The 57500-nt window shown below is 70.2% G+C and carries 46 protein-coding genes and 1 riboswitch; of the genes, 26 read left to right on the top strand and 20 right to left on the bottom strand.

What is annotated here, in order from left to right:
* Positions 1-152: 152 nt before the first annotated feature.
* Positions 153-1322: a radical SAM family heme chaperone HemW gene (gene hemW, locus PSV23_RS00950; protein ID WP_300465638.1), complete on the bottom strand. Its 1170-nt coding sequence runs from the start codon at positions 1320-1322 to the stop codon at positions 153-155.
* Between the two features lie 40 nt (positions 1323-1362).
* Positions 1363-1977 carry a non-canonical purine NTP pyrophosphatase gene (locus tag PSV23_RS00945; RefSeq protein WP_300465637.1) on the bottom strand — a complete coding sequence of 205 codons (615 nt, stop codon included), beginning with the start codon at positions 1975-1977 and terminating at the stop codon, positions 1363-1365.
* A gap of 523 nt (positions 1978-2500) precedes the next feature.
* Between PSV23_RS00945 and PSV23_RS00940 the strand changes: the two genes are divergently transcribed.
* From PSV23_RS00940 to PSV23_RS00930, 3 genes are all read left to right on the top strand, one after another.
* Positions 2501-3007, top strand: coding sequence for a DUF2975 domain-containing protein (locus PSV23_RS00940; protein WP_300465636.1), 507 nt, complete (start codon positions 2501-2503; stop codon positions 3005-3007).
* 91 nt (positions 3008-3098) lie between these two features.
* On the top strand, positions 3099-3359 hold the full coding sequence (locus PSV23_RS00935) for a helix-turn-helix transcriptional regulator (protein WP_300465635.1): 261 nt from the start codon (positions 3099-3101) through the stop codon (positions 3357-3359).
* A complete protein-coding gene (locus PSV23_RS00930; RefSeq protein ID WP_300465634.1) occupies positions 3356-3901 on the top strand; it encodes a Smr/MutS family protein in 546 nt (181 codons plus the stop codon). Before PSV23_RS00935 ends, PSV23_RS00930 begins: the two co-directional genes overlap by 4 nt.
* Here PSV23_RS00930 and PSV23_RS00925 read toward each other — a convergent pair.
* The 3 genes from PSV23_RS00925 to PSV23_RS00915 all read right to left on the bottom strand — a co-directional run bounded on the left by PSV23_RS00925 (position 3888) and on the right by PSV23_RS00915 (position 7040).
* Positions 3888-5132, bottom strand: a complete 1245-nt coding sequence (locus tag PSV23_RS00925) for a cupin domain-containing protein (RefSeq protein ID WP_300465633.1) — start codon at positions 5130-5132, stop codon at positions 3888-3890. The genes PSV23_RS00930 and PSV23_RS00925 overlap by 14 nt on opposite strands.
* Positions 5133-5145: 13 nt before the next feature.
* Positions 5146-5901, bottom strand: a complete 756-nt coding sequence (locus PSV23_RS00920; protein ID WP_300465632.1) for a hypothetical protein — start codon at positions 5899-5901, stop codon at positions 5146-5148.
* A 110-nt stretch (positions 5902-6011) separates the two neighbouring features.
* Positions 6012-7040 carry an adenosine kinase gene (locus PSV23_RS00915; protein WP_300465631.1) on the bottom strand — a complete coding sequence of 343 codons (1029 nt, stop codon included), beginning with the start codon at positions 7038-7040 and terminating at the stop codon, positions 6012-6014.
* Positions 7041-7132: 92 nt separating this feature from the next.
* Here PSV23_RS00915 and PSV23_RS00910 point away from each other — a divergent pair, with 92 nt between their 5' ends.
* Complete coding sequence (locus tag PSV23_RS00910; RefSeq protein ID WP_300465630.1) at positions 7133-8002, top strand: transporter; 870 nt, start codon at positions 7133-7135, stop codon at positions 8000-8002.
* 190 nt (positions 8003-8192) lie between these two features.
* Here PSV23_RS00910 and nth read toward each other — a convergent pair whose 3' ends face one another.
* Positions 8193-8930: an endonuclease III gene (gene nth, locus PSV23_RS00905; RefSeq protein WP_300465629.1), complete on the bottom strand. Its 738-nt coding sequence runs from the start codon at positions 8928-8930 to the stop codon at positions 8193-8195.
* 225 nt (positions 8931-9155) lie between these two features.
* Between nth and PSV23_RS00900 the strand changes: the two genes are divergently transcribed.
* From PSV23_RS00900 to PSV23_RS00880, 5 genes are read left to right on the top strand one after another with little or no spacing between them, the layout of a single operon-like run.
* The gene (locus PSV23_RS00900; protein WP_300465628.1) at positions 9156-10268 is read left to right on the top strand and encodes an HlyD family secretion protein; all 1113 of its coding nucleotides are present in this window, start codon (positions 9156-9158) and stop codon (positions 10266-10268) included.
* Complete coding sequence (locus PSV23_RS00895; protein WP_300465627.1) at positions 10265-11851, top strand: DHA2 family efflux MFS transporter permease subunit; 1587 nt, start codon at positions 10265-10267, stop codon at positions 11849-11851. The genes PSV23_RS00900 and PSV23_RS00895 overlap by 4 nt, the downstream gene beginning before the upstream one ends.
* Positions 11851-12444, top strand: a complete 594-nt coding sequence (locus PSV23_RS00890; protein WP_300465626.1) for a TetR/AcrR family transcriptional regulator — start codon at positions 11851-11853, stop codon at positions 12442-12444. The genes PSV23_RS00895 and PSV23_RS00890 overlap by 1 nt, the downstream gene beginning before the upstream one ends.
* Before the next feature lie 59 nt (positions 12445-12503).
* Positions 12504-13259, top strand: a complete 756-nt coding sequence (locus PSV23_RS00885; RefSeq protein WP_300465625.1) for a creatininase family protein — start codon at positions 12504-12506, stop codon at positions 13257-13259.
* 20 nt (positions 13260-13279) lie between these two features.
* A complete protein-coding gene (locus PSV23_RS00880) occupies positions 13280-13783 on the top strand; it encodes a phasin family protein (RefSeq protein ID WP_300465624.1) in 504 nt (167 codons plus the stop codon).
* Positions 13784-13919: 136 nt separating this feature from the next.
* Here PSV23_RS00880 and PSV23_RS00875 read toward each other — a convergent pair whose 3' ends face one another.
* From PSV23_RS00875 to PSV23_RS00860, 4 genes are all read right to left on the bottom strand, one after another.
* Positions 13920-15365, bottom strand: a complete 1446-nt coding sequence (locus tag PSV23_RS00875; protein WP_300465623.1) for an AMP nucleosidase — start codon at positions 15363-15365, stop codon at positions 13920-13922.
* A gap of 139 nt (positions 15366-15504) precedes the next feature.
* Positions 15505-16362 carry an alpha/beta hydrolase gene (locus PSV23_RS00870; RefSeq protein WP_300465622.1) on the bottom strand — a complete coding sequence of 286 codons (858 nt, stop codon included), beginning with the start codon at positions 16360-16362 and terminating at the stop codon, positions 15505-15507.
* 88 nt (positions 16363-16450) lie between these two features.
* Entirely contained in the window at positions 16451-18493 is a 2043-nt protein-coding gene (locus tag PSV23_RS00865; protein ID WP_300465621.1) for an AsmA family protein, read from the bottom strand.
* A 134-nt stretch (positions 18494-18627) separates the two neighbouring features.
* On the bottom strand, positions 18628-20751 hold the full coding sequence (locus PSV23_RS00860; protein WP_300465620.1) for a S9 family peptidase: 2124 nt from the start codon (positions 20749-20751) through the stop codon (positions 18628-18630).
* A gap of 114 nt (positions 20752-20865) precedes the next feature.
* Here PSV23_RS00860 and PSV23_RS00855 point away from each other — a divergent pair, with 114 nt between their 5' ends.
* From PSV23_RS00855 to PSV23_RS00815, 9 genes are all read left to right on the top strand, one after another.
* On the top strand, positions 20866-21729 hold the full coding sequence (locus PSV23_RS00855; RefSeq protein ID WP_300465619.1) for a GNAT family N-acetyltransferase: 864 nt from the start codon (positions 20866-20868) through the stop codon (positions 21727-21729).
* The gene (gene tsaE, locus PSV23_RS00850) at positions 21722-22198 is read left to right on the top strand and encodes a tRNA (adenosine(37)-N6)-threonylcarbamoyltransferase complex ATPase subunit type 1 TsaE (RefSeq protein ID WP_300465618.1); all 477 of its coding nucleotides are present in this window, start codon (positions 21722-21724) and stop codon (positions 22196-22198) included. Before PSV23_RS00855 ends, tsaE begins: the two co-directional genes overlap by 8 nt.
* Positions 22191-23279: an N-acetylmuramate/N-acetylglucosamine kinase AmgK gene (amgK, locus tag PSV23_RS00845; protein ID WP_300465617.1), complete on the top strand. Its 1089-nt coding sequence runs from the start codon at positions 22191-22193 to the stop codon at positions 23277-23279. Before tsaE ends, amgK begins: the two co-directional genes overlap by 8 nt.
* Positions 23276-23992 (top strand): N-acetylmuramate alpha-1-phosphate uridylyltransferase MurU, encoded by a 717-nt coding sequence (murU, locus tag PSV23_RS00840; RefSeq protein WP_300465616.1) that lies wholly within the window; start codon positions 23276-23278, stop codon positions 23990-23992. The genes amgK and murU overlap by 4 nt, the downstream gene beginning before the upstream one ends.
* Positions 23989-27090, top strand: a complete 3102-nt coding sequence (gene addB, locus PSV23_RS00835) for a double-strand break repair protein AddB (protein ID WP_300465615.1) — start codon at positions 23989-23991, stop codon at positions 27088-27090. Before murU ends, addB begins: the two co-directional genes overlap by 4 nt.
* Positions 27087-30584, top strand: a complete 3498-nt coding sequence (gene addA, locus PSV23_RS00830) for a double-strand break repair helicase AddA (protein ID WP_300465614.1) — start codon at positions 27087-27089, stop codon at positions 30582-30584. The genes addB and addA overlap by 4 nt, the downstream gene beginning before the upstream one ends.
* A gap of 135 nt (positions 30585-30719) precedes the next feature.
* Positions 30720-31058, top strand: coding sequence for a thioredoxin (trxA, locus tag PSV23_RS00825; RefSeq protein WP_300465613.1), 339 nt, complete (start codon positions 30720-30722; stop codon positions 31056-31058).
* A 94-nt stretch (positions 31059-31152) separates the two neighbouring features.
* Positions 31153-31458 (top strand): hypothetical protein, encoded by a 306-nt coding sequence (locus tag PSV23_RS00820; protein ID WP_300465612.1) that lies wholly within the window; start codon positions 31153-31155, stop codon positions 31456-31458.
* A 209-nt stretch (positions 31459-31667) separates the two neighbouring features.
* A complete protein-coding gene (locus PSV23_RS00815) occupies positions 31668-31982 on the top strand; it encodes a hypothetical protein (RefSeq protein ID WP_300465611.1) in 315 nt (104 codons plus the stop codon).
* Between the two features lie 7 nt (positions 31983-31989).
* Here PSV23_RS00815 and PSV23_RS00810 read toward each other — a convergent pair whose 3' ends face one another.
* From PSV23_RS00810 to PSV23_RS00770, 9 genes are all read right to left on the bottom strand, one after another.
* Positions 31990-33264, bottom strand: a complete 1275-nt coding sequence (locus PSV23_RS00810) for a folylpolyglutamate synthase/dihydrofolate synthase family protein (protein WP_300465610.1) — start codon at positions 33262-33264, stop codon at positions 31990-31992.
* 5 nt (positions 33265-33269) lie between these two features.
* Positions 33270-34163, bottom strand: a complete 894-nt coding sequence (gene accD, locus PSV23_RS00805; RefSeq protein ID WP_300465609.1) for an acetyl-CoA carboxylase, carboxyltransferase subunit beta — start codon at positions 34161-34163, stop codon at positions 33270-33272.
* A 9-nt stretch (positions 34164-34172) separates the two neighbouring features.
* The gene (trpA, locus tag PSV23_RS00800; protein ID WP_300465608.1) at positions 34173-35003 is read right to left on the bottom strand and encodes a tryptophan synthase subunit alpha; all 831 of its coding nucleotides are present in this window, start codon (positions 35001-35003) and stop codon (positions 34173-34175) included.
* Positions 35000-35449 (bottom strand): hypothetical protein, encoded by a 450-nt coding sequence (locus PSV23_RS00795; protein ID WP_300465607.1) that lies wholly within the window; start codon positions 35447-35449, stop codon positions 35000-35002. Before PSV23_RS00795 ends, trpA begins: the two co-directional genes overlap by 4 nt.
* 3 nt (positions 35450-35452) lie before the next feature.
* Positions 35453-36637: a tryptophan synthase subunit beta gene (gene trpB, locus PSV23_RS00790; protein ID WP_370460969.1), complete on the bottom strand. Its 1185-nt coding sequence runs from the start codon at positions 36635-36637 to the stop codon at positions 35453-35455.
* Between the two features lie 63 nt (positions 36638-36700).
* Positions 36701-37342 (bottom strand): phosphoribosylanthranilate isomerase, encoded by a 642-nt coding sequence (locus tag PSV23_RS00785; protein ID WP_300465605.1) that lies wholly within the window; start codon positions 37340-37342, stop codon positions 36701-36703.
* Between the two features lie 43 nt (positions 37343-37385).
* Positions 37386-38600, bottom strand: a complete 1215-nt coding sequence (locus PSV23_RS00780) for an FAD-binding oxidoreductase (RefSeq protein ID WP_300465604.1) — start codon at positions 38598-38600, stop codon at positions 37386-37388.
* Positions 38601-38652: 52 nt separating this feature from the next.
* A complete protein-coding gene (locus tag PSV23_RS00775; RefSeq protein WP_300465651.1) occupies positions 38653-39342 on the bottom strand; it encodes a pseudouridine synthase in 690 nt (229 codons plus the stop codon).
* Positions 39343-39547: 205 nt separating this feature from the next.
* Positions 39548-40447, bottom strand: a complete 900-nt coding sequence (locus PSV23_RS00770) for a class I SAM-dependent methyltransferase (protein WP_300465603.1) — start codon at positions 40445-40447, stop codon at positions 39548-39550.
* 829 nt (positions 40448-41276) lie between these two features.
* Between PSV23_RS00770 and recQ the strand changes: the two genes are divergently transcribed.
* Positions 41277-43148, top strand: coding sequence for a DNA helicase RecQ (recQ, locus tag PSV23_RS00765; RefSeq protein ID WP_300465602.1), 1872 nt, complete (start codon positions 41277-41279; stop codon positions 43146-43148).
* Between the two features lie 76 nt (positions 43149-43224).
* The gene (locus PSV23_RS00760) at positions 43225-44133 is read left to right on the top strand and encodes an aldo/keto reductase (RefSeq protein ID WP_300465601.1); all 909 of its coding nucleotides are present in this window, start codon (positions 43225-43227) and stop codon (positions 44131-44133) included.
* On the opposite strand, the gene PSV23_RS00755 is transcribed toward PSV23_RS00760, so the two are convergent.
* Positions 44117-45955, bottom strand: a complete 1839-nt coding sequence (locus tag PSV23_RS00755; RefSeq protein WP_300465600.1) for a TonB-dependent siderophore receptor — start codon at positions 45953-45955, stop codon at positions 44117-44119. The two genes, PSV23_RS00760 and PSV23_RS00755, sit on opposite strands and share 17 nt — an antisense overlap.
* A 181-nt stretch (positions 45956-46136) precedes the next feature.
* Positions 46137-46278, bottom strand: a riboswitch (cobalamin riboswitch).
* An 88-nt stretch (positions 46279-46366) separates the two neighbouring features.
* On the opposite strand from PSV23_RS00755, the gene mutS reads away from it, so the two are divergent.
* From mutS to PSV23_RS00725, 6 genes are all read left to right on the top strand, one after another.
* A complete protein-coding gene (gene mutS / locus PSV23_RS00750) occupies positions 46367-49060 on the top strand; it encodes a DNA mismatch repair protein MutS (RefSeq protein WP_300465599.1) in 2694 nt (897 codons plus the stop codon).
* The gene (gene glnD, locus PSV23_RS00745) at positions 49057-51747 is read left to right on the top strand and encodes a [protein-PII] uridylyltransferase (RefSeq protein ID WP_300465598.1); all 2691 of its coding nucleotides are present in this window, start codon (positions 49057-49059) and stop codon (positions 51745-51747) included. Before mutS ends, glnD begins: the two co-directional genes overlap by 4 nt.
* Positions 51748-51779: 32 nt before the next feature.
* Entirely contained in the window at positions 51780-53375 is a 1596-nt protein-coding gene (murJ, locus tag PSV23_RS00740) for a murein biosynthesis integral membrane protein MurJ (RefSeq protein WP_300465597.1), read from the top strand.
* On the top strand, positions 53375-54421 hold the full coding sequence (gene trpS / locus PSV23_RS00735) for a tryptophan--tRNA ligase (RefSeq protein ID WP_300465596.1): 1047 nt from the start codon (positions 53375-53377) through the stop codon (positions 54419-54421). Before murJ ends, trpS begins: the two co-directional genes overlap by 1 nt.
* Positions 54422-54488: 67 nt before the next feature.
* The gene (locus tag PSV23_RS00730) at positions 54489-55187 is read left to right on the top strand and encodes a GNAT family N-acetyltransferase (protein ID WP_300465595.1); all 699 of its coding nucleotides are present in this window, start codon (positions 54489-54491) and stop codon (positions 55185-55187) included.
* Positions 55188-55998: 811 nt separating this feature from the next.
* A complete protein-coding gene (locus PSV23_RS00725) occupies positions 55999-57378 on the top strand; it encodes an SPFH domain-containing protein (RefSeq protein WP_300465594.1) in 1380 nt (459 codons plus the stop codon).
* The last annotated feature ends 122 nt before the right edge of the window (positions 57379-57500 follow it).

The following is a 57500-nucleotide window of genomic DNA, read 5'->3' as shown; positions in this document are numbered from 1 at the left end:
CCCGATCCGTCTATTTTACCACGGCCGGAAACACTGCGAGGGAAACAGCGCGGGTCCCGGGCCGGGCAAGGGACGAGACGGCCCGATTTGGGGGGCGAAAGTAGCGGGTGGTGGAGGGCGGGAGTAGCGCTCTCCGCCCGCGCGGGTCGACTTCAGACCAGAAGGGCTCTGAGCACGCCGTCCAGCACGGGACGGCCCCGGCGTGTCGCCACGACCCTCTGGCCGCGCTGCGAGAGGAAACCGTCCGCGATCAGTCCGGCCAGAGGATCCGCTTCCGGCGACAGACCCAGCGCGGCGAACACGTCCCCTTCCACACCCTCGACCGTGCGCAGGCCCAGCAGGACCTTTTCCTCGGCTGCGTCTCGTACCGACTGCGCTTCCCGCTCGCTCCACGGCGCCCCCGCCCCGACGCCCGCGACATAGTCCCCGATCCCCCGGTGCGCGACCGTCGCCGTCCGCACGCCGACGAGCGTCAGCCGCCCGTGCGCCCCGGGGCCAACGCCGAGATAATCGCCGCCCCGCCAGACGTGCAGATTGTGCGACGAGCGGGCTGCGACGCCGCGCGCGTGGTTGGACACCTCATAAGCTTCGAAGCCCGCGCCCTCGAGCACCGCCTGGGTCGTCTCATAGAGGGCGGCCGACAGGTCCTCGTCCGGCGGGGTCCAGGCATGACGGGCGACGGCGCGGCCGAAGGCGGTCGCGGGTTCGATGGTCAGCTGGTAGGGCGAGACGTGCTCAAACCCCATGTCGAGCGCCTCGGTCAGCTCCGCGGCCCAGCCCTGCGGCGTCTGGCCGGGCCGGGCGTAGATCAGGTCGATCGACAGCCGACCGAAGGCGCGCCCCGCGACCGCTACGGCGCGCCGGGCCTCGTCCGCCGAATGGTTGCGGCCGAGGAAGGCCAGGGCGGCGTCATCCAGGGCCTGCACCCCCATCGACAGGCGATTGACCCCGGCGTCGGCGAGGGCGGCGAAGCGGTTGGCCTCGGCATCGGTGGGATTGGCCTCGAGGGTGATCTCGATCGGCCCGCGCGGCTCGAACAGGGCCGTCGCGCGAGCGATCACCGCGCCCACGGCGTCGGGCGCCATCAGCGAGGGCGTGCCGCCGCCGAAGAAGATCGAGGCCAGCCGGCGAGGCCCTGTCAGCGCCGCCTGCGCCTCCATATCCGTCAGGAGCGCCCGGACCAGCCCCGCCTGCTCCTCCGCCCGCCCCCGATCGCGCACGACGTTGAAGTCGCAATAGGGGCAGATGCGGGCGCAGTACGGCCAGTGGACGTACAGGGCGACGTCAGTTCCAGGGTCGCTATCGCGATGCGCGCGGCGCATCGCTGCTTGAGCGACGTCGTCGCCGGAATCTGGAACCGGATCAGTCAATCAGCGCGGCCTTCAGTTTCGCGAACGCCCGGGCGCGGTGGCTGATCGAATCCTTCAGCGCCGGGTCCAGTTCACCAAAGGTCTGGCTGTGGCCTTCGGGGACGAAGATCGGATCGTAGCCGAAGCCGCGGTCGCCGCGCGGCGGGAAGGTCAGCAGGCCGTCGACCCGTCCCTCGACCACCACGGCCGGGCCGTCTGGCCAGGCCACGGCCAGGGCCGAGGTGAACCAGGCGCGGCGGCCAGAGTCGTCATTTGGCGAGCCGATCTCCTCGAGTCTTTCTTCCACGCGGCGCATGGCGAAGGCGAAATCCTTGTCCGGACCGGCCCAGCGAGCGGAAAATATGCCCGGCGCCCCGTCCAGCGCCGCGACCGACAGGCCCGAGTCGTCGGCCAGGGCGACCTCGCCCGACCGGTCCGCCGCGTGGCGCGCTTTCAGCAGGGCGTTGCCGCCGAAGGTGCTCTCGGTTTCGTCCGGTTCAGGCAGGTTCAGGCTGGCGGCCGTAACAACCGCGTAATGTCCGCCCAGCAGGGCGTCGATCTCGACCGCCTTGCCGGGATTGTGGGTCGCCACGACCAGCCGCATCCCCTTGATAAGCTTGAGTTTCATCCCGATCACGCGCTCCGCAACAATCCATTGCCAAAGTTTAATATCGTTAAACGATATGTAACATGACTTCCTTCAGCGCACGTCCTATCTATGTCTTCAAGAACGGACGCCGCGACGTTCCCCGAACAAGCCGATACCGGCAAGATCGATGCAGCGGAACAACGAACGAGGGGTGAAAACATCCCTCACTCAGGAACCACGGAGAAAGACCATGAACACCATGAACGCTTCCTACTTCATCGAAAAGGTTGGCCACGGCATCCTGAATGCCATGCTGCTCGCCGCCCTGCCGACCGCCCTGGTCGCCACCCTGATCCAGGCCCTGTGATTCATCTCTGTCTCAACGGAGCTTTGACGATCGGCATGACAATCGCGATGAATAAGCCCGCGTGTGGGTTCGCCGGACCCCGCGCGGCATCCTCGCCCCGACCCCCGGCCTGAACGAGGCCCCGCCATGCGCTTCCCGAAGACGATACCGCTCGGGATTCGCCCGCCTGCCCTTCCGGGAATTGGTCCCGGATCCATGTCCAGCCTGCTCGGCGTCGCCCTCGGGGCCGCCTTCTGGATCCTGGCGCTGCTGACCCTGGCTGCAGCCCTCTTCTTCATCTTCATGGCCTTTGTGCCGATGGGTCCGCTGGGCCTGACCGCAACGTCCGACGACGGCGGCACCCGCGTGCCCGTGCCACGCGCCTATATCCTGTTCGGCGTGGGCGCCATCACCGGCTATCTGGGCGGCTTCGCCCTGATCCTGCGCCACCTGCGCCGCATCGTGCACAGCCTTCGCATCGGCGACCCCTTCCAGCCCGCCAATGTCAGCCGGCTGAAGCAGATCGGCCTGACCCTGGCCGTTGTCACCGGCGGCGCCTGGATCGGCCAGACCCTGGTGTCGCGGCTGGTGCGCGGCGCGCTTGAGCCGCCCAGCATGTTCGATCTGGTCACCCCCGCCTTTTCCGTCCTGGTCGTCTTCGTCCTGGCCGAGGTGTTTCGCGAGGGGGCCCGCCTGCGCCGCGAATCCGAACTGACCATTTAATGTGGCCGCGCGCTCAAAAGGCTCCGCCCTTTTGGCGCTTCGCGCCGCCCTCCGGGTCGACCCCCCACGCGCCACGAGATAGAGAGCTCCCATGGCCATCCGCGTCCAGCTAGATCGCATCCTCCTCGAACGGCGCATGTCGCTGACCGAGCTGGCCGACCGCGTCGGCGTGACCCTGGCGAACCTGTCGATCCTGAAGACAGGCAAGGCCCGCGCCATTCGCTTCTCGACCCTGGACGCCCTGTGCCGGGAGCTGAACTGCCAGCCGGGCGACCTGCTGGTCCGGACGCCCGGCCCGCAGGACGCCGGCTCCGACGAGGACGCCGACGGGGACTCCCCCGGCGCGACATGAGCCGCCGCGACGATCTGAGCCCGGACGACCGCCGCATCTGGGCCCGCGTCGCCGGCTCGGTCACGCCCGCAAGGCCGAAGAAGGCGGCCCTGATCATACCCGGCGCCGCCGTGGTCGATCCCCCCGCGGCGCCGCACCCGAAGGAGATGGCGAAATCGCGGGGCGTTCCGCCGGCCTGGAGCCCCCCCGCCCCGGCTCTCGCCCGCCCGCGTGGCCATCCCGAGGAGCTGGAGCCGCGCCGTCAGCGCCGTCTGTCGCGCGAGCGCGATCCGATCGAGGCGCGGATCGACCTGCATGGCTTCGGCCGCTTCCAGGCCCAGGACGCCCTGACCGCCTTCCTGATGGGAGCGCAGGCGCGCGGCTATCGCTCGGTGCTGGTCATCACCGGCCAGGGCCGGCGCGGTGGAACCGGCGTGATCCGCGCCTCGGTCCATGAATGGCTGCAGGGGCCGGTCCTGCGCGGCGTGGTCTCGGGGTTCGCCTCGGCCGCGCGGCATCACGGCGGCGACGGCGCGCTGTATGTGACGATCAGGCGGGCCTGATCGTTCGCGCCGCCTGGCCATCAGCGGCGGAACCGGACACGTCCATTGGCTCCCATGGCGCAGCGCGCACGTCCATGTGGCGACGGACCAGGCCGGCGGTGGTCAGACGCTCCACCACATCGGCCGCCTCGGGATGGTCGAGCTCCGCCAGCCGGAAGGGCTCACCCGACAGGACCCGGCGAACCAGACCGACCGGCGCCCGCCCGAAACGGAAGTCCGAACCCGGCCCCAGAACCTGAACTTCCTCACCGAGGACCGAGACCCGGGTAAAGGCCGGCCGGGCAACGTAGCTCGTCGCGGCGTCAGCCCGGTTGCAGGCGATGGCGTCAGTGATATCCGGTTCGCGCGAACGGATGAAGGTTTCGCTGAGCGTCTCCCACGCCCTGGTGGGCGCGATCGCGCCGTTCAGGCGTGCGACGAGGGTGTCGAAAACCGGTTGTAGCCGGGCCGGGTCGAAATCCTGCTTCGCATAGTCGTACGGCAGGGCCTTCCGGAACGCCCGGTCCTGGAGGCAGACTTCGGACACGGCCTCCAGCATCAGGTCCGCCCAGGTGCGGACAATCAACCCCACGGTGATGTGCAGGGAAGCACTGTCGCCGAGGTTGGCCGCGTCATGGAAATAGCCGCGGGGGATGTAGGCGCAGTCGCCTTTTCGCAGCACGAAACTGTGGCTGGCCTCGCCGGCCGCATGCTCGCCCGAGCGGAATTTCTCGCCCCGATAGGGAGACGCGGCAGGCTCGCTGTAGAGGCGCCAGGTTTTCTCGCCCTCCACCTGGAGAACAAGGACGTCGTGGCTGTCGTAATGGGTGCGAAAGCCCTGTTCCCCGGGGGGCGTGAGATAGATGTTGGTCTGGATGTGGCACGACAGAGCCTGCTCCAGCGCGCGGCAGAAGTCGGCCAGCCGCTTGTCGCTGTGCTGAAGCTGGTTGACGACCAGTGTGGCGCCGTTGCGATAGCCACGAGCCAGCGCCACGCGGTCGACGACGCCGTTCTCGACATAGTCTGACCGATCGACAGGCGAGCGGGCATTGGTCATCTCGACCATGCCTTCCCGGATATCCATTTCTGCGAGCCGGTCGTTCAGCCGACCGAGCGTCAGCAGGGCGTCGAAGCGGTCGACATCGCCGCCGCTGTAGATCAGAGGCTTCTGCTCATGGACCTCGGACAGAAAGACCTGATCCGGGACGCCCACCATCCATTCGAGCAAACCTGACGCCTGTCCGGCGCTCATCGGAACGCGATCCTCAGCGCGGCCCACGCCCCTGATTGGCGCGATCGGAGCTGTCACTGTCAGTGACGCCCGTGGTGTTCCGCCCCTGCCCCGACCGGTCGGAACTGTCACTGTCGGTTACGCCGGTCATGTTGCGGCCCTGACCCGAGCGGTCGGTGCTGTCGTTGTCGGTCTGGCCGGTCATGTTGCGGCCCTGGCCCGAGCGGTCCGTGCTGTCGTTGTCGGTCTGGCCGGTCATGTTGCGGCCCTGGCCCGAGCGGTCAGTGCTGTCGTTGTCGGTCTGGCCGGTCATGTTGCGGCCCTGACCCGAGCGGTCCGTGCTGTCATTGTCGGTCTGGCCGGTCATGTTGCGGCCCTGGCCCGAGCGGTCCGTGCTGTCGTTGTCGGTCTGGCCGGTCATGTTGCGGCCCTGACCCGAGCGGTCGGTGCTGTCGTTGTCGGTCTGGCCGGTCATGTTGCGGCCCTGGCCCGAGTGATCGGTGCTGTCGTTGTCGCTCACGCCCGTGGTGTTGCGGCCCTGGCCGACGCGGTCGCTGCTGTCGGTGTCGCTCATGCCCGTGGTGTTGCGGCCCTGGCCGACGCGGTCACTGCTGTCGGTGTCGCTCACGCCCGTGCCGCGGCCGGCGCCCACGGAGTCGGTCGGATCGGAATCCGTCGGTCCGTCCTGCCGGGCGAAAGCCCGCCCCCCCGCGACCGTCGCCAACGCGCCACCCGTGACGCCCGCGCCAATGACCCGCTCGAGGAACGAGCGCCTGCTGAAATCCGTCATACCAAGTCCCCCGGCAATCAAACCTCCGCGCGCGGCTTGCGCGCACGCCCCGGAGGTAAGGTCCCGTACGCAGCGAAACCTGTCAAGCAAGGCGGAACGCCAGCGGGAGGTCAGGCAGTCAGGGCCAGCTCCGCCTCGCGGGCCAGAGCTTCCAGCGACGTCATCGGCCGCGGGCCCCAATGGGCGATGACCTCGGACGCGGCGAGGGAGCCCAGCTTGCCGGCCTCTTCCAGCGACAGGCCCCGCGCCAGGCCCAGCAGGAAGCCGGCGGCGTACTGGTCGCCGGCGCCCGTGGTGTCGACGACCTTGTCGACCGGGAAGGCCGCGACCTCGACCCGCTCGGCCCCGTCACGTCCGAACACCACCGAGCCGGCGGCGCCCCGGGTGACGGCGGCGATCTCGACGATGCGGCCCAGATGGGCGGCGGCCTGGTCGAAGTCCTCGGTCTCGAACAGGGCGTGGAGCTCGCTCTCATTGGCCAGGACTATGTCGGCCGAGGCCTCGATGAAGGCCAGCAGTTCGGTGCGCCAGCGGTGGACCACGAACGAGTCCGACAGGGTGATGGCGACCTTGCGTCCGGCGGCATGGGCGGCGGCGGCGGCGGCCTCGAAGGCGGCGCGGGCCGGAGCCGGGTCGAACAGATAGCCTTCCAGATAGACGATGGCCGAGGCGCCGATCAGGGCGGCGTCGATGTCGGCGACCTCCAGCTGGTTGGCGGCGCCCAGGAAGGTGCACATGGTGCGCTGGCCGTCGGGCGTGACATTGATCATGCAGACGCCGGTGGCGCGGCCCGAGGCGGCGCCGTCCTTCAGGGGAAGGGTGTCGAAGGCCACCCCGGCGGCGCGGATGTCGTGGGTGAAGACGCCGCCCAGGGTGTCGTCGGCGACCTTGCCGATATAGGCCGCGCGTCCGCCGAAGCTGCCGACGCCGGCGACCGTGTTGCCGGCCGAGCCGCCCGAGGCTTCGACCCCGGCGGCCATGGCGGCGTAGAGGGCGGCGCTCTGCTGCGCGTCAACCAGCTGCATCGAGCCGGGGGTCAGGCCCTGGGCGGTCAGGAATGCGGGATCGCAGGGGGCGAGCACGTCGACGATCGCATTGCCGACGGCGCAGACGTCGTAGGAGGCGGGAATCTGGGTCATGGGCGGCCCATAGCCGACGACCGGCCCCGCGTCATCCAAAAACCCATAAGGAAAGCCTTATGCTTTTGCCGTCGGTTCGCTAAGACGCGGTCATGACCGAAGTCGCCGTCCTGACCCCCGATCCGTCCGATCCCTCCTACGCCGGCCAGTGGCCGGGCGTGCTGGAGCGGCTGGGCGAAGCCCTGTCCCTCGCCCGCGTGACCGTCGTCCCGACGCCATGGACAGAACATGTCGCCGACGCCTCGGCCCTGAAGCGATTTCCGCTGATCCTGCCGCTGATCGCCTGGGGCTATCACCGCGACCACGACCGGTGGATGCAGGCCTGCGCCACCTGGGCCGGGGCCGGACTGCGGATGTTGAACCCGCCGTCGGTGCTGGGCTGGAATTCGGACAAGAGCTATCTGGAACGGCTGGCCGACAAGGGGATCGCCATTCCCGACACCGTCTGGATCGACAGCCCGGGACAGGCCGATGTCGACGCCGCCTTCGACCGCTTCGGAACCGACCGGCTGGTGGTCAAGCCGCGCGTCTCGGGCGGGGCGTGGAAGACGCTGCGGTTGTCGCGCGGCGACCGGCTGACCGACGCGCCCGCGGGCCCGGCGATGATCCAGCCCTATCTGCCGACCATCGAGACCGAGGGCGAGACCTCCCTGCTGTTCTTCGGCGGCAAGCTCAGCCACGTGGTCAACAAGCGGCCGGTTCCCGGCGAGTTCCGGGTCCAGGTCCAGTACGGCGGCGGCTACACCGCCCTGGCCGAGCCGCCGGCCGGCGCCCTGGCCCTGGCGGAACAGACGCTGGCCGCGATCGGCGAGGATCTGCTGTACGCCCGCATCGACATGGCGCCCGACGCCGACGGCCGGTGGCTGCTGATGGAGGCGGAGCTGATCGAGCCGGACTTCTATCTGGGCTCCGCGCCGGAGGGCGGCCGGAATTTCGCGGAGGCGGTTCGGGCGCGGCTGTAGGTGGCTAGTGGCTGGTGGCTTAGTGGTTAGTGGTTAGTGGTTAGTGGTTAGTGGTTAGTGGTTAGTGGTTAGTGGTTAGTGGCTAGTGGCTAGTGGCTAGTGGCTAGTGGAAGACTACGGCGGGGATGGTGTCGCAAAGCGGATTTTCCCAGCGCCACTAGCCACTAGCCACTAACCACTAGCCACTTCTTCAAGCTGCTTCCCCCAGCGCTTGAAGCCCCGCCCTTGACGGACACAGATCGCTGATCAGGCAGGCGCTGCATTTCGGGCGCCGCGCGGTGCAGGTGTAGCGGCCGTGCAGGATCAGCCAGTGGTGGGCCTTGGGCAGCCATTGCTCGGGCACGACGCGGAACAGCTGGGCCTCGACCTTGTCGGGGGTGGCGGCGTTGGCCAGGCCCAGCCGGTGCGAGACGCGGAACACATGGGTGTCGACCGCGATGGCGGCCTCGATCCCCAGCTCGTTCAGCACCACGCTGGCGGTCTTGCGCCCCACGCCCGGCAGGGCCTGAAGCTCGGCGCGGTTCAGCGGGACCTCTCCGCCGTGCCGCTCCAGCAGGATGCGGCTCAGGGCGATGACGTTGCGCGCCTTGCCCCGGTAAAGGCCGATCGAGGCGATGTACGGAACCAGCCCGGCCTCCCCCAGCGCCAGCATCTTCGCCGGCGTGTCGGCGACCTTGAACAGCCGGTCGGTCGCCTTGTTGACCGAGACGTCCGTGGCCTGGGCCGACAGGGCGACGGCGACCACGAGCGTATAGGGGCTGGAGAAATTCAGTTCGGTCTTCGGCTCGGGCATGACGCGGGACAGCCGCCCGAAGATGGCCTCGACCCGATCCTCGTCCGGCGGCCAGCCGAGCACGGGGATCGCCGCGCCGGTCATGACGGCGGGGCGTTTGATCACGGCTTTCCGGCGGGCCTTCGCGGGCTTCATGCGGTCTCGTCGCCGGGGGGACGGCCCGGGTCAAGCCCGCACGCCGGCGACAGCCGGGCCGGCACGGCGACACGACGGGGGAAGGGAGTCCGGCGGGGGCCCCTCACCCAATCCAAACGATTTGAAACACGACGTGTTGCGGCGCCGAAACGAGCGCGGTTGATTTTTGGACAGTATCGTCCATTTTATGCCGTCCTCCCCGACACCCTTCCCGAGCGTTCCCCCATGGCCCTGTCGCCCACCCTCAAAAAACGCCTGCCCCTGATCGTGGGGGCCGTCGTCGCCGTGGCCGTCGTCATCGGCGGGATCGTCTGGTGGCAGGGCAAGCAGCGCTGGGAGTCCACCGACAACGCCTTCGTCGCCGCCGACACCACCGAGGTCAGCCCCCAGATCGACGGCTATGTCGTCGAGGTGCTGGTCGCCGACAACCAGCGCGTTGAACCCGGCCAGGTCCTGATCCGCCTCGACGACGCCAACGCCCGCGCCGCCCTGACCCAGGCCGAGGCCAATCTGGCCTCGGTGATCGCCGCCGTCGGCAATGTCGACGCCCGCGCGGCCCAGGAACAGGCCCTGGTCGCCTCGCGCGCCGCCGGTGTCGCCCAGGCCCAGGCCCAGGCCGATCTGGCCCGCCAGCAGGTCGACCGTTACGGCAAGCTGGCCGAGCAGGGCTGGGTCTCGCAACAGCGCATCCAGACCGAACAGGCCGGCGCCCGCACCGCCCAGGCCAGCGTCGCCGAGGCCCAGGCCGCCCTGGTCGCCGAACAGCGCACGGCCGGGGTGCTGGGCTCGACCCGCACACAGAGCGTCGCCGCCGTCGACGTCGCCCGCGCCCAGGTCGAACAGGCCCGCATCGCCCTGGACCGCACCGTCATCCGCGCGCCGGTCGGCGGCGTGATCGGCGCCCGCGGCGTCCGCGTCGGTCAGTACGTCCGCCCCGGCGGCCAGATCCTGTCGATCGTGCCGCTGGGCGACGCCTATGTGGTCGCCAATTTCAAGGAGACCCAGCTCGACCGCCTGCGTCTCGGCCAGACCGTCGAGATCAGCGCCGACGCCTTCCCCGGCCAGCATCTGACCGGCCAGATCGACAGCTTCGCCCCCGCGACGGGCTCCGAATTCGCCCTGATCCCGATCGAGAACGCGACCGGCAACTTCACCAAGATCACCCAGCGCGTGCCGGTGCGAATCCGCGTCGACCGCGCCTCCGCCGTGGCGCTGCGGCCCGGGCTGTCGGTCGAGGTCAAGGTCGATCTGAAGAGCCGCGGCGGCCTCAGCTTCGCCCAGGCCGCCACCGGGACCATCACCACCGCCGCCGCCGACACGGGCGTCGCGGTCCAGTGACCGCCGCCGCCCCAGCGGTCGCCGGGGCTCCTCCGGCCGAACCACAGATCAACTGGACCATCCTGCTGCTGGGCTTCGCCGGCATGGTGATCGGCCAGTTCATGGCCATCCTCGACATCCAGATCGTGGCGTCGTCCCTGCCGCAGATCCAGGCCGGGGTCGGCGCCTCGGCCGACGAGATCAGCTGGATCCAGACCGCCTATCTGATCCCCGAGGTCGTGATGATCCCCCTGTCGGGATACCTCTCGCGCCTGTGGGGAACGCAGAAGGTGTTTCTGGTCTCCTGCGCCGGCTTCATGCTGATGAGCGTGGCCACGGGCCTGTCGTCGTCGATCGACGCCATGATCTTCTTCCGCGCGCTTCAGGGCTTCGTCGGCGGGGCCATGATCCCGACCGTCTTCGCCGTCGCCTTCACCGCCTTCCCGCCCGAGAAACGCATCACCGCCAGCGTGGTCATGGGCCTTATCGTGACCCTGGCGCCCACCGTCGGCCCGACCCTGGGCGGGCACCTGACCGAGTGGCTCAGCTGGCGCTGGCTGTTCTTCATCAATGTGCCCCCCGGCCTGCTGGTGCTGTTCCTGGTCGGCCGTTACGCCAATTTCGACAAGGGCGATCCATCCCTGACCAGGGGCTTCGACTGGTGGGGCCTCGCCCTGATGGCCGTGTTCCTGATGAGCCTGCAGTTCGTGCTCGAGGAAGGCGCGAAGAACGACTGGTTCTCGGACGACAACATCCTGTGGCTGGCCGTTCTGGCCGCCATCACCGGCCCGGCCTTCATCTGGCGGTCGCTGACCTGGTACAACCCCGTGGTCGAGCTGCGCGCCTTCACCAACCGCAACTTCATGGTCGGGGTGGTGATGACCTTCATCGTCGGCGCGGCCCTGTTCGGCGGCACCTTCCTGCTGCCGCTGTTCCTGTCGCGGGTGCGGGAATATTCGGCGGCCGAGGTCGGCACCACCATGGTCGTCTCCGGCCTGGCCATGTTCGTCACCGCGCCCTTCGCGGGCCGGCTGGTGCGCAAGGTCGACGCCCGCATCCTGATGTTCGGCGGCTTCATGCTGTGCGCCTGGGGCATGTGGGACGCCCACGCCGTGACCAGCGAATGGGGCTTCTGGGAGTTCGCCGGGGTCCAGGCCGTGCGCGGGGCCGGAGTGATGATGGCCATGATCGCGGCCCAGCAGGTGACCATGTCGACCCTGCCGCCGCACATGGTCAAGAACGCCTCGGGGCTGGTGAATCTGTCGCGCAACGTCGGCGGCGCCTTCGGCCTGGCCCTGTTGAACACCTCGCTGACGCAGAATACGGCTTCGCACATGAGCGAGCTGACGCAGAACATCTCCATCACCAGCAGCGGCATGCAGGGCATGCTGGCCGGAATGCAGGTGCGGTTCGCGGACTCGATCGATCCGGCCGGGGCGGCCATGAAGGCGCTGTACGGCATGCTGCACAAGCAGGCCACGACCCTGGCCTTCGGCGACGCCTTCGCCATGCTGGCGGTCGGCTGCGTCTTCGCCGCCTTCGTGACCCTGTTGTCGCGTCCGGTGAAACCGGCCGCCGGCGCGCCGCCCGTGGACGCCCACTGATGGCGCGGGTCATCGGTCAGGTCGACGAGACCAAGACGGAAGCCATTCTGGACGCCGCCCTGGCCCTGTTCTCCGAAAAGGGCGCTCTCGCCTCGATGGAGGCCATCGCCCGCCGCGCCGGGGTCTCGCGCCAGACCCTCTACAACCGCTTCCCGTCCAAGGTGGAGATCGGCCGCGTCCTCGCCGCCCGCCGTTCCGACGCCATCAGCACGCCCCTGCGGACCGGAGGCGATCCGGAAACCGTGCTGACCGCCATGGCCGCCGGCATGCTCGAAAAACTGTGCGGGAACCAGGCCGGCGCCTCGATGCGCGGCGTCGCCCTGATGTCGCCGAGCGATCCGGAACTGGCCCAGGTCATTTATCAGGCCGGCCCCGCCGAAGGACTGCGCCGCCTGTCCGCCTGGCTGGCCGAACAGGACAGCAGGGGGCTCTTGCGGATTCCCGACCCCGACGCGGCGGCCGAGATGTTCTCGGGCATGGTGCTGGGTCACGGCCATCTGCGCGGCGTGCTGGGCCTTCCCCATCCGGCCTTCGACGTGGGCGCGCGCGCGGCCGAAGCCGCCCGCCGCTTCCTGCGCGCCTTCGCGGTCTGACAGTTGGCCCGCGCCGCCAATCGGACTAGACCGCGCCGACACCGTTGCGGAGCGCACCCTTGCTGATCCACCTCTCCTCATGGCCCGAGATTGACGCGCGGCTGAAGACGACGAAGACCATCGTCGTGCCCATCGGCTCCAATGAGCAGCATGGCCCGACCGGCCTGCTGGGCACCGACTGGCTGTGCCCCGAGATCATCGCCCACGCGGCCGAGGCGCAGGACGAGAGCCTGGTCGTCGCCCCGACCTTCAACATCGGCATGGCCCAGCATCATCTGGCCTTCGCGGGGACCATTTCGCTGCGGCCCTCGACCTTCATGGCCGCCATCACTGACTGGGTGAGTTCACTGAGCCGCCACGGCTTCGAGCGGATCTATTTCCTCAACGGCCACGGCGGCAATGTCGCCACCATCGAGGCGACCTTCGCCGAAATCCATGCCGAATGGTCGTTCGTCGAGGAGCGCCCGCCCTTCGTGCTCAAGCTCAGAAACTGGTGGGATTTGCCGGGCGTCCACAGCCTGTGCACCCGGATGTTCCCGACCGGCCACGGCATGCACGCCACCCCGTCCGAGATCGCCGTCACCCAGGCGGCCTATCCGGACCGGATCAAGACCGCCGACTACAGCCCGCGGATCGCGCCGACCGGTCCGATCCGCGACGCCCTCGACTATCGCGCCCGCTTCCCCGACGGCCGCATCGGCTCGGACCCGGCCCAGGCCAGCCCGGAAAAGGGCCAGACCATCATCGACGCGGCGGTTCCCGCCCTGCTGAAGGATGTGGCCGACTTCTCTTCGGAGGTCTTGCCCGCGACCTGATTGCGGCCCAAGGCTTGGACATGACCCAGATAGACAAGGCCCTGAAGACCGGCCGCCGCCTGACCCGCGACGGCGCGCGCGCGGCCAGCACCGCCCTGTCCGGCGGCGAAATGCTGCAGGCGGCGGGTGACGTGATCAACGCCCGCATGGGGATCATGGCCGCCGGCATGGCCGATCCGCGCAAGATCGACCTGAAGGAAATGTCGCTGATGAGCACCGAAAAGGTCGAGGCCCTGTCCGCCTCGGCCTCGGCCCTGGCGAAGACGTTCGGCGATATCGGCGGCCGGGTCGGCTCCAGCGCCCTGACCGAAGCCGGGCACGCCTCGAAAGCCGCCACGTCCATCGCATCCGCATCGACGCCGGCGGCGGCGATGCAGGCGCAATACAGCTATGCCGTGGGCTGGTGGAGCCGAGCGGCGGCCCAGATGCTGACCTTGAACAGCGCGCTGCTGAGGGGCCAGGCCGACGCCTTGCGGCCGATCCACAGCACCGCTGTCGCCAATGCGAAGCGGCTGAAGAAATAGAAGCCGCGTTCTCCCTCCCCTTCATGGGGAGGGAGGTCGCGCAGCGACCGGGTGGGGAATTGTCCAGACGCACCCCACCCTGTCGTCGCTTCGCGCCGACATCCCTCCCCATGAAGGGGAGGGAGAACGCGAACTCTTACCTGAACGGCGGCTCGTCGAAGGCGCGCAGCTTGCGCGAATGCAGGCGGGCGCCCTCGGCGCGCAGCAGGTCGATGGCGTGGATGCCGATCTGCAGATGCTCCGAGATCGAGCCCTCGTAGAAACGGTTGGCCTGTCCCGGCAGCTTGATCTCGCCGTGCAGAGGCTTGTCCGACACGCACAGAAGCGTCCCGTAGGGCACGCGGAAGCGGTAGCCCTGGGCGGCGATGGTCGCCGATTCCATGTCGATGGCCACCGCCCGGCTCTGGTTGAAGCGCAGCGCCGACTTGGAATAGCGCAGCTCCCAGTTCCGGTCGTCGGTGGTGACCACCGTGCCGGTGCGCAGGCGCCGCTTGACCTCCTCGCCCGGCGCGCCGGAGACGACCTTGGCCGCGTCGTAGAGGGCGCGCTGGACCTCGGCGATCGAGGGGATCGGAATGTCGGGCGGCAGCACCGCGTCCAGCACATGGTCGTCGCGCAGATAGGCGTGGGCCAGCACATAGTCGCCGATGCTCTGGCTGGGCCGCAGGCCGCCGCAGTGGCCGATCATTATCCAGGCGTGGGGGCGGGTGACGGCCAGGTGGTCGCAGATCGTCTTGGCGTTGGACGGCCCGACGCCGATGTTGACCAGGGTGATGCCCGCATGGCCCGGCGCGGTCAGGTGATAGGCGGGCATCTGGTGCTTCTTCCAGGCCGCGTCCATGACCGCCGTCTCGGGACTGGGCGTGTCGCGCGTGATCTCGATCCCGCCGGCGCAGACCAGTTTCTCATAGGCGCTGTTCGGATCTTGCAGCTGGGCGCAGGCCCAGCGCACGAACTCGTCGACATAGCGGTTGTAGTTGGTGAACAGGATGTAGCTCTGCACATCCTCCACCGGCGTGCCGGTGTAGTGGCGCAGCCGGGCCAGCGAGAAGTCGGTCCGCAGGCCGTCGAACTGGGCCAGGGGGAAATCCTTGGTCAGGTCGAACATCCCGTCCGAGATTTCGTCGCCGATGTGGGCCAGGTCCGTGGTCGGGAAATAGCGCGCGACCGAGGCCGTCTGGCTGCGGTCCAGGGCGACGTCCGAGCCGTCCATCACATAGGGGAAGGGTATCTCCTGCTCCGACGGGCGCACGTCGAAAGTCGCGCCATAGTCGGCTTCCAGCAGGGTCAGCTGCTCCAGCAGATAGGGACGGTACAGGTCCGGCCGGGTGATGGTGGTCGCATAGACGCCGGGCCGCGAAAGGCGGGCGTAGGCGCGCTGCTCCAGATTGGCCGGCCGTTCGCCGTACCAGCTGACGCGCAGCTCCGGATAGGAGAACAGGCCTTTGGCCCGCGCCTCTGGATCGGCGCGTTCACCGGTCCGGAGGAAGGCTCCGACCGCGGTGCGCAGGTTGGAGACGGATTGGCTGTAGAGGTCTTCGAGACGGTCCAGCGCCGCCTGTGGGTTCATCGTTTCTGTCATGGCCTCCTCTAGCGGAAGATCATGACCTTGGCGAGACGGCCACGCTTCGCCTGGCCTGCTTCTTTGTGGCGCCATGCTCGCGACGCGGTCGCACGCGGCTTGAGCGCAGGGGCGGCGCTCGCGACGCGAGGTTCAGCGCCTACCCCAGCTCGCGGCGCAGGAAGGCCGTCATGTCGTCCAGCACCGGGGCCTTGCGCCGGAACAGGGGCGAGAAGGTCGCGATCAGGTCGGCGTGATTCAGTCCGGGATACAGCTTCGCCTCGCAGCGGCCGCCGACGGCCGTCATCCGGTCGCACAGGATGGTGGTGTCCTCGGCGTGGACGACCACATCCTCCGTCCCGTGGCCCAGCCACAGCGGCGGGGCGTCGGCGCGGGCGAAGGTCACCGGCTGGGTCAGGGTCGGATCGGGAACCCGCCCGAAGGCGTTGACCGAGGCCGGCACGTCGAAAGGCAGGAAGTCGTAGGGACCGGCCAGACCCGCCGCCGCCTTGATCAGGTCGGGCGCTCCGACGCCCGTCATGTAGCGGCGGTCCAGGGCGATCATCATCGCCAGATGGGCCCCGGCGGAATGGCCGGTGACGCCCAGACGCGCCGGGTCCGCCCCATACCGGTCCGCGACCTGGCCCGCCATGGCCGTGGCCGCCGCCGCGTCCTCGATGAAGGCGGGGAAATGGACCCGCGGGACCAGCCGGTAGTCGGGCGTCGCCACCACAAAGCCGCGCGCCGCCAGCGCCTGCGCCGCCCAGGCGTACAGCCGACCCTCGCCGCTGTCCCAGCCGCCGCCATAGAAGAAGACCAGCATCGGCCATGGCCGGTCGCCCGCCTCGACCGGGGCGTGGATGTCCATCTTCTGCCGGGGATCATCGCCGTAGGGAACATCGCGCGCCACGCGCCGCACGCCCCGGTCGCGCGGGCCCAGGTTATTCAGCAGGCCCAGCGGCGAACAGGCGGAGGCGATCAGGCCGAGGGCGGGGGCGAACAGGCCTCTGCGGGTCATGCATTCCCTGGGTTCAGACGGAGACGATCCCAGATACGCACGGAAGTCCGTTCCGGCTCAACCGCCCGCCTGATTATCGCGCCCCGCCTTATCGCGCGCTCGAGATCAGGGCGCCGCAGTTGGCGTCCTTGGCCAGACCCGGATCGACGAACGGGAGCAGCGCCACCAGGGGGTTGATCAGGGCGCCCAGCACGGTCCCCAGACCCACCTGACCCACGACCGCGGCCTTGTCGATGCCGATCCGCGGCGCCGTCAGCGGCCCGGTGATGTTGATCGGCGACCACAGTCGGATCAATCGGGGCGACTTGGTTTCGCCGTCGATGCGCAGGTTCATCGTCTCGGCGCCGAGGTTGATCGTGCCGCTGCCCCTGGCCAGCACCGGCGTGGTGTCGATGACGAAGGTCCGCGCCGTCGCCGTCCCCCCGCTGACGGTGAAGTCGGCGACGGCGCAGCGGATTTCGGACGTTCCGGTATCGCCGGACAGCAACCTGCCCAGACCGGCGGTGACATTGATGCCCAGCAGTTCGGCGAAGGCGGCGCGCATCTGGCCCTGCGGCACGACCAGGCTCAGCGTCCCCTTCGAATTGGCGGCGAAATCATGGATCGAGGCGCCCGGCCCCTCCAGCTTCACCCGCCCGATCGCGCGGCCCGTCACCGTGGGCGCGCCGTTCCGGGCGGGAATGATGGATTCAAGCGGGTAGCCGCGCAGGCGGAAGTCGGCGGTCGAATACGGGACCTTGCTGTTGGCGTTGATCCGCGCCGTGCCGTCCAGCTCGCCCCGATTGAAGTCGAAGGCCACGGGGTCGAGGTTCAGGACGCCGTCCTTCAGCCGGGCCCCCAGATTGACCCGGCGCACGTCCAGTTCGTTGCGTTTCACCTGGGCCGCGCGATAGGTCAGCGTCCCGTCCATGACGCGCAGGCGCTCGACGTTCAGCGGCGCGTCCGGCAGCAGCTTGCCCGGTGCGCCCGACGTCACCACGGTGTCGCCGGATGCGGTGACCCGGGGCGTGCCGCCCAGCACGGAGGCCAGGTCATCGATGTCCAGCAGGCGCGAATACAGATCGGCCTCGACCCGGCGGCGGTCGCCGACCCGGTCAACTTTCAGATCGCCCGACAGGTCCGAGGAGCCGACCCGCCCGCTGAAGTCGTTGAAGGTGAAGACGTTGTCGCTGCGGGTCAGCGTGCCGTTGAGGCGATAGGGCGGGGTGTTGGGCGTGGTGATCCCGGTCAGCAGATAGAGGTCGGCCAGGTCGCGCCCGCGCAGACCCAGGGTGGCGTTGAAGTGGCCGAGATCGAACGGCCGGGTGATCGAGCCGTCGGCCGTCAGGGTCGTGCCGACGCCGGACAGCTCGGCCTTGAAGCCATAAGGCCGGTCGCGCCTGATGTTGATGAAGGGTCCGCCCCGCACCTCCAGCGTCAGGGGCGTGCCGTTGATCGTGCCCCGGCCTTCCAGATGGAAGCCGGCGGTCTGATCCGAGCCCTCACGTGCGTTGACGGTGGCGTTCAGGCGGATGTTGCGACCCTGCTCGTCCAGGAACACCTGTCCGTCGCGGATGACCAGCCGGTTGATGGGCGGCAGCTTCATCGGCCCGGCGTCAGGCTTGTCCGGATCCAGCACCCAGCTCTGGCGGCCGTCGGCGGTCGAGATCAGCACCACCTGCGGGCGGGCGATCTCCACCAGCGGCATCTCCACCCGCCCCGACAGCAGCGGCATGAGCCGCACGGAGGCCACGGCGTCGTCGACCGTCAGGGTATCCTTCTCGCTGGCCCAGTCGGGGCCGCCGACGCGCAGGTCGCGAATGCGGGCCGAGGGCGTCCAGCTGAACAGCTTCACGTCCAGATCGCCCTGCAGTTCGATCTCGCGGTCGTAGCGGGCCGAAGCCCATCCGCCGATCGGGCCCCTGAACCAGTTCCAGTCGAACAGCAGCAGAAAGACGGCGACCGCGGCGATCAGCGCCAGGGTGACGCCGGCGGCGATCTGTTCGGGGCGGCCGGGCCGGCGAAGACTGGTGTAGACCGGGTCGTTCGCCCTGACCCAGTCATGACGTTCGCGCGCCCAGGCCCCCGCCGGAACCAGCGCCCGGTCGCGCACGGCCAGCCAGTTCGGATGGTCTTTCAAGGGGTTGGGCAAGAACGGAACTCCATCGAACCCTCCACAACGCGCGAGGCGTTCGAAAGGCTCAGACGAAGGTTGCGTTTGCTGGCGGGGCGGCAAAAAGGGCGCGCCCGATGCGGGCGCGCCCTTCCATCATCCCGGTCGGTCGTTCAGGGCGCGGGCTTCAGATACTTGTCCAGCCAGCCGAACACCTCATTGTGCCATTGCAGGCTGTTGGCCGGCTTCAGGACCCAGTGGTTCTCGTTGGGGAAGACGATCAGGCGGCTGTCGACGCCCCGGCGCTGCAGGGCGGTGAAGGTGGACAGACCCTGCGAGGTCGGAATGCGGAAGTCCAGATCGCCCTGCACCACCAGCATCGGCGTCTTCCACTGGTCGACGTGATGGACGGGGTTGAAGGCCTCGTAGCCGCGTGGATTGTCGTAGTGGGTGCCGCCGTATTCCCACTCGGTGAACCACAGCTCCTCGGTGCCATAGGCCATGCCGCGCACGTCGAAGACGCCGTCGTGGTTGACCAGGCATTTGAACTCGTCCGACCAGCGACCGGCGATCCAGTTGATCATATAGCCGCCGTACGAGGCGCCCAGGGCGCAGGCGTTGTCGCCGTCCAGGAAGCCGTAACGCTCCTGCGCGGCGGCCCAGCCCTTCTGCAGGTCCTCCAGCGGACGGTCGCCCCAGTGCTGGCTGATCGAATCCGTGAAGGCCTGGCCGTAACCGGTCGAGCCGTGGAAATCGATCATCACCACCGCATAGCCGGCGCCGGCGTAGGTCTCGGGGTTCCAGCGGGACGACCAGCTGTTGCCGAACGATCCCTGCGGTCCGCCGTGGATCAGGAAGGCGACCGGATATTTCCGGCCCTCGACATAGTTGGCCGGCTTGATGACATAGCCGTGGACGGTTTCGCCGTTCCAGCCGGCGAAGCTGAACTGTTCCGGCTCGCCGAAGACCTGGCCGTCCAGTTGCGGGTTCACATTGGTGATCCGGCGCGGCATTTCGCGGCCCCGGAAGGTTTTCACGAACAGCTCGCTCGGGCGCGTCAGCGAGTCCTGGGCGAAGACGAAGCCCGACGGCGTCCGGGCGAAGGCCGAAACATGTCCCGGTCCCGTGATCGACGTCACCGCGCCGTTGCGCGTGTCGATGGCGAAGATGCGGGTCTGGCCCACGTCGCCGGCCGTGACATAGACGGTGTTCCCGTCGGCCGACCATTGCAGGCTGTCCGCCGAGCGGTCCCAGTCCGCCGCGATCTGGCGCGTCCGGCCCGTCGCGACGTCCCGCAGGATGATGGCGTATTTGTCGGCCTCGAAGCCCGGGCGGGCCATGGCGCGATACGCCATCGTGCGGCCGTCCGGCGAGAACACCGGGCCGGTGTCCCAGGCGTCATTGTCATCGGTCAGGTTCTCGAACGTGCCGTCGCCCGACAGGCCGTTGGTGCGCCACAGGTCGAAATTGGTGCTCCACGGCTCGCTCTGGCCGGCGAGACGGGCCGAGAAGACGATCGACTGGCCATCCGGCGCGAAGGTGAATTCGCTCTCGTCGCCGAAAGGCTTGGAGGGGGTGTCGCCGTCGAAGCCCCTGGTCACATGGACCGGCTCGCCGGTCGCGCGACCGTTTGCGCCGATCGACTGGACGAAGAGATGGTTCTGGGTCCCGTCGTTCCACGTATCCCAGTGGCGGACGAACATGCGGTCATAGACCTGACCGGTCGAGGGATCGTCGGCCACGGCTTTCGTGCGGTCGACGGTGCAGGCGATGTCGCCGCATTCCGGGAATACGGCCAGCGACACCGCCACCTTGTCCGCGCCGGGGCTCAGCCGGTAGGCGTTGACGTCCAGGGCCAGGTCCGTGACCTGCACCGGGTTGGTCCCGTCGGCGTCGGCGCGCCAGACCTGGCTCGCGCCCGAGCGGCCCGACAGGAAATACAACTTGCCGTCCGAGCCCCAGCGCGCGGTGTTGGCCCCGCCCTCGCTGATCGCCAGCCTGCGGCCCTCGCCGCCATCGCGGAGGTCCATGATGTAGAGCGCGCCCGCCCGCCGGTTGGCGGCCACGTCGGTGGTCGTCACCGCATAGACGACCCAGCGGCCGTCCGGCGACACCTGCGGATCGGCCAGGCGGTTCGCTGAAATCATGTCGCGATAGTCGAAGGCGTCCGGTGACTGGACGGTCGCGGCGGCGGCGGCGGGCGCCTCGGCCAGGGCGGGCGCCTCGGCCAGGGCGGGGACGGCGGCGAACAGGGCCAGGGCGGCGCTGGCGCCGGCGAGCAGGGAACGGTGACGCATGGACGGTTTCCTCGGGTGACGTGTCGTCAATCTCGGGCGTTGGCGTAGCACCGCGCGCCGGGAGGCGCCAAGCCGCTTGCCGTGCGCTCCGCGAGCGGCGACAACCGGCGTCGAATGACCGAGACCGTCGCCCTCACGCCGACCCGCCGGGAACCGCACGTCTGTGACGTGCTGATCGCCGAGCGCGCGCCGCGTCTGACGCGCTCCATCGCATGGCCGCTGGCCCGGCCCTTCCTTTACAGGCTGCTCAACTACCGCGCCGCCGTGCGCATGGCCGACGCCGTCAGGCCGCTCTCGGGCGGCGAGGCCCTGGACTATATGAGCGACCTGCTGGACCTGAAGGTCGCGGTCATGAACCCGGAGCGGATTCCGGCCGCGGGCCGCTGCATCGTCGTCGCCAACCATCCGACCGGCATCGCCGACGGCATCGCCGTGTTCGACGCCATCCGCGCCCGCCGACCCGACGCCGTCTTCTTCGCCAACGCCGACGCCCTGCGCGTCTCGCCCCGACTGGGCGAGGCCGTCATCCCCGTCGAATGGGTGGTCGAAAAGCGCACCCGCGAAAAGACCCGCGCCACCCTCCATGCCGCGAAACAGGCCTTCGAGACCGAGCGCTGCGTGGTGATGTTCCCCGCCGGCCGTCTGGCGCGCGTGGCCCGCGACGGCTCGGTCACCGATCCTGACTGGGCCCCGACGGCCGCCTCGCTGGCGCGCAAATACGGCGCCGTGATCGTGCCGATCCATGTCGCCGGCCCGACCTCGCGCCTGTTCCATTTCTTCGATCGCATCTCGCCCGAGCTGCGGGACATCACCCTGTTCCACGAGCTGCTGAACAAGCGCCGCAAGCCCTTCCAGCTGAAGGTCGGCAAGCCGGTCCCGCCGACCCGTCTCGACATCGACGCCGTCAAGGCGACCTACGGGCTCAAGGCCTTCACCGAACGGGTCCTGCCCAGCCAGCCGGACGCCGATTTTGCCTGAACCGGACACCATCCGCCTGACCCTGGCCGACGCCGGCGCCACCGCCCGCCTCGGCGCCGCCATCGCGCCGCGCCTCGCGCCGGGCGAGACGGTGCTGCTGTACGGTCCCCTGGGCATGGGCAAGTCGACGCTCGCGCGCGGCCTGATCCGGACCCTGACCCGACCCGACGAGGACGTGCCTTCGCCCACCTTCACCCTCGTCCAATTCTACGAAAGCGATCCCCCGGTGGCCCATTTCGACCTCTACCGCCTGACCCGGCCGGAAGAGGCGTCCGAGATCGGGCTCGACGAGGCGCTGGACGACGGCTGCGCCATCATCGAATGGCCCGAACGGCTGGGCGACCACCCGGCCCGCTGGCTGGGCCCCGACATCCTGACCGTGACCCTCGCCGAACAGGGGGAGGGACGGGTTGCGACCGTTTCCGGCGCAGGGGCATGGGAGACGAAACTGAAGGACCTTCATGTCTGACCGCGAGCAGCAGCGTCTCGACTTTCTGAAGGCCGCCGGCCTCGCCGATGCGGCGCGCACACCCCTGCCCGGCGACGCCTCGACGCGCCGCTACGAGCGGCTGACCACGCCGTCGGGCGTCCATCTGATGCTGATGGATCAACTGGCCGCAGCCGAAAGCCCGCCCGCCGATCCGTCGTGGTCGCCCGATCGGCGCAAGGCCGAAGGCTGGAACGCCGTCGCCCGCCTGTCCGCCGGCCGCATCGAGGCCTTCGCCGCCGTCGCCGGCCATCTGAGATCGCTCGGCCTGTCCGCCCCCGACATCGTCGCCGTCGACGCCGCCGCTGGCCTGGCCGTACTGGAGGATTTCGGCGACGACCTGTTCGCCCGCGTTATCGAGGACGGCGCCCCGGAAGAGCCGCTGTACCTCGCCGCCGTGGAGGCCCTGGCCACCCTGCACGATGCACCCACTCCTTCTATCCTGACCGGAGCCGCCGGCGACTGGCCCCTGCTGGTCTACGACGAGACCGCGCTGCAGGGCGGGGCCGATCTGTTCGTGGAATGGATGCCGAGGCTGGACCCGGCCCTGTCGTTCGACGAGGCCGCCATCGACGAATGGCGCGCGGCCTGGGCCCCGGTCACGGCCCGCGGCGCGGCCGGGGCCACGGTCATGGCCCATCGCGACTATCACGCCGAAAACCTGATCCGCCTGCCGGGCCGCAGCGGCGCCGCCGGGGTCGGGCTGATCGACTTCCAGGACGCCGTGCGCGCCCATCCGTCCTGGGACCTGCACTCCCTGCTGCAGGACGCGCGCCGCGACGTGCCGGCGGCGCTGGAGGCGCGGGCGCTCGACCACTATTTCACCTTGCGCCCAACGACGGATCGGGAGGCCTTCCTGCGCGACTACGCCGGTCTCGCGGCCCTGAACGAGGCGCGCATCCTCGGCGTCTTCGCCCGGCTGATCGTGCGCGACGGCAAGCCGCGCTATCGCGCCTTCATGCCGCGCATGTGGGCCCATCTGAACGCCAATCTGAAGGCGCCCGGGCTCGAACCCGTCGCCCGCTGGTTCGCCGCCCATGTCCCGGAGGCGAGACGCAGATGAGCACGCCAAAGACCGCCATGGTTCTGGCCGCCGGCCTCGGCACCCGCATGCGCCCCCTGACCGACGACCGGCCCAAGGCCCTGGTCGAGGTCGGCGGCCGCGCCCTGATCGATCACGTGCTGGACCGGCTGGCCGACGCCGGGGTCGAGCGGGCGGTGGTCAATGTCCATTGGTTCGCCGACCGCCTCGAAAGCCATCTGGCCACGCGCGGGCGAGGACCGGACATCGTCATCTCCGATGAGCGGGCCGAACTGCTCGAAACCGGCGGCGGACTGAAGAAGGCCGCCGGCCTGCTGGGGCCCGACCCTGTTTTCGTCGCCAATATCGACAGCGTCTGGACGGACCCGCGGGGCGATGCACTGAATCAACTCGCCCGGCTGTGGAATCCGTCAATCATGGACGCCGCGCTTCTTCTCGCGAGACGCGAAGGCTCGATCGGGTTCGAGGGCGATGGCGATGTCTTCCTCGCCGATGACGGCAGACTGACCTTCCGGGGCGACGCGCCCTCCGCGCCTTTCGCCTATATGGGCGTCCACATCTGCCGGCCCGACTATGTCGCCGCCGGCCCCGAGGGCCCCTTCTCGCTGAGCGGCTTCTGGCGTCGGTCCGCCGCCGCCGGCCGCCTGTACGGCCGCGTTCTCGACGGCGACTGGATGCATGTCGGCGATCCGCAGGCCCGCGACGAGGCCGAGGCGAAACTGGCGAGGGAATGAACGGCCGCTTCGATCCTTTCCTGCCCGCCGGTCCCCGTTGGTACGCCATCGAGGCGCGACGGCCCTTCCTCGAGGATCTGGCCGCCGGGGTGCTGGACTGGCTGGGCGACCATCCGCCCGAGGCCCTGTCCGACGCCGTCATCCTGCTGCCCAACCGCCGCGCCGCCCGCGCCTTCACCGCCGCCCTGTCGAAACAGGCTCGCGGCCGCCCCCTGCTGCTGCCCCAGGTCCGCCCCCTCGGCGATCTGGAAGAGGACGAGCCGCCCTTCGCTCCGGGCGAGCTGGGCCTCGACCTGCCGCCGGCCATCGCGGCCCTGACCCGGCGCTTTGAGATGGCGCGGATGATCGTCGAGGATTTCCGGCCCGGCCTGTCGCCCCTGCGCGCGCTGGAGATGGCCGACGCCCTCGGCGGCTTCCTCGATTCCTGCCAGCTGGAGGAGATCGAGGACCTGCACAGGGTCGCCACCCTCGTCGAGGGCGACCTTGCCGAACACTGGCGCGAGTCCGCCGAATTCCTCGCCCTCGCCGTCGAAGCCTGGCCGAAACGGCTGGAAGCCATGGGGCTGGTCGACCCCGCCTGGCGCCGCGCCCGGCTGTTGCGCCTGCTGGCCACAGCCTGGACGGAGCGGCCGCCTAGCCAGACCGTCATCGCCGCCGGCTCGACCGGCACCGCCCCCGCCGCCGCCGATGTGCTGGCCGCCGTCGCCGCCGCCCCGCGCGGTTGCGTCGTCCTGCCCGGCCTCGACCGCGAGCTGGACCCCGCGGTCTGGGCGACGCTCGGCGACAACGAACAGCATCCGCAGAACGCCCTCTGGCGGCTGCTGGACGGCCGCGCGGAACGCGACGATGTCCGCCCGTGGTTCAGGCCCGCCGAGACCCCCGTCGCCAGGGCGCGCGGCCGCGCCCGCCAGCGGCTGATCAATGAAGCGCTGCGCCCGGCCGACGCCACCGACGACTGGCGCACCGTCATCGCCGGCCTGCGCTCCGACGCCTTCAGGGACCAGTCCGCCGATCCCATCGCCCAGGGCCTGGAAGGCCTGTCGGTCATCACCGTCCGGGCCGAGGAGGACGCCGCGGCCGCCCTCGCCCTAATGATGCGCGAGACGCTGGAAACGCCAAATCCTGATGGTACGGGCAAGACCTGCGCCCTCGTTACGCCCGACCTCGCCCTCGGCCGGCGCGTCGCCGCCCGGCTGGAGCGCTGGGGCGTGGCCGCCGACGTCTCCTCCGGCCAGCCGCTGTCACGCATGGACGCCGGCAGGCTGATCGATCTCGCGGTCCGCTTCGTCGCGAGGCCGCTGGATCCCCACGCTCTTCTGGGTCTGCTGAAACACCCCCTGACCCGCCTCGACCTCGGCGAGACCGACGCCGCCCTCGCCCTTGGCGCGCTCGAGCTTCACGCCCTGCGCGGCCCCCGCCATCGCGACTGGAGCCGCCTGCGCCGCACCCTGCTCAAGGCCGGCGAGCCGCGCGACGACGGCAAGGCCCCATCCGAAGGAACCCGCGCCCGCCTGACCGCAGCCACGGCCCTGGTCGACCGGCTGGAGCGTCTGTCCGGCGCCGCCCTCGCCCCGTTCACGCCCGAGGCGCCGCTGGACGCCGCCGCCCGCACCCTGACCGAACTGATCGAGGCGCTCGCCGGTCAGGACGCCTGGGCCGGTCCCGACGGCGAGGCCGCCGCCGCCCTGCTGGCCGGCCTGATCGAGGGCGGAGCCTCGCTGGGCTCCGTGACGCGCGCCGAGTTCACCGACCTGATCCGCGACCTGCTGGCCAGGGAGACGGTGCGAACCGGCGGCGCGAACCAGCCGCGCCTGCGCATTCTCGGCGCCATCGAGGCGCGGCTGGTTCGCGCCGACCGCATGATTCTGGCCGGACTGGAGGAGGGCGTCTGGCCCAACGCCGCCCCGACCGATCCCTTCCTGTCACGGCCCATGCGTCAGACCCTCGGACTGCCGCCGCCCGAGCGCCGTCTCGGCCAGACCGCCCAGGACTTCGTCCAGGCCGCCTGCGCCGACGAGGCCATACTGGTTCATTCCGAGCGGCGCGGCGGTCAGCCCGCGGTCAAGTCGCGCTGGCTGTGGCGGCTGGAGATGCTGACGCGAGGGGCCGACGCTCCCGCCACCCCCGTCGTGCTTGAACGCCCCTCCGACCCCGTCGAAGCCGCTCGCGCTCTGGATGTCCCGCAATCGGGACCACCGCGCTACGAGCGCCGGCCCGCCCCGACCCCGCCCGTCGCCCGTCGTCCGCGCACACTCCCGGTCACCGGCGTCGAACGCTGGGTCCGCGATCCCTACGCCGTCTACGCCCGGCGCATCCTCGGCCTGCAGAAGCTCGACCGGCCCGGCGCCTCGGCCGAGGCCATGGCGCGCGGCAACGCCGTCCACCGGGCCATCGAGCGCGTCGTCGTCAGCTGGCCCGACGCCCTGCCCGAGGACTGCGCCGACCAGATCGAGAGCCTCCTCCGCGAGGAGCTGGACGCCGCCGGTTTCGAGGACCACGCCATGGCCCGCGAGACCCCGCTGGCCCGCAACTGCGCCGTCTGGCTGGCCGAATGGGAACGCGAGCGCCGGGCCCGCGGCGCGACCTTGCTGATTGAACAGACCGGCCGGTTGACCTTCGGCGCCCCCTTCGGCCCCTTCACCCTGACGGCCAAGGCGGACCGCATCGAGCTGGACGCCGACGGCGCGGCCGTCATCGATTTCAAGACCGGCTCGACCCCGAGCGCGAAACAGGTGGCGCAGGGCTTCGCCCCCCAGCTGACCCTGACCGCCGCCATCCTCGCCGAGGGGGGCTTCCCCGGCGCTCCGCCGACGCCCGCCTCGGAGCTGCTGTACATCAAGGTCACCGGCCGCAAGACGCCGGGCGAGGCCGTGGACGTCGGCAAGGTCACCCGCAGCCAGCCCCTCACCGCCGCGGAGTTGGCCGAACGCGAACTGGCCCGGCTGGTCGACGGCGTCGCCGCCTTCGACGACGAGTCCCGGCCCTATGTGTCCTGGGCCGCGCCCCAGTTCATGGGTAATTTCGGCGGCAACTACGACCATCTGGCCCGGGTCTGGGAATGGCATGTCGTCGGCGGCGAGGACGAGGCCCCCGAATGACCCCTTCCCCCCTCGACCAGGCCCGCGCCAACCAGACCGCCGCCGCCGACCCGGGCCGGTCGGTCTTCGTCACCGCCAACGCCGGCTCGGGCAAGACCACCACCCTGGTCGACCGCGTGGCCCGGCTGCTCCTGCGCAAGGCCCCGCCCGGCGAGATCCTCTGCGTCACCTACACCAAGGCCGCCGCCGCCGAGATGCAGGCGCGACTGTTCGAAAAGCTGGGCCGCTGGGCCGTGATGGACGACGCCGAACTGTCGGGCGATCTGGTCCGGCTGGATGGCCGCGACCCCGCCGGACTGAAACCCGCCGACCTGAAGGAGGCCCGCCGCCTGTTCGCCCGCGCGCTGGAGACGCCCGGCGGGCTGAAGATCCAGACCATCCACGCCTTCTGCGAAAAACTGCTGCGCCGTTTCCCGATCGAGGCCGGCGTCTCGCCCGCCTTCAAGGTGCTGGAGAATGAGGCGGCCATCGCCCTGTCGCACGAGGCGCGCGAGGATCTGGCCCGCGAGGCGCTGAAGGATCCCGACGGCCGTCTCGGCGCCGCCTACGCCCATTTCGCGGTCGAGCTGGACTGGAAGGCCTTCCACGCCCTGCTGGCCATGATCGAGGCCGAGCGCGGCAAGCTGGTCGCCTATATCGACCGCTGGACCTCCGGCGCCGCCCCCGGCCCGCACATCCTCGCCGGTGTTTCGGAAGACGAGACTCCCGCCGCGATCGAAAGCGACTTCCTGAACTGGCTCGATCCCGCCGCCTGGCGCGCCGCCGCTGACGGTTTCGCCACCGGCTCGGCCAACGACCGGAAGATCGCCGCCCAGATGCGCGAGGCGGTCCCGCCCCACTCCAGCCTCGCCGCCATGAAGCCCCTCTTCATCGACTCGAAGGGCGAGGCGCGGACCAAATTCGGCACGAAGAGCGCCCCGCCGGCGGCCGCGGCCTGGCTCGACTCCGTCTCGCTCAAATACTGCGCCGTCCTCGACCGCATGCGGGCCGCGAAAGTCGCCGACGACACGATCAAGGCCCTGACTCTCGCCAACGCCCACGCCGCCTTTTACGAAACCGCCAAGACCCGGCAGGGCGCGCTCGACTTCTCCGATCTCGTCGTCCGCACCGTCGATCTGCTGACCCGGCGGGCCTCCGCCGCCTGGGTGCTGTTCAAGCTGGACGGCGGCATTGAACACGTCCTCGTCGACGAGGCCCAGGACACCGCCCCCGACCAGTGGGCCATCTTCAAGGCCCTGACCGAGGAGTTCTTCTCGGGCGAGGGCGCGCCGCGCCGGGGCGAGACCGTCCCCCGCATCCCGCGCACCGTCTTCGCGGTGGGCGACGAGAAACAGTCGATCTACTCCTTCCAGGGCGCCCGCCCCGAACGCCTGCGGCAGGAGGCCCAGGCCTATGAGGCGCTGGCCCGCGGCGCGGGACGCCCGTTCGAGGAGGTGCCGCTCGACACCTCCTTCCGCTCCACCGAGGAAGTGCTGGCCTTCGTCGATGCGTCCTTCGAGGGGCCCGAGCGGACCCGCGCCCTTGTCGGCGTGGCGGGCGACATCCCGACCCACCATCCCGCTCGCGTCGGCCAGCACGGCGCCGTCGACCTGTGGCCCCTGTTCCGCGATCCCGTCACGCCCGACCGCGAGGCCTGGAACGCCCCCGTCGACAAGGAAGACGCCCGCAGCGGCCGCAAACAGCTGGCCCAGGCCCTCGCGCGCGACATCCGCAAACAGGTCGAGGCCGGGAGCGCCGTCCATGACCGCCACGCGCCGGAGGGAATGCGTCCGGCCCGGTGGGGCGACTTCCTCGTGCTGGTCCGACGCCGCGACGCCCTGTTCGAGGAGATCATCCGCGCCCTCAAGGCCGAGGCCGTGCCCGTGGCCGGCGCCGACCGGCTGAAGCTCAGCAGCCATATCGTCTTCGACGACCTGATCGCCGTGGCCCGTTTCGCCCTCTATCCCGACGACGATCTCAGCCTCGCCGAGGTCCTGCGCAGCCCCTTCTGCGACGTGACCGATTTCGGCGATCCGCACAGCCTCTATCCCCTGGCCGACAAGGAGGGCCGCGCGGGCCGGTCGCTGTGGCGCGAACTGCAGCTGCGGGCCGGGGACCAGCCGCAGTGGGGCCGCGCCCGCGACTTCGTCCAGGCCGCCCTGGACGCCCGCGACCGCGATCCGTTCGCCTTCTTCTCCAGCCTGCTGAACCGGGTCGACGAGACCGGCGTCTCGGGCCGCGCCCGCATCCTCGCCCGGCTGGGCCGTGAGGCCGAGGAGGCGATCGACGAGACCCTGGCCCAGGTCCTGGCCGCCGAGGACCGGGGCGGCGTCGATCTGGAGACCTGCGTCTCCCTGCTGGAAGCCGCCGACGTCGAGGTCAAGCGCGAGATGGAGGGGGCCCGCAACGAGGTCCGCGTCATGACCGTGCACGGGGCCAAGGGGCTGGAGGCGCCCATCGTCATCCTCCCCGACACCACCTCGCGCGCCAAACCGCAGGGCCCGACCCTGATGCCCTCGGCGAACGAGGAGGGCGAGGAGGGCGAGGGCTGGCTGATGTGCCCCGGTTCGGCGAAGGACGACTGCCCCGCCTCGAAGGCCGCGCGTGACGCCCGCGTCGCCCGCACCGACGCCGAGACCCTGCGCCTGCTCTATGTCGCCCTGACCCGCGCCCGCGACCGGCTGGTCGTCATGGGCCGGGCCGTCCGCCGTCCCGAGGAAGGGTTCGAGGCCGGCAGCTGGTGGAGCGTCATCGCCGAAACCTTCCAGCGACTGGGCGACGACGATCCGCTGAACGTCCGTGACATCGGCGACGGCGTGCTGCGCTTCGGCGTGGATCCCGGGACCCTCGCCGCGGGGATCGCGCCCCGTCCCGCGTCGGCGGCGATTCCCCCCTGGGCGCGCACCCCGCCCGCCCCGGACAGCGCGGCCCGGTTCGCCTCGCCGTCCAGGATGGAAGAAACGGTGCGCATTCCCGCCCCCTCGCCGCTGGCGACCACGGCCGGACCCGGCGCCCCCCTTGGCCGTTTCCGCCGCGGCGACCTGATCCACCGGCTGCTGGAACGCCTGCCGGACATCGCCCCGCCGGAGAGAGCCGGCGCCGCTCACCGCATCCTGTCCCGTGAGCGGGACCTTGACGACGCGGCCCGCGGCGAAATGACCACCGCGGCCTTCGCCGTCCTCGACGACGCCCGGTTCGCCCCCGTGTTCGGGCCCGGCTCCCGTCCGGAGGTCGCCCTGACGGGCTCGATCGGCGATTTCCCGATCTCGGGACGCATGGACCGGCTGGTGGTGACGCCGGACCGCGTGCTGGTGGTGGACTACAAGACCAACCGCCCGGCCCCGAACCGGATCGAGGACGCCGACCCGGCCTATGTGCTGCAGATGGCCGTCTACGCCTCGGTGCTGGCCCGGCTCTATCCCGACCGGACGGTCGAGGCGGCGCTGGTCTGGACCGACGGGCCGCGTCTGATGCCCGTGCCCGCCGCCCTGTTGCAGGCCGCCCTGGACGGATGACGGCCTCGTCCGAAGATCCGCGTTGATTTGCACGCCGGGACATCCCACATCGTGGGTAACCGGGCCGGAATCACATGAATCCGGGCGGCCGGGCATCCGCGTCCGCCCACGGCGGCGCCAGACAGGAATATCCGCATGGCCACCATCAAGGTCACCGACGACAGCTTCGACGCCGACGTTCTGAAGGCGTCAAAGCCCGTGCTGGTCGACTTCTGGGCCGAATGGTGCGGCCCGTGCAAACAGATCGGTCCGGCGCTGGAACAGATCGCCGACGACCTGGCGGGCCAGCTGGTCATCGCCAAGATCAATATCGATGACAGCCCCATGGTCCCCTCGAAATTGGGCGTGAAGGGGATTCCGACCCTGATGCTGTTCAAGGACGGTCAGATGGCCTCGATGAAGGTCGGCGCCATGCCCAAGGGCAAGATTCTCGAATGGCTGGCCGAATCCGGCATCGGAACGACCGCCGCCTGATCCCGCCGGGGTTGAACAGCCCCGGATTTGCTCCTGCCGACGATCGGTGTTCTCCTGCCCTCTTCAGACTGAAGGACCGCTGGAGTTTCGCGCCATGCTGACCGCCGCTCTCATCGCCGCCGCCCTGCTCGCTGGCGGACAGGTGACCGTCATCGCCTCGACGCCCGCCCCGGCCGAGGCCCGTCCGGCCGGAGCGCCGGCCGGCCCCGAGGGCGACACCCGCCGCGTCTGCCGCCTGGAGCGGGCCACGGGCTCGAACATGCAGCAGCGCGTCTGCCGCGACATTCGCCGCGCCGGGTTCCAGGATCAGCAGACCCGCGAATTCATGCGCAATCTGCAGCGCGTCCGCTTCCCGGATGAGGGCGTGGCGGCGACGCCCGGGGGCCCGAACGGCAGCTGACCCTGCCTGGGTCCGGCCACTGGCCGGCGGCGGTTTGATGATCTGCCCCACGGCATCATCGGATCGTGTCCAAACCTCCCGAATTCTGCGCGAACACGGCGCGTGGCCCTGCGTAGATCGCGGCAGGTGTTCAAATTCGCCCGGTGGCTCGCCCGATCCGGACTGATCGGCGCCATCCCAAGCCGAACGGACCGTTGGAGCCGAAGCCCATGCTGACCGCCGCGCTGATCACCGCCACCCTGTTCTTCGACGGCGGCCAGGTGGCCGTCATCGCCTCGACGCCGCCCCCTGCGGAGGCTCGCCCCGCCGACGCGCCGGAAGGACCGGAAGGCGACACCCGCCGTGTCTGCCGGCTGGAGCGCGCCACGGGATCGAACATGCAGCAGCGCGTGTGCCGCGACGTTCCCCGAGCCGGGGCCGCCCAGGACCAGCAAGCCCGGGAGTTCATGAGCGCGATGCAACGCGTCAAAATCCCGGACACCTTCACGATCCCCACGCCCGGCATCGGGGGCGTACCCCGCTGACCGCGTTCTAATCCGGCCAGGTTTCCCGCGCCGCGCCCAGCACCTCGCCGGCGAGGTACAGCGAGCCGCAGATCGCCACCCGCCCCGCGCCCAGCCGCAGGGCTCGTTCCAGCGCCTCGTCGACTGACGCGCAGGCCGTCGCGCCCAGACCGTGACCGCGCGCGACGGCGGCCAGCGCTTCCGGCTCGGCCGCGGCGCCCTCGAACGGCACGGTGAAAATGGCCGCCCCGGACATCTTCAGCGCCTCGAAGAAGCCCCCGGCGTCCTTGTTGGCCAGCATGCCGACGATCAGGGCCAATGGGCGCGGCGCCTTGGCCTGACGCTCGGCCAGGGCCTCCGCCAGCGCGCGGGCCGCGTGTGGATTGTGCCCGCCGTCCAGCCACAGCTCGGCGTCGGCCGCGCGCGCCGCCTCGCCATGGGGGCCGGCCGTCAGCCGCTGCAGACGCGCGGGCCAGCGCACGGTGCGCAGGCCTTCGGCGATCGCTGTCTCGGGCAGGTCCAGCTCCAGCGCCACGGCGATCGCCAGGCCGGCGTTGGCGATCTGGTGCGGCCCGACCAGGGCCGGCGCCGGCAGGTCGAGGAACCGCTCCTGATCCTGAAAGGCCATGCCGCCGCGCTCGGCCCAGGCGTCGAAATCCACGCCCATGACGGTCAGGGGCGCGTGAACAGCCCGCGCCGCCGCCTCGATGACCGCCATCGCCTCCTCCGACTGCCGCGCGATCAAGCCGCGCGCGCCCGGCTTCAGTATGCCCGCCTTCTCGGCCGCCACCCCGCGCAGGGAGGTCCCCAGGAATTCCGCATGGTCCAGATCCACCGGAGCGATAACGCTCAGCAAGGGCCGCTCGATCACATTGGTGGCGTCCAGCACGCCGCCCAGACCGACCTCGACGATGGCCAGATCGGCGCGCGTCTCGCTCATGGCGACGAAGGCGGCCGCGGTCGTGCTTTCGAACACCGTCGCCTCGACATCCAGCGCCTCGATCCGGTCGAGGATGTCATTCAGCGCCGCGTCCCCGATCAGCCTGCCGTTCAGCCGGATGCGTTCGTTGAACCGGACCAGATGCGGCGAGGTATAGGCATGGACGCGCAGGCCCGCCGCCTCGGCGATGGCGCGGATGAAGGCGACGGTCGAGCCCTTGCCGTTGGTGCCCGCCACATGGACCACGGGCGGCAGTTTGTGCTGCGGATCGCCCAGGGCGGCGCACAGCACCTTCATCCGGTCCAGCGACAGGTCGATGCGCTGGGGATGGCGCGCCCTCAGGCGTTCGGAGATCGGGTCCACGGCGCTCAGGCCGCCCGGCGCCGTCCGCCCATCAGCATCGACAGGATCTGGCCCAGCACCTTGGGCAGGTCCTCACGGGCGACCACGCGGTCGACCATGCCCTTTTCCTGCAGATATTCGGCGCGCTGGAAGCCCGGCGGCAGCTTCTCGCGGATCGTCGCCTCGATCACGCGCGGGCCGGCGAAGCCGATCAGCGCCCCGGGCTCGGCCAGGTGCACGTCGCCCAGCATGGCGTAGCTGGCGGTGACCCCGCCCGTCGTCGGATCGGTCAGCACCACGACGAACGGCAGCTGCGCCGCCTTCAGCTCCTGGATGGCCAGGGTGGTGCGCGCCATCTGCATCAGGCTGAGCGCGCCCTCCTGCATCCGGGCCCCGCCGGCGGCGGTGTAACAGACCAGGGGCACGCCCCGCCCGACAGCCGCCCGGGCCGCGGCGATGAAGGCCTCGCCCGCCGCCATGCCCAGCGATCCGCCCATGAAGCTGAAGTCCTGGACGATCACCACCGCGGGCGTGCCGTCCAGCTCGCCGAAGCCGATGGCCATGGTGTCCTTGCGGCCCGCGGCCTTGCGGGCGGCGGCCAGACGCTCCTTGTACGGCTTGCCGTCCGAGAATTTCAGCGGGTCCTCGGGCACGTCGGGCGTGTCGATGGCCTCAAAGGCCCCGTCGTCGAAGGTGTAGCGCAGCCGTTGCTCGGCGTTGATGCGCATATGGCGGCCCGACGGCGTCACCCAGAGCGAGTTCTCCAGATCCGGCCGATACAGCATCTCGCCCGTGTCGGGGTCCTTGACCCAGAGATTGTCTGGCGTGTCGCGCCGGCTGACGATCTTGCGCACGCCGGGGGCGAAGCGGCTCAGCCAGCCGCCGCGCTTCTCTTGTGGAGGTTTGTTCTTGTCGACCATGGCGGCGCTTTAGACGCTTTCTCGGATGCGCGCACCCCGGACCGCGTCGGCGAGGGATCGCACCTTCGCCAGAACCCGCCCCGCGGCGGGTTCGTTCGCCTCAAGGGCCGCCGCCACCTCGTCCACCAGCACCGAGCCGGCGACCACCGCATCGGCCACGCGGGCGATCTCGGCGGCCCGTTCCGGCGTCTTCACCCCGAAACCGACCGCCACCGGCAGGCCCGAGGCCTTGCGCACACGCTCCACCGCCGGGGCGACTGACACGGCCTGCGCCTCCTTGACCCCGGTCACGCCCGCGACCGAGACATAATAGACGAAGCCCGAGGTCCGCTCGGCGATGATCTTCAGGCGTGCGTCGTCCGACGTCGGCGTGGCCAGCCGGATCAGCGACACCTGGGCGGCGTCCAGCGCGTCCGAGAGCGGCCCGGCCTCTTCCGGCGGGCAGTCCACGACGATCAGCCCGTCCACGCCGCTGGCCGCCGCGTCGCGGGCGAAGGCGTCATAGCCGTATGTCTCGATCGGATTGAGATAGCCCATCAGGATCACCGGCGTGTCGGCGTCGCCGGCGCGGAAGTCCGCGGCCAGCGCCAGCGTCCCCTTCAGCGTCAGCCCGGCCTTCAACCCGCGCAGGGCCGCGCGCTGGATCGGCGGTCCCTCGGCCATCGGGTCCGAGAACGGGAATCCCAGCTCGATGATGTCCGCTCCCGCGCCCGGCAGGCCGCGCAGGATCTCCAGCGCCTGCTCGCGCGTCGGATCGCCGGCCATCACATAGGCCACGAACCCGGCCCGGCCCTCGGCCTTCAGCGCGGCGAAGCGGGCGTCGATACGCGCCGTGGTCATTGCGCCGGCGGGACCGTCGCCGCCGGGGCCGTCGGCTGGGCGGCGCAGACGTCCCCCTGGATCGGGCCGAAGCCCAGATAGCCCAGCGACGCCGGGCTGGCCGGGCCGGAGGTGTCGTAGAAGGCCTGCATCTGCAGACCGTCGCAGCCGCCGGTGTCGCGCCGACGCACGAAGACCACGCGGTTCTCGTCGCCGCCGGCCGGAAGCCAGCCCTTGGTCTGCAGGTCGGCGACATAGGCCTCGGCGAGCGCGCTGATCCCCGCCAGCGGGGCGCTGACGCAGAAGGCGCGGCCGGCCAGGCCGTACAGATTGCCGCAATCGGGGGCCAGGGTCGCGCCCGGCAGCACCATGGCGTCCGGCGAGACGACCGCCGGGGCCGCCGGTTCCTGCGCCCGGGCGGGGGAGGCCAACAGGGCCGCCGCGGCGGCCAGCATCACGATCTTCATAGTCTACAACTCCACACCCAGATGTTTCGCCACGGCGAAAATGTCCTTGTCGCCCCGTCCGCACATATTCAGCACGACATCGCCGCCCTTGCCCACTTCCTTCGCGATCTCGCCCACCCGGGCGAGGGCGTGGCTGGGCTCCAGCGCGGGGATGATCCCCTCCAGCTTCGAGCACAGCTGGAAGGCCTCCAGCGCCTCGGCATCCGTGGCGGCGCGGTATTCGGCGCGGCCGATGTCCTTCAGCCAGGCGTGTTCGGGACCGATGCCGGGATAGTCCAGCCCGGCCGAGATCGAATGGCCTTCCAGGATCTGACCGTCGTCGTCCTGCAGCAGATAGGTGCGGTTGCCGTGCAGCACCCCCGGCCGTCCGCCCTGCAGGCTCGCCGCATGGTCGGGGCCGTCCAGCCCGCGCCCGGCCGCCTCTACCCCGATCAGCCGCACGCCGGCGTCCTCGATGAACGGATAAAACAGGCCGATGGCGTTGGATCCGCCGCCGATCGCCGCCACGCAGGCGTCGGGCAGCTTGCCCCGCCGCGCCAGCATCGCCGCCCGCGTCTCCTTGCCGATCACCGACTGGAAGTCGCGCACCATGGCCGGATAGGGATGCGGCCCGGCGGCGGTGCCGATCAGATAATAGGTGTCCTCGACATTGGTGACCCAGTCCCGCATCGCCTCGTTCATGGCGTCCTTGAGGGTCGCCCGCCCCGCCGTCACCGGCACGACCTCGGCCCCCAGCAGCTTCATGCGGAAGACGTTGGGCGACTGCCGCTCGACGTCGGTGGCCCCCATATAGACGACGCATTTCAGGCCGAAGCGGGCGCACACCGTCGCCGTGGCCACCCCGTGCTGGCCGGCCCCGGTCTCGGCGATGATCCGGGTCTTGCCCATCCGCATGGCCAGCAGGATCTGACCCATGCAGTTGTTGATCTTGTGCGCGCCCGTATGGTTCAGCTCGTCGCGCTTGAACCAGATATCGGCGGCCCCGTAATACTCCGTCAGCCGTTCGGCCAGATACAGGGGGCTGGGCCGGCCGACATAGTCGGTCAGGAAACCGTCCAGCTCGGCCTGGAAGCTCGGATCCGCCTTGGCCGCCGCATAGGCCGCGTCCAGCTCGTGGATCAGCGGCATCAGCGTCTCGGCCACGAACCGTCCGCCATAGGGGCCGAACCGGCCCTCGGCGTCAGGCATGGCGTACTGGTTCGGAATGATGGCGTTCACGGAGAAAGCTTTCACGCAGGGGAGCGGCGGAAATCAGGCCGACCGCACCGCCTCGAGGAAGGCCGCGATCAGGGCCGGGTCCTTAACACCCGGCGCGCTTTCCACGCCAGAGGACACATCGACCAGCGGCGCGCCAGAGACCCGGATCGCCTGCGCCACATTGTCCGGTGTCAGCCCGCCGGCCACGAACCACGGGTGACGGAAGGCCCGGTCGGCCAGCAGCATCCAGTCGAACCGCGCCCCGACCCCGCCCGGCAGATGCGATCCCTCGGGCGGTTTCGCGTCGAACATCAGATGATCGGCGAACGGCTCCCAGTCGTGCGCCTCCGCGAAATCCTCATGCGTCCGGATCGGCAGCACCTTGATGATCCCCGCCCCCGTCAGCATCCGCACCCGTTCGGCCCGCTCGCGCGTCTCATGACCGTGCAGCTGGATCAGGTCCGGCTTCAGGATCAGGGCGATCTCGGTCAGCAGGGCGTCGTCGGCGTCCACCGTCACCGCCACGATCTTCGCCTTGCCCCGCGCCCGCTCGAACAGGGTCGCGGCGTGCAGCGGTTCGATGTGGCGCGGGCTGTTCGGGAACACCACCGCCCCGACGAAGGCCGCGCGCCCGGCGAGGGCGGCGTCCAGCGCATCCGGCGTCGTCAGGCCGCAGATCTTGGCGAGGGCGCTCATCGAGCGCAGGTGCCCCCGCCGCCCGCCAGCGTCAAGGTCCGGGTCAAGGCCGGTACAGGTCCGCGTCAGGATCCGCCCCGCCCCGCAGCGCCGCCGACACCACCTGCGAGGCGATGACCGAATAGGTGATGCCGTTGCCGCCGAACCCCATCACCGCCCAGGCATGGTCCATGGCCGGCACCGGCGCGATCGAGGGCAGGCCGGTCGCGCTCTCGCCGAAGGCGCCCGCCCAGCTGTAGTCGATCTCGAACTCCACCTCCGGCAACAGCCGTTTCAGCTTGGCGGCGATGGTCGCGCATTTCCGCTTCAGCTTGACCTTGTCGGCGTGGGCGTCAGCAGACGCCTCGTCCTCGCCGCCGACGATCAGCCGCCCGTCTCCGCCCATGCGGAAATAGAGGTACGGATCCGACGCCTCCCACACCAGCGTCCCCCGCAGCCACGCCGGGCAGCGCTGGCGGGGTTTTGACGCCATGGCCCAGGTCGAGATCACCTCGGCCCCCGGCGTCGGCACGCCCCTGGGAAACTCGTAGCCGCAGCAGAACACAACCGACTTCGCCCGCACCGCATGGCCGGCGTCTGTCAGCAGGGTCACGCCGTCCGGATCGCTGGCGGCCTCCATCACCTCGACGCGGGAATACACGTTCGCTCCGGCCTTCTGCGCCCGCCGCAGCAGCCCGGCGGCCAGCCGCGCCGGATCGGCGCTGGCCGAGCCCCGGCTGGCGATGGCGCCCGTCCGCTCGACGCCGAACCGCTCCCGCAGTTCGGCCGGGCCGATGTACCGGCTCTCCAGCCCGATCGCCGCCCGCGCCTCCGCCTCGGTCTCGAGCGCGCGATGACCGTATTCGTCGCCGGCCAGATACAGGGTGTCCTTGTCCTTCAGCCCGCAGACGATCCGCTCCCGGCCTACGGTCCGCTTCAGGGCGTCGACAGCCGATCGCGATCGCAGATAAGCCCGCTTCGCCTTCGCCATCCCGACCTTTTCGGCCAGCGCCGTCAGCGGCAGGTCGATCTCCCATTGCAGCAGGGCGGTCGAGGCGACCGTCGATCCGGTCAGGGGCGGCCGCCGGTCCAGCACCGCCACCGAGTGATCCCGGCTCAGCTCATGCGCCATGAAGGCCCCGCTGATCCCGGCCCCGACGATGGCCACATCGACGGAGACGGCCTCCTTCAGAGGCCGCACCGGCACACCCAGCCCCGGGCTGTCGGCCCACAGTGACCGCCCCGTGCGCAGGTTTCGCTTGATCGTCGCCCCGGTCATGCCGTCTCCGCTGGAAGCGGAGCGATAGAGCCCCAGACCGATCGCGGTTCCGTCAGGCGAAGATCAGATCGATCTGATCCTGATCCAGCAGCCGCCAGTCCCCCGGCCCCAGATCCTCCGGCAGGGCCAGTCCACCGACCCGCTCGCGATGCAGGGCCTCGACATGATTGCCCACCGCCGCGAACATTCGCCGCACCATGTGATAGCGGCCCTCGGTCACGGTCAGCCGCGCCTCGGTGGGCGACAGCACCTCCAGCACGGCCGGCGACAGCGGCTTGTCCTCGCCCTCCAGCACCAGTCCGCCCGCGGCGAAGATATCGCCCTCGGTACCGTCCAGCGGCCGCGCCAGGGTCGCGCGATAGACCTTGGCCACATGGCGTTTGGGCGAAATCACCCGGTGCAGCAGGTCGCCGTCGTCCGTCAGCAGCAGCAGGCCCGTGGTCTGCTTGTCCAGCCGGCCGATGGTCGAGATGGCCGGATCGCGCCGCCGCCAGCGCGGCGGCAGGACGTCATAGACCAGGGCTCCGTCCTCCTTGCGCGAACAGGTCATGCCCAGCGGCTTGTGCAGCATCATCACCAGACCCGGGGTCGGATCCAGCGGCTCGCCGTCGATCTCCATCCGCGACGGCAGATCCGGCGTCACCGCGATCCGCTTCGACACATCGGTCAGATCGGCCCCGTCCAGCACGATCCCGCCCGCCTTGCCCAGCCGCGCCATCTCGGTCCGCGAGCCATAGCCCATCGACCCCAGCAGCCTGTCCACGCGCGAGGTGGGCGTTTTCACCGCCTCCTCCCGTCGTCATCCCGGGGCGCACAGCGACCCCGGGACCCAGCGGCGCCGGAGCGGCAGCGAAGGCGATGATCCATCCGCCGAAGGTCGGGACAGGTTCGCGCTACCGCGCGCCACCGGGTCCCGGCTTTCGCCGGGATGACGACAAGCAGAACGCTCACTTCACCGCCTCGAACACCTTGTACCCGCCCGCGTCGGCGGCCATCGTCACCCGCTTGAAGGCCGCGTTCAGCTCGGCCTCATAGGGCAGGTGGCGGTTGGCCACGAGCCACAGCACCCCGCCCTTGCCCAGCATCCCCGCCGCCTGCCGGATGAAGGCCTGGCCCAGCCGCTTGTCCTCGGCCCCGCCGTCGTGGAACGGCGGATTGGTGACGATGAAGTCCAGATCGCCCGCCGCCTCGACCGTACGCGCATCGGCCCATTCGAAGGTCACGCGCGGGTCGGTCACATTCCGCTTCGCCGCCGCGATCGCCCGCCGGTCCAGATCGATCAGCCGCAGGGATGTCACCGCCGGCGACCGCAACACCACCGTCGCCAGCGCCCCGTAGCCGCAGCCCAGATCGGCCCCCGCCCCCTTCAGCGCCGGCGCCGTCTGCGCCAGCAGCAGGGAGCCCGCATCGATCCGGTCCCAGGCGAAGATTCCCGGCTGCGACCAGGCGTCCAGTCCCTCGACCAGACGCGGCGCCCCCGCGGCGATCGCTTCATCGATCCCGGACACCGTCTTCGGCCGGATGACCACGCAGCGCCGGTGGTGCGCCTTGGCGCTCTCCCCGACCTCGGCGCCGAAGCCTTCCAGCTCCTTCTTCAGCCGCGATCCCCCCTTGTCCTTGGCCGCCATGACGTCCAGCCGCCCGCCGGGCTTCAACGCCCTCAGCGCCAGCGCCAGCGTATGGCGCCGCTCCAGCACCCCGGGCGGGGCGTAGATCATGATCTCGTCGGCCGAGCCCTCGGCCACGTCCTCGAGCGGCGTCGAGCCCGGAATCAGCGGCGAAACCTGGGTCGCCGCCCCGGGCGGATCGAACACCGCCGGCGGGCGGCCATACAGAAGTGTGGTCATGGCGCGGCCTATAGCGGGAATGCGTGGCGGCGGGAAACGGGCGTGACCGTCTCCTCCCCACGCCGTGGGGAGGGGGACCGCCCTCACGTCTCCTCCCCACGTAGTGGGGAGGGGGACCGCCCGCGCGACTCAGCGCGGGTGGTGGAGGGGGCGACTCGGTGACAGGGGATCAGCGATCCACCGGCCCCCGCCGGCGTCGCCCCCTCCGTCTCGTCGGCTTCGCCTCCGATCCACCTCCCCATTCGCTCCGCGAACAGGGAGGAGACAGCGTCGACCGCGGCACGGTGTTTTCGGCGCCAGGGATTTTCCGCCAGCCAGACGACTTCGCGCGCCCAACCCATTGATCATGTTACGCCCTCTCGACCGCGCAGCGTCATTTCGTAGCCGCAGGAACGGCCCGTGCGACACTGCTCCCCGTCCCGTCGCAGGGAGGCTCGCTCGGCCGGCGAACCGAAGCGGCGGCGGGAGCGGAAGGAGCGGGCCGCACCGGGACCCTTTTCCCGGCAGCGGAAGCCGAACCGGTGGAAAGCCGGCGGCTCAGGGCGCGGGGTAGTCAGAACCCGCGCTGGTCCGGGAGACGGTCGTCGCCGTCCCCGCCCGTGGCGAGCTTAACGGACCACCCTGCAAAGAGGGGGTTTTCGTCCGTGCCCGTCGAAAACCGACCGCGCGGAGCGTTCGTCTTTCGCCGAAACGGTATTCAAATCTTCTCATCCGGGCGAAGGCCCGGACGCTCCGCCCACGCCTCCCATAACCGCCTGCTTCACAGGCGGGGTTCCCGTACGCCCAATTCCTCGCTGACAAACGAGAACAAATGAGGCACAAGCGCACCATGCTCGCGGATACAACCTTAACGTCAATCGCCGCGCCGACGCTCGCCGACGCCCGCGCGACGCTGGAGCGGGTCTGGGGCCATGGCGACTTCCGCGGCCTTCAGGCTGACGTGGTCGCCGAAATCCTCGCCGGGCGCGACGTGCTGGCCGTGCTGCCGACCGGCGGCGGCAAGTCGGTCTGCTACCAGATCCCGGCCATGCTGCGGCCCGGCCTCGGCCTGGTCGTCTCGCCCCTGATCGCCCTGATGACCGATCAGGTCGAGGCGCTGAAACAGCAGGGCGTGGCCGCCGCCCGGCTCGATTCCGGCGTCTCCATGGACGACCGCTCGGCCATCTGGCGTCAGGCCCGCGCCGGCGAGCTGGACCTGCTCTATGTCTCACCCGAGGGACTGGCCCAGCCCCACCTGATCGACCGGCTGCACGACCTGCCGCTCAGTCTCATCGCCATCGACGAGGCCCACTGCGTTTCGCAATGGGGCCACGACTTCCGCCCCGACTACCGCACCCTCGGCCGCCTCGCCGAACTGTTCCCCGGCGTGCCGCGCATCGCCGTCACCGCCACCGCCGACGCCCGCACCCGCGAAGACATCGTCCGCTCGCTGCGGCTGGAGGGGGCGAAAGTCCTCGTCGACAGCTTCGCCCGCCCCAATCTGCAGCTCTCGGCCGTGCGCAAGGAGAACGCCTCGCGCGCGAAGACCGACGCCGCCGTCATCGATCTGGTGCGCCAGCGGCGCGGCAAGTCCGGCGTTGTCTACTGCGGCTCGCGCGACGGCTGCGAGCGGGTGGCCGACGCCCTGAAGTCCGCCGGGACCAACGCCATCGCCTATCACGCCGGAATGGACGCCCGCGACCGCGACCGCCGGCTCGAGCGCTTCCTGGCCGAGGACGGCGCCGTCATGGTCGCGACCATCGCCTTCGGCATGGGGGTCGACAAGGCCGACGTCCGCTTCGTCATCCACGCCGATCCGCCCGGCTCGCTGGAGGCCTACTGGCAGGAAATCGGCCGCGCCGGGCGCGACGGCGAACCCGCCGAGGGAATCACCCTCTACGGCCCTTCCGACATCGCCTGGACCCTGAAACGGCTCGAGGGCCGCCCCATGGCCGAAGAGGTCAAGGCGGTGCAGGTGCGCAAGGCCCGCCAGCTGTTCGCCATGCTGGACGGCGCCACCTGCCGCCCGCAGACGGTGCGCCGCTATTTCGGCGAGGCGGCCGCCCAGGCTTGCGGCGTCTGCGACATCTGCCTCGACCCGCCCGCCGTCTTCGACGCCACCGTCCCGGCCCAGAAGGCCCTCGCCGCCGTCCAGCGCCTCGGCGAACGCTTCGGCAAGACCCGCGTCATCGACCACCTGCTGGGCAAGACGAAGGAGGTCCAGCCGTGGGAGACCACCCTCTCGACCTGGGGCATCGGCGCCGACGTGGCCCTGCACACCTGGCGCGACGTGGTCGACCATCTGATGTTCGAGGGCCTGCTGGTCGAGGACCCCAACGACGGCAAGCCCCTGGTCCGCATCGGCGACCCCGAGGCTGTCCGCGCCGTCTACCGCGGCGAACGGACCGTCGAGGTCCGCCTGACCCCCGCCCGCGTCGTCGGCTCGAAAGAGCGCGTCCGCACCGGTCGCAACGCCGCGCTCGAAACCATGGATGCCGACGTCCGCGCCCGCTTCGAGACCCTGCGCGCCTGGCGCCGCGACCGCGCCGCAGAACAGCGCGTCCCGCCCTATGTGATTTTCCAGGACAAGACCCTGCTGGAAATCGCCCTCGCCGAGCCCGGAAATCTTGAGACGCTCGGCCATATCTCGGGCGTCGGCCAGACCAAGCTGGACCGTTACGGCAAGGGCGTTCTGGCGGCCCTGTCCCCGCCTGTGGATTGAAACCGGCGTTCGCGAGGTAAGGTTCGGGCAAGGTCTTGGAAGGGGCGCCTTAAACATTCGCCGTCACAGTCCCGTTGTGATCCCGAACCGCGCCCCGATTCCGGTCGACAAACTCGCTCTGGCCGTCGTGCACGCGCCGGATCGCGCCATTCCCGCGCCCGCCGGCGCGCGCGAGGAATCCCTGCGCTTCCTGCTCCAGACCGCCGCCGATTCCGGTGTCACCCGCGTCGCCACCCGCCCCGACGGCGACGGCGAGCGCTGGTTGGGCCAGTCCTGGCCCTTCCCTTCGCCCTTCCAGGTCTCGGTCCGCACCGTGCCCGTCAGCGACGGCGTCGACCGGGTCGAGGCCCGCGCGCGCCGCTCGCTCGAACGGCTCGGCCTGCCGCGCGGCGACGCCCTGCTGGTCTCCAGCGCCTCCGACCTGGCCGGAACCGAGGGCCGCGCCCTGTGGGACAAGCTGCTGGCCCTCAAGGACCGCGGCCTGTACCGCCGCATCGGCTTCTGCGCCTCGGTCGAGGACGGCCCGGCCCTGCTGGCCCGCCGCTTCCAGCCCGATGTCGTCCAGCTGAAATGCAACCTCCTGGATCAGCGGGCCCAACGGACCGGCGTCCTGTCCGAACTGGCCGCGCTGGACGTGACCGTCCACGCCTCCTCGATCTTCGCCGACGGCCTGCTGTTCATGAACAGCGAGGCTCTGCCGGTCGAAATGCACCGCCACGGCCCGACCCTGTCGCGCATCCGCCGCCGCCTGGCCGAGGCGCGCGTCGATCCGATGCAGGCGACCCTGGCCTATGCCCTGGGCCTGCCCGAAGTGACGGCCGTGGTCGCCAGCGTCGCCTCGGCCGCCGAGCTGCGCGCGGTCGTCGCCGCCGCCCACGCCCCCACCCCCGCCCTGGACTGGGCCTCGATGCAGCTGGAGCCGGCGACGGCGACCGCCGCCGGCCCCAATCCTCGAGGACTTGGCCGGATCAGTAGCGCAGCCTGATCCCGACATAGCCGGACCGTCCCGTCTCGCCGTATCCGAACACCTGCTGATAACGCTCGTCCGCCAGATTCTCGATCCGCGCCGTCAGCGTGACCGTGTCGGTCAGCGCATACGACCCGTTCAGATTGGCCGTGACGAAGGCCTCGCGGACACCGCCGGCATCGTCCTGATCGCCCTCCGCCCGCAAGGTCAGGGCGCCCGACAACCGTTCGCCGGTCCAGCCCAGGGTGGCCGATCCCGACTGTTCCGGCACGCGCAGCAGCCGCGCGCCGGTCGTCTCGTCCCGCGCGTCGGTCCACGCATAAGCCAGGCTCAGATCGAACCCGCCGCCCAGCCGCGCCCGGCCTTCCAGCTCCACCCCGTCCGTCGCCGTCTCGGCCACATTGACGTAGAAACTGTCGAAGGTGACGGGGTCGAAGACATAGGTGATCTGGTCCTCGACGTTCAGCCGATAGACGGTCAGCCGCCCCGCGATACGGCCGTCCGCCGACCCCCAGCCGATCGCCCCCTCATAACCCTCGGCCGTCTCGGGCCGCAGAACCGGGAAGGGCTGTGACGAGAAGCAGAAATCGCACACCGCCTGGCTGATCGACGGCGCCTTGAATCCCGTTCCGTACGCCGCCGACAGAACGAAACCCGCCCCGGCCTCGAAGGCGCCGGACACGCGGCCGGTCCCCTTCGAACCAAAATCGTCCGTATCGTCGAACCGCAGGGCTCCGGTCAGGCTCAGCCGCTCGATCGGATCGATCCGCGCGGTGGCGAAGGCGGAGGACGTCCCCAGGTCCTCGGTCAGGCCGCTGGACAGGCTGCCCTCGGTGTCCTCGCGCTCGGCCCCGATGACGAAGTCGACGCCCGCCGCCGAACCGTCGGCCTGCCAGCGGAAGACCTGCCGGTCGGCCTCGAACACCGAAGGGAAGGACGACACCGTCTCCCGGGCGATATCCGACGCCGAGACGCTGAACTGATGCGCCACCCCCAGCGCGTTCAGGCGCAGCCGCCCGAACCCGGACCATTGCTCGCTGGACTGCGTGTCCAGAGTGTCGGCCAGGGCGTAGGCGGGCGCGGGATAGCCGTCCAGATCGACATCGCTGTCGGTCCATCGCACCGAGCCGTCCACGGCCACGCCGGGCGTGAAGACGTAACGACCCCGCGCGCCGGCCGTGGTCGAGGTGAAGCCGTCGGCCTCGGGATTGCCGTCCGCCTCGTCGGCGGCGGAGATGCCGCCCGTATCGAAATGCGAGACCCAGGCGCCGAGCCCGTACCGTTCGGTCGAGACGCCCGCCGCCAGCCGGCCGCGAACGGTCCCGAACGAACCAGCCTCCAGATCGGCGCCGAGGCCGTCCAGGTCCCGGGTCGTGAAGGCGATGACCCCGCCGATGGCGTCCGACCCCCACAGCGACGACTGCGGGCCCGACAGCACCTCGATGCGTTCGATGTCCGACAGCTCCAGTCCCGAAAAATCGAAGGCCCCGTTGACCTCGGCCGGATCATTGACCGGCACGCCGTCGACCAGCACCAGGGTCTTGCCCGGCGTCGCGCCCCGCATCCGCACCTGGGCCACGCCGCCGAAGGCGCCGGACCGCACCACCGACAGACCGGGCAGGTCATGCAGGATATCCGCGGCGAACACCGCCCCGCGCTGCTCGATCGTTGCGCGGTCTATGACCCGCGCGCCCGGCGTGTCGGCGACGATGGCCGGCAGTCGGGTAGCGGTGACGACGACCTCAGGCAGGGGCGCATCGGGATCGTCCGCCTGCTGGGCGTAAGCGGACAGGGGAAACAGCACGGCGGCGGCCGTGGCGTAGAGGATGGATCGCGTCATGCGCGGATCTCCGTCGGCCCCGCGCTGGCGCTGCGCGGCGGCGAGTGAAAGCGACCGACCCGGCCCCGAAGGGGGCGCGGCGCTTGGGTCGGGTCGCTTCGACGGAACGGCTTCCCCGCAGGGAAGGGTTGGCCCCACGCCTCTGTCTGATCCCGGACAGCGGACGAGCGACGCGGCGGCCAGGTCTCCTGGCTTGCGGGTCAACAGTCGCCGCCCTCGCCTTCCCGGTTGCCCAGTGGCGCCGGACGCGAACGTCCGGAACGAGCGACGGCCTCGCCGCCTACAGTTGCGGGCACAGCCGCGGTATCTCACCGCGTTCCCTTAACCGCCTGCCGGGCTTGTCGCAGTGCGGCACAGCTTGCGCAAGACGCTTGAGGCGCAGGCCGCAATCCTTCACCTTGCGGCGCTCCAATGAACGCCCCCCTCGCCCCCTTCCCGACAGCCGACGCCGTCCCGTCCAGCGAGGGGACGACGCCCGTCATGGCGCAATTCCTGGCGGCCAAGGCCAGCCAGCCAGACGCCATCGTGTTTTTCCGCATGGGCGATTTCTACGAGCTGTTTTTCAGGGACGCCGAGATCGCCTCCGCCGCCCTGGGCATCACCCTGACCAAACGCGGCAAGCACCAGGGTCAGGACATCCCCATGGCCGGGGTGCCGGTCCATGCGCTGGACGGCTATCTGGCCCGGCTGATCCGGCAAGGGTTCAAGGCCGCCATCTGCGAACAGCTGGAAGCGCCGTCCGAGGCGCGCAAGCGCGGTTCCAAGGCCGTGGTCCATCGCGACATCGTCCGCGTCGTCACCCCCGGGACCCTGACCGAGGACAGCCTGCTGGACGCGCGGGGCGCCAACCGTCTGGCCGCCGTCTCGGTGCGCAAGGGGCGCGCCGCTGTCGCCGTGGTCGAACTGTCGGCCGGCTCGGTCGACGCTGTGGCCTGTTCGCTGGAAGACCTCGGCGCGACCCTGGCCTCGTTCCGGCCGTCCGAAGTTCTGGTGCCCGACCGCCTGTTCTCGGACGAGGCGACGAAAGCCGCGCTAGACGGCTCGGGCGGCGTGGTTCAGGCCCTGCCCCAGGCTCTGGCCGAACCGGTGGGCGCGCGGGTGCGGGTCGAGCGGCTGTACGGCGTCGCCTCGCTGGACGGCTTCGGCGCCTTCGAGGAGGCCGAGGTTTCGGCCCTCGGCCTGATCGCCGCCTATCTGGAGACCACCCAGGCCGGAAAGATCCCCGCCCTGTCGCCGCCGCGCCGCTCGGGCGACAGCGGCTTCCTCGCCATCGACCCGGCGACAAGGCTCAGTCTCGAGATCGACCGCACCCAGCGCGGCGAACGCGAAGGCTCGCTGCTGGCCTGCATCGACCGCACCGTCACCTCGGGCGGGGCGCGAGCGCTGGCCGAGCGCATCGCCCGGCCGCTGCGCGACACCACGGCCATCAATCACGCACTCGACGCCGTCGAATGGCTGCTGGAACGCCGCGACCTGCGCCGCGACCTGCGCGAGGGCCTGCGCGCCTCGTCCGACATCGCCCGCGCCACCTCCCGCCTCGTGCTGGGCCGCGGTGGGCCGCGCGACCTCGCCGCCATCCGCACGGGCCTGTCGATCGCCGAAGGCATCTCCGGCCTGTTCCCGCCCGCCCGCGATCCGCTGACCGAACCGCCAGCCCGCATCGTCGCCGCGCTGGACAGGCTGACCCTGTCGCCGGGACTGGGCCGCCTGCTGGTGGATCTGGCCGAGGGTCTGGTCGCCGAGCCCCCGCACCTGGCCCGCGACGGCGGCTTCGTCTCGGCCGGCTATCGCCCCGAGCTGGAAGAGGCGCGCCGCCTGCGCGACGACAGCCGCCGCGTCGTCGCCGACCTCGAGGCCCGCGCCGTGTCCGAGGCCGGGGTGCCGTTCAAGATCCGCCACAACGCCGTCCTCGGCTATTTCCTCGAGACCTCGGCCAAGGCCGCCGAGCCCCTGTTGCGCCCCTCGGGCGAGAGCCCCTTCATCCACCGGCAGACCCTGGCCAACCAGGTCCGCTTCACCACCGTCGAACTGTCCGAGCTGGACGCGAAGATCAGCCAGGCCGGGCACCGCGCGCTGGCCATCGAGGGCGAGACCTTCGAGGTCTGGCGCACCACGGTCCAGGCGCAGGCCCAGCCGCTGCAGGCGGTGGCCGAGGCCTTGGCCGAACTCGACGCCCACGCCGCCCTCGCGGAATGGGCCGAGGAGGTCGGCGCTGTCCGTCCCGCGGTCGATGACACGACCTGTTTCGAGGTCACCGCCGGCCGTCACCCGGTGGTCGAGGCTGCGGTGAAGGCCCAGGGCGATCCCTACACCCCCAACAACTGCCGGCTCGACGGCTCCGGCTCAGCCTGCGCCCGGCTGTCGATCGTCACCGGCCCGAACATGGCCGGCAAGTCGACCTTCCTGCGCCAGAACGCGCTTCTGGTCGTGCTGGCCCAGGCTGGAGCCTTCGTGCCCGCCCGCGCCATGCGGCTCGGCGTCGTCGACCGGCTGTTCAGCCGCGTCGGCGCCGGCGACGATCTGGCCCGGGGCCGTTCCACCTTCATGACCGAGATGGTCGAAACCGCCGCCATCCTGACCCAGGCCACAGAACGCAGCTTCGTGGTGCTGGACGAGATCGGCCGCGGCACCGCCACCTATGACGGCCTCGCCATCGCCTGGGCCGTCGCCGAGGCCCTGCACGATCGCAACCGCGCCCGCACCCTGTTCGCCACCCACTACCACGAGCTGGCCGGCCTCGAGACGCGGCTGGCCCATGTCTGCAACCTGTCGATGGTCGCGAAGGAATGGAACGGGGACCTCGTCTTCCTGCACGAGGCCGCGCCCGGCGCCGCCGACCGCAGCTACGGCGTCCAGGTCGCCAGACTGGCCGGGGTCCCCGCCGCTGTCGTGACCCGCGCCCGGGAGGTGCTTGACCGGCTGGAAGGCGAGAAGAGCGCCGCCATCAGTCTGGATGACCTGCCACTGTTCGCCATCGCCGAGCCGGCCCGGCCGCCCCTATCATCCGCGGTCGAGGACGCGCTCCACGCCATCGAGCCAGACGAACTGTCCCCGCGCGAGGCGCTGGAGGCGCTGTACCGGCTGAAGGGTCTGGGCCGCCGGTGACCGCCGCCCTCGACGACCGGCTGATCGAGGCCGCGTCCGCCCCCGATGTGCGCAAGGCGGTCGCCGGCATCCTGCGCGAAAGTTACGACGCCGCGCGCGCCCGCGCCGCCCGCCGCCTCGACGCCGGCGGCGAGGGCGTCGAGGTGGCCCGGCTCTATTCCGCCGCCGCCGACGACCTGCTGACCGCCCTGTGGCGATTCACCACCGAAACCCTCTATCCCGCCCACAACCCGACCGAGGCCGAGCGGCTCAGCCTGATCGCGGTGGGCGGCTACGGCCGGGGCGTGCTGGCGCCCTTCTCTGACCTCGACCTGCTTTTCCTGCGCCCGTGGAAGTCGATCCCGCGCACAGAACAGGTGATCGAGTTCATGCTCTACGTCCTGTGGGATCTGGGTGTGAAGGTCGGCCAGTCGGCGCGCTCGGTCGATGAATGCCTGGCGTTGGCCAGATCCGACATGGTGATCCGCACCACCCTGCTGGAGGCGCGGCCCCTGGCCGGCGATGACCGGCTGGCCGGTGATTTTATCGCCCGTTTCCGCGCCATGGTGGTCAAGGCCGACCCCCGATCCTTCATCGCCGCCAAACTGACCGAGCGCGACCTGCGCCACCAGAAATCAGGCGCCGTCCGCTATCGCGTCGAGCCCAACGTCAAGGACGGCAAGGGCGGGCTCCGGGACCTCAACACCCTGTTCTGGATCGCCCGCTCGCTGGCTCCGGAAAGCCCGCTCGGCGCCCGGGTGCTGGACGACCTGTTGACCGCCCGCGAACGCCGGACGTTCGAAGAGGCCTTCGACTTCCTGTGGCGCACCCGGACGCATCTGCACCTCACGGCCGGCCGGGCCGAGGAGAAGCTGACCTTCGATCTTCAGCCCGAGGTCGCCCGCCGCATGGGCTGGCGTGGACGCGGCGACGAGCCAGCGGTCGAGCGTTTCATGCGCCGTTACTTTCTCATCGCCCGCGACGTCGGCGCCCTGACCCGCGCCATGTCGGCCAAGCTGGAGGCGCGCCAGCAGAAGCCGACCATGAGCCTTTCGCGCCTGATCCCGGGCCGCAAACGGAGGCTGGGCGTTGAGGGCTTCGTCGAGGACGCCGGTCGCCTGTCCGTCATCGGTCCCGAGGTCTTCGTCGCCGCGCCCGAGAAGCTGCTGATGCTGTTCCGCTGCGCCGACCAGCATGACCTCGACCTGCACCCCGACGCCTTTTCGGCCGTCAGCCGGTCGCTGTCGCTGGTGACCCCGTCGCTGCGCCGCGACCCCGAGGCGACCCGCGCCTTCCTCGACATCCTGGCCCACGGCCAGCGGCCCTACCGGGTCCTGACCCTGATGAACGAGACGGGCCTGCTGGGCCGGTTCCTGCCCGAATGGGGGCGGATCGTCGGCCAGACCCAGTTCAACATGTACCACGCCTATACGGTCGACGAGCACACGCTGCAGGCCATCGGCATCATCAACGACATCTGGCGCGGCAAGCTGAAGGCCGATCATCCGGCCTCGACCGAGATCGTCCACCGCATCGACGACTTCGAGGCCCTGATGCTGGCCATGCTGCTGCATGACGTCGGCAAGGGCGGGGACCGGGGTCAGCTGGAGGACGGGGCCATCGCCGCGCGGCGGGCCTGCGACCGGCTGGGCCTCGACCCGCGCCGCACCGAGTTCGTGGTCTGGCTGGTGCGCAATCACCTGGCTCTCAGCGACTACGCCCAGAAGCGCGACGTCTCGGATCCGGCCACCGTGCGCGCATTCACGAAGCTGGTCGGCGACCCCGAGCGGCTGCGGACCCTGCTGATCCTGACCGTGGCCGACATCCGCGCCGTCGGACCGGGCGTCTGGAATGCGTGGAAGGGCAACCTCATCCGCGACCTGTACCAGCGCACCGAGGGCGTGTTCCGCGGCGAGGACATGACCCACGCCGATCCGCTGGACGACTATCCGGCCCTGGTCGCCCGCGCCCGCGCCAGCGGCGCCGCCGCCGAAGCCGTGACCGTCGCGGGCAGCGACGAGGACGACCGCGCCGCCACCCGCGTGGCCGTCGCCGCCCGCGACCGGCCGGGCCTGTTCGTTGACCTGGCCGACGCCCTCGCCGCCGCCGGGGCCGATGTCGTCGGCGCCCGGGTCGCCACAGCTCCGGATGGCACAGCCCTGGACGTGTTCGAACTCCAGGACGGCGGCGGCGCCCCCTACGGCCAGTCCGAGCCGCGCCGCCTGACGCGTCTGATCGAGGGACTGGAAACCGCCGCGCGCGGCGGCGTCCCGACAGCGCCAGCCCCCACCGTTCCACACAACCCTCGCCGCGCCGCCTTCGACGTGCGTCCCACCGCCATGGTCGATCTGGACGAAAGTCCGACAGCCGCCGTGGTCGAGGTGTCCGGCGCCGACCGCCCGGGCCTGCTGGCCGATCTGGCCCGGGCCTTGGCCATCCACCGCCTGTCGATCCGCTCGGCCCATATCGCCGGCTTCGGCGAGCGTGCGGTCGACAGCTTCTACGTCACCGACGCGTCGGGCCGGAAGCCGCAGTCCGGCCCGACGCTGGACGCCCTGCGCGCCGATCTGGAAACCGTGCTCGACTTCACCGAGCGCGCCGGACATCGCGTCTCGGCCCCGGTTCGGGCCAGCCTGCGGGACGTCTCCGAAGTCGGCCGCCGCCGGTCGGCGCAAGAGCCGGTATCGCGGACGCCGGAACCACGCTAAGCGCTGATCCAGTCCCGAATTCCGAGCATTTCATGAGCCTCGCCCGCAACACCCTGGTGCAAGCAACCCTGACCCTGGGCAGCCGCATCCTTGGTTTCGCCCGGGACATGGCTCTGGCGGCCCGGTTCGGGCAGGGACCGATGATGGACGCCTTCACCACGGCGTTGATGCTGCCCAACATGTTCCGCCGCCTGTTCGCCGAGGGCGCCTTCGCCCAGGCCTTCGTGCCTGTCTACGGCGGCGTCCGGGCCCGCGAAGGCGAGGAGGCCGCGGCGGTCACGGCGTCCGAGGCCATGTCCTTCATGCTGGCGGTAGTCTCGGGCTTCTGCATCCTGTTGCAGGTGCTGATGCCATGGATCATGCCTTGGCTTCTGTCGGCCTATCGCGATCAGGCCGGCGTCATGTCGGTCGCCGTCACCGCCACCCAGCTCGCCATGCCCTATCTGGCCTGCATGACGGTGGCCTCGCTGCTGTCAGGCGTGCTGAATACGGCCGGCAAGTTCGCCCTCTCGGCGGCCGTGCCGGTCTTCCTCAACCTTTGCACCCTGACGCCGCTGCTGGCCGCCTATGTCGTGCCCGCCAGCCAGCCGGCCGTACTGCTGTGGGTCACCGGCGCCGTGACCATCTCGGGCTTCCTGCAGGCCGCGCTGCTGTGGTGGGGCGTGCGGCGCCTCGGGGTGACCTTGCGTCTGTCATGGCCGCGCCTGACGCCCAATGTGAAGCGAGCTCTCGCCCTCGCCGTGCCCGGCGCGCTCGCGGGCGGCGCGATGCAGGTCAACTCGCTGGTCAGCCAGATGCTGGCCGGCTCCGATGAGGGCGCCCGGTCGGTCATCTACAACGCGGACCGGCTGTACCAGCTGCCGTTGGGCCTGATCGGCGTGGCCATCGGCCTGGCGCTGGTTCCGCGCCTGACAAGGGCCTTCGTTTCCGGTGACCACGAAGGAGGGCGCCGCACGCTGGACGACGGCATCACCCTGGCCATGGCATTCACTCTCCCGGCCGCCGTGGCCCTGTTTGTCATTCCCTTCTTCGTCATCGACGCCACGGTGACGCGCGGCGCCTTCACCAGTCAGGACGCGGCCCGCACCGCCGACGTGCTGCGCCAGTTCGCCTGGGGCGTGCCGGCCTTCGTCCTGGCCAAGGTCCTGACGCCGCCCTTCTTCGCCCGCGAGGATACCCGGCGTCCGATGATCTACGCCGTGGCCTCGGTGATCTTCACGATCGTCGTGGGGGCCAGTCTGTTCTACTGGCTGTCCAGCATCGGCGTCGACGGCGTGCTCGGCCTCGCCATCGCCACCAGCCTGTCGGCCTGGATCAACGTGTCCCTGCTGGCCGGGACCCTGATCCGGGAGGACGCCTGGCGGCCCTCGCCGCGGTTCCTGTCGCGCCTGTTTCGCGTGCTGGCCGCCAGCGCCGTCATGGCCGCCCTGCTGGTGCTGGCGGGCGTCAACTACGATGCTCTGAGCCGCCTGCTCCTTGCCAAGGAAATCGCGGTTCTGGTCGTGTGCGGCGCCGGCGCCCTTGTCTATGGCGCCTGCCTCGTGCTTTTCCGCGCCGTCAGCGTCTCGGAACTCAAGGCGACGCTGAAGCGTGAACCCGGCGCCGCAACGCCGACCGGACTGGATTGATGACCGACGCCTCCCCCGCCGCCGCTCCCGCCTATCAGGGCCCCCGCCGCGTCCTTAGCGGCATCCAGGCCTCCGGAGCCCTGCATCTGGGCAACTATCTGGGCGCCCTGAAGCGGTTCACCCAGCTGCAGGATACGGGCGCGCCCTGTTTCCTGTTCGTCGCCGATCTGCACGCCATCACCGTGTGGCAGGACCCGGAAAAGCTGACCGCCCAGACGCGCGAGATCGCCGCCGCCTATCTGGCGTCCGGCCTCGATCCGGCGCGGTCGATCATCTGGCCGCAGTCGGCGGTGCGGGCGCATTCCGAGCTGGCCTGGATCCTGAACTGCGTCGCCCGCCTCGGCTGGCTGGACCGCATGACCCAGTTCAAGGAGAAGTCGGGCAAGCACAAGGAGCGCTCGTCCGTCGGCCTCTACACCTATCCTGTGCTGCAGGCCGCCGACATCCTGCTGTACAAGGCCACCGAGGTGCCGACCGGCGAGGACCAGAAGCAGCATCTGGAGCTGACGCGCGACATCGCCCAGAAGTTCAATACCGACTTCAACGCGCCGGGCTTCTTCCCCCTGCCCGAGCCCCTGACCCAGGGGCCGGCGCCCCGGGTGATGAGCCTGCGCGACGGGGCGGCCAAGATGAGCAAGTCCGATCCGTCGGATCAGTCGCGCATCAATCTGACCGACGACGCCGACGCCATCACGGCCAAGATCCGCAAGGCCCGCACCGACCCGGATCCGCTGCCCGAAACGCTGGAAGGCCTCGAGGGCCGCGCCGAGGCGAAGAACCTCGTCACCATCTATGCGGCCCTGGCCGACATGAGCCGCGAGGCGGTGCTGGCCGAGTACGCCGGTCAGGGCTTCGGCGCCTTCAAGCCGAAGCTGGCCGATCTGGCCGTCGCCTCGATGGCGCCCGTGACCGCCGAGATGCGCCGGCTGATGGCGGACACCGCCGAGATCGACCGCGTCCTCAAGGACGGGGCCGAACGCGCCGCCGCCATCGCCGATCCGGTAGTGGATGAGGTCAAGAAGATCGTCGGCTTCTGGCGCGCCTGACGGCGGCTTCCGGACGCCGCGCTCCCGCCCCCCTGGCGAACGGCCCCGCTTGCGCTAGACAGGGCCGATGAGCCCTGCCCATCCGTTGGACCGTCCGGTCTGGAGCACCCTGACCAGCCGCCAGGCCGATCTGGCGCTCGGCGACGCGCGGGCGCTGCGGTTCGATCCGGCATACGCCCTGTTCGGGGCGGCGGCTGACGCCTCGCCGGAGAGCCAGCAGGCGCTGGCCGCTCTGAACGTATCGCCCAACGGCATGGGGCTGGTCGAGGCGGGCGCCATGCCTCCGCCGCCCGCGGCCCGGGTCCGGTCCAGGACTCCCTGCGTGCAGATGACGGCCTCGGCCCTGACGGCGGGCGGACGGGACATCGCCTTCGAACCGCTGGGCGAGGCCGACGCCGCCGACATGCTGGCGCTGGCGACCCTGACGGCGCCGGGTCCCTTCTTCGAAAAGACCCACCAACTCGGCGACTTCATCGGCGTGAAGCGGGACGGCCGGCTGATCGCCATGGCCGGGGAGCGGATGCGCCCCGCCGGGTTCACCGAGGTGTCGGGCGTCTGCACCCATCCCGACCACCGCGGCCACGGCTACGCCGGCGCCCTGATGCGGGTGGCGACGCAGCGGATCCTGGAGCGCGGCGAACAAGCCTTCCTGCACGTTGTCGCGACGCACGCGGCGACGATCGCCCTCTACCAGACGCTCGGGTTTTCGGTTCGGACGCCCATCACCTACACGGTGCTGGACGGGCCGGAGATGTCTCCAAAGTAGCGGGTCGGTCCCGAAAAATTGTGAAGGCCCGCCGCCCGGGCCGGAGGCCGTGGGCGTCTTGCGAAAGCCGGCGCCTGGACGGCGGCGGCGGAGGGTTCAGTATTGTCAAGGACCAGGCCCGGCGGGCATCTGGTCAGTATGCACGGCCACGCGTCAGAAACGGACGCAGGGGTGGGAAGGCCGCGGCTTCGCCTTGAGGCGAAGGGGCGAGAGTAGCGGGTTTCGGGGACGAAAGTGGCGGGTCGGAGGGGGCGAGAGTCTTCATGTCCGCCTGCGGCCTGGCCCCCTGTGACGCGCCTGAGGCGGAGCAAGCCACCACCGCGAAACCGGTTCAATGCGCATCGAGCGCACAGACATCCGAAGGTCGGCGTCTGGCCCCGAAAGCCGTGTCCGCTTCCGACCCAAAGCCGACCCTAGTCCGCGCGCCGCGCCTGTTCGGCTTGGACTGCGTCACGCTTCTTCAGAAACAGCTTTGAGAGAAGCGGTGAGAGAGGTGTCGCCAACCGGCCAGCCACGCGCGCAGCTTCGTTCTCAAGCTCGGCGTCGGACAACTCGGACAGGTTTGCCTCCGACGGCACTCCACTGCGATTTCGGGTCAAACGCGCCATTCCCCATTGTGCATGGTCGAGTTCCGCTTTCCACCCTCAGGTGACAGTCCGCTCCCGACCCCGCCCGGCCATTCGCGATGTCCGCCCGGGGCGCCAGCCGCCGCCGCCAGCCGCCGAGCCGGCGCGCGCGCAGCCTCCCGCAGTAGTTGCGGCGCCCGGACTTTATGGACATAGTCCGGCGAATATCGGGGATCCTCATGACCATGTATTTCGTTGCCGGCGGCGTCGCGCTCGGCGTCTTCGCCATTGGATTCCTGATTGCGCTGGTTCTGCGCCGGGTAGTCCCGACCAACGAGGTTCACATCGTGCAGCGCGGACGATCCCGCGTCAGCTACGGCGCCAGCCAGGAAGCCGGAAACGTCTATTACGAGTGGCCAGCCTTCCTGCCCCGAATCGGCGTGCTGGTGACCAAATTCCCGGTCTCCATCTTTGACGTGAACCTGAAGGACTACGAGGCCTACGACACCGGGCGCCTCCCGTTCCGCGTGGACGTACAGGCGTTCATGCGGATCGCCAAGTCGGACACGGCGGCGGAAAAGGTCGCCAATTTCGACGAGCTGCAACACCAGCTGTCCGGCATCCTCCAGGGCGCGGTCCGGAACGTGCTCGCCACCCACAAGCTCGAGGACATCCTCGAAGCCCGATCCACCCTGGCCGAGGCCTTCACCGCCCAGGTGGACAACCAGCTTCAGGCGTGGGGCGTCGAGACGGTCAAGAACATCGAGTTCATGGACATCCGCGACAGCGCCAATTCGCAGGTCATAGCCAACATCATGGCGAAGGAGAAATCCCGCATTGATCGCGAGAGCCGCGAGGCCGTGGCGATGAACAGCCAGATGGCCCGGACCAAGGAAATCGAGGCCGAACGCATCGTCGAGGTGAACAAGCAGGACGCCCTGCAACAGGTCGGCATGCGGACGGCCGAGCAGGAAAAGCAGGTCGGCATCGCCAAACAGGTCGCCGAGCAGGAAGTTCTGGTCGCCCAGAAGGACACCACCGAACGTGAGATGGATGTGAAGCTGGTCGCCGATACGCGCGCCGCCGACATCGCCAAGGGGGTCGCGGAAGTCCAGGCCGCGCAGGAGCGCGAGGTCACCATCATCCGGGCCGAGGGACAGCGCCAACAGCAGGTCATCGCCGCGGAGGCGGAACGCCAGAGGCTGGAGCTGGTCGCGCAGGGAACCCTGGCTCAGCAGAAGCTCGACGCCGAAGGCTTGCTGGCGCAGGGTCAGAGCCGCGCCGAAGCCGAACGGCTGCTGCTTCTGGCGCCGGTCACGACGCAGATCGAACTGGCCCGGGAGATCGGCGGCAACGACGGCTACCAGAGCTATCTGGTGCGCGTGGAGCAGATCAAGGCCGGGCAGACCGTGGGCGTCGCCCAGGCCCAGGCCCTGAGCGACGCCGACATCAAGGTGATCGTGACGGGCGGCGACGTGCCCGCGGGCATGAACAGCATCACCGACGTGTTCAGCGCGAAGGGCGGCCAGGCCCTCGGAGCGATGCTGGAGGGGCTGGCCCAGACAGACACAGGCAAGGCCGTGGTGGAGCGGGCGACGAAGGGCGCGGCCAAGCCCAAGGCGTAGCCTTGTTCAGGTCCGTTCGGCCGCCGACGGGAATGTCAGCAAGCCGCACCGCTCTGGACGACCGCTTCCGACCCTGTGTGGACGGCTCTCCGTCGGCAAGGGGTAATCGAACTATCTGCAAC

The sequence above is a fragment of the Brevundimonas sp. genome, assembly GCF_029946145.1.
Lineage (GTDB): Bacteria > Pseudomonadota > Alphaproteobacteria > Caulobacterales > Caulobacteraceae > Brevundimonas.
Note: the sequence above shows the minus strand (reverse complement) of the source record. Positions and strands in the feature narration are given on the sequence as shown.

What these genes read in the sequence shown, in the direction of transcription:
- hemW (WP_300465638.1), bottom strand. Translation starts at nt 1,322, where the DNA reads ATGCGCCGCGCGCATCGCGATAGCGACCCTGGAACTGACGTCGCCCTG.
- PSV23_RS00945 (WP_300465637.1), bottom strand. Translation starts at nt 1,977, where the DNA reads ATGAAACTCAAGCTTATCAAGGGGATGCGGCTGGTCGTGGCGACCCAC.
- PSV23_RS00940 (WP_300465636.1), top strand. Translation starts at nt 2,501, where the DNA reads ATGTCCAGCCTGCTCGGCGTCGCCCTCGGGGCCGCCTTCTGGATCCTG.
- PSV23_RS00935 (WP_300465635.1), top strand. Translation starts at nt 3,099, where the DNA reads ATGGCCATCCGCGTCCAGCTAGATCGCATCCTCCTCGAACGGCGCATG.
- PSV23_RS00930 (WP_300465634.1), top strand. Translation starts at nt 3,356, where the DNA reads ATGAGCCGCCGCGACGATCTGAGCCCGGACGACCGCCGCATCTGGGCC.
- PSV23_RS00925 (WP_300465633.1), bottom strand. Translation starts at nt 5,132, where the DNA reads ATGAGCGCCGGACAGGCGTCAGGTTTGCTCGAATGGATGGTGGGCGTC.
- PSV23_RS00920 (WP_300465632.1), bottom strand. Translation starts at nt 5,901, where the DNA reads ATGACGGATTTCAGCAGGCGCTCGTTCCTCGAGCGGGTCATTGGCGCG.
- PSV23_RS00915 (WP_300465631.1), bottom strand. Translation starts at nt 7,040, where the DNA reads ATGACCCAGATTCCCGCCTCCTACGACGTCTGCGCCGTCGGCAATGCG.
- PSV23_RS00910 (WP_300465630.1), top strand. Translation starts at nt 7,133, where the DNA reads ATGACCGAAGTCGCCGTCCTGACCCCCGATCCGTCCGATCCCTCCTAC.
- nth (WP_300465629.1), bottom strand. Translation starts at nt 8,930, where the DNA reads ATGAAGCCCGCGAAGGCCCGCCGGAAAGCCGTGATCAAACGCCCCGCC.
- PSV23_RS00900 (WP_300465628.1), top strand. Translation starts at nt 9,156, where the DNA reads ATGGCCCTGTCGCCCACCCTCAAAAAACGCCTGCCCCTGATCGTGGGG.
- PSV23_RS00890 (WP_300465626.1), top strand. Translation starts at nt 11,851, where the DNA reads ATGGCGCGGGTCATCGGTCAGGTCGACGAGACCAAGACGGAAGCCATT.
- PSV23_RS00880 (WP_300465624.1), top strand. Translation starts at nt 13,280, where the DNA reads ATGACCCAGATAGACAAGGCCCTGAAGACCGGCCGCCGCCTGACCCGC.
- PSV23_RS00875 (WP_300465623.1), bottom strand. Translation starts at nt 15,365, where the DNA reads ATGACAGAAACGATGAACCCACAGGCGGCGCTGGACCGTCTCGAAGAC.
- PSV23_RS00870 (WP_300465622.1), bottom strand. Translation starts at nt 16,362, where the DNA reads ATGACCCGCAGAGGCCTGTTCGCCCCCGCCCTCGGCCTGATCGCCTCC.
- PSV23_RS00860 (WP_300465620.1), bottom strand. Translation starts at nt 20,751, where the DNA reads ATGCGTCACCGTTCCCTGCTCGCCGGCGCCAGCGCCGCCCTGGCCCTG.
- PSV23_RS00855 (WP_300465619.1), top strand. Translation starts at nt 20,866, where the DNA reads ATGACCGAGACCGTCGCCCTCACGCCGACCCGCCGGGAACCGCACGTC.
- amgK (WP_300465617.1), top strand. Translation starts at nt 22,191, where the DNA reads ATGTCTGACCGCGAGCAGCAGCGTCTCGACTTTCTGAAGGCCGCCGGC.
- murU (WP_300465616.1), top strand. Translation starts at nt 23,276, where the DNA reads ATGAGCACGCCAAAGACCGCCATGGTTCTGGCCGCCGGCCTCGGCACC.
- addB (WP_300465615.1), top strand. Translation starts at nt 23,989, where the DNA reads ATGAACGGCCGCTTCGATCCTTTCCTGCCCGCCGGTCCCCGTTGGTAC.
- addA (WP_300465614.1), top strand. Translation starts at nt 27,087, where the DNA reads ATGACCCCTTCCCCCCTCGACCAGGCCCGCGCCAACCAGACCGCCGCC.
- trxA (WP_300465613.1), top strand. Translation starts at nt 30,720, where the DNA reads ATGGCCACCATCAAGGTCACCGACGACAGCTTCGACGCCGACGTTCTG.
- PSV23_RS00820 (WP_300465612.1), top strand. Translation starts at nt 31,153, where the DNA reads ATGCTGACCGCCGCTCTCATCGCCGCCGCCCTGCTCGCTGGCGGACAG.
- PSV23_RS00815 (WP_300465611.1), top strand. Translation starts at nt 31,668, where the DNA reads ATGCTGACCGCCGCGCTGATCACCGCCACCCTGTTCTTCGACGGCGGC.
- accD (WP_300465609.1), bottom strand. Translation starts at nt 34,163, where the DNA reads ATGGTCGACAAGAACAAACCTCCACAAGAGAAGCGCGGCGGCTGGCTG.
- trpA (WP_300465608.1), bottom strand. Translation starts at nt 35,003, where the DNA reads ATGACCACGGCGCGTATCGACGCCCGCTTCGCCGCGCTGAAGGCCGAG.
- PSV23_RS00795 (WP_300465607.1), bottom strand. Translation starts at nt 35,449, where the DNA reads ATGAAGATCGTGATGCTGGCCGCCGCGGCGGCCCTGTTGGCCTCCCCC.
- trpB (WP_370460969.1), bottom strand. Translation starts at nt 36,637, where the DNA reads ATGCCTGACGCCGAGGGCCGGTTCGGCCCCTATGGCGGACGGTTCGTG.
- PSV23_RS00785 (WP_300465605.1), bottom strand. Translation starts at nt 37,342, where the DNA reads ATGAGCGCCCTCGCCAAGATCTGCGGCCTGACGACGCCGGATGCGCTG.
- PSV23_RS00780 (WP_300465604.1), bottom strand. Translation starts at nt 38,600, where the DNA reads ATGACCGGGGCGACGATCAAGCGAAACCTGCGCACGGGGCGGTCACTG.
- PSV23_RS00775 (WP_300465651.1), bottom strand. Translation starts at nt 39,342, where the DNA reads ATGGGCTATGGCTCGCGGACCGAGATGGCGCGGCTGGGCAAGGCGGGC.
- PSV23_RS00770 (WP_300465603.1), bottom strand. Translation starts at nt 40,447, where the DNA reads ATGACCACACTTCTGTATGGCCGCCCGCCGGCGGTGTTCGATCCGCCC.
- recQ (WP_300465602.1), top strand. Translation starts at nt 41,277, where the DNA reads ATGCTCGCGGATACAACCTTAACGTCAATCGCCGCGCCGACGCTCGCC.
- PSV23_RS00755 (WP_300465600.1), bottom strand. Translation starts at nt 45,955, where the DNA reads ATGACGCGATCCATCCTCTACGCCACGGCCGCCGCCGTGCTGTTTCCC.
- mutS (WP_300465599.1), top strand. Translation starts at nt 46,367, where the DNA reads ATGAACGCCCCCCTCGCCCCCTTCCCGACAGCCGACGCCGTCCCGTCC.
- murJ (WP_300465597.1), top strand. Translation starts at nt 51,780, where the DNA reads ATGAGCCTCGCCCGCAACACCCTGGTGCAAGCAACCCTGACCCTGGGC.
- trpS (WP_300465596.1), top strand. Translation starts at nt 53,375, where the DNA reads ATGACCGACGCCTCCCCCGCCGCCGCTCCCGCCTATCAGGGCCCCCGC.
- PSV23_RS00730 (WP_300465595.1), top strand. Translation starts at nt 54,489, where the DNA reads ATGAGCCCTGCCCATCCGTTGGACCGTCCGGTCTGGAGCACCCTGACC.
- PSV23_RS00725 (WP_300465594.1), top strand. Translation starts at nt 55,999, where the DNA reads ATGTATTTCGTTGCCGGCGGCGTCGCGCTCGGCGTCTTCGCCATTGGA.